General features: G+C 37.6%; 57 protein-coding genes and 1 pseudogene (1 of these 58 running past the window's edge). 52 read left to right on the forward strand and 6 right to left on the reverse strand.

Features of this window, described 5'->3' with window-relative positions:
- From BN1206_RS09720 to mreD, 11 genes and pseudogenes are all read left to right on the forward strand, one after another.
- Nucleotides 1-133: pseudogene (locus BN1206_RS09720) on the forward strand (transposase); the annotation flags it as partial.
- 154 nt (nucleotides 134-287) lie between these two features.
- Nucleotides 288-998 (forward strand): pseudouridine synthase, encoded by a 711-nt coding sequence (locus tag BN1206_RS03565; protein WP_013437608.1) that lies wholly within the window; start codon nucleotides 288-290, stop codon nucleotides 996-998.
- Between the two features lie 6 nt (nucleotides 999-1,004).
- Nucleotides 1,005-1,415: a GtrA family protein gene (locus tag BN1206_RS03570; protein WP_013437609.1), complete on the forward strand. Its 411-nt coding sequence runs from the start codon at nucleotides 1,005-1,007 to the stop codon at nucleotides 1,413-1,415.
- 189 nt (nucleotides 1,416-1,604) lie between these two features.
- Nucleotides 1,605-3,488 carry a flavocytochrome c gene (locus tag BN1206_RS03575; RefSeq protein WP_013437610.1) on the forward strand — a complete coding sequence of 628 codons (1,884 nt, stop codon included), beginning with the start codon at nucleotides 1,605-1,607 and terminating at the stop codon, nucleotides 3,486-3,488.
- 362 nt (nucleotides 3,489-3,850) lie between these two features.
- Complete coding sequence (locus BN1206_RS03580) at nucleotides 3,851-6,490, forward strand: valine--tRNA ligase (RefSeq protein ID WP_013437611.1); 2,640 nt, start codon at nucleotides 3,851-3,853, stop codon at nucleotides 6,488-6,490.
- Nucleotides 6,491-7,762 (forward strand): bifunctional folylpolyglutamate synthase/dihydrofolate synthase, encoded by a 1,272-nt coding sequence (locus tag BN1206_RS03585; RefSeq protein ID WP_013437612.1) that lies wholly within the window; start codon nucleotides 6,491-6,493, stop codon nucleotides 7,760-7,762.
- Complete coding sequence (locus tag BN1206_RS03590) at nucleotides 7,752-8,429, forward strand: HAD family hydrolase (protein ID WP_013437613.1); 678 nt, start codon at nucleotides 7,752-7,754, stop codon at nucleotides 8,427-8,429. The genes BN1206_RS03585 and BN1206_RS03590 overlap by 11 nt, the downstream gene beginning before the upstream one ends.
- Nucleotides 8,430-8,466: 37 nt before the next feature.
- Nucleotides 8,467-9,090, forward strand: a complete 624-nt coding sequence (locus BN1206_RS03595; RefSeq protein ID WP_013437614.1) for a JAB domain-containing protein — start codon at nucleotides 8,467-8,469, stop codon at nucleotides 9,088-9,090.
- 95 nt (nucleotides 9,091-9,185) lie between these two features.
- Nucleotides 9,186-10,190, forward strand: a complete 1,005-nt coding sequence (locus BN1206_RS03600; protein ID WP_013437615.1) for a rod shape-determining protein — start codon at nucleotides 9,186-9,188, stop codon at nucleotides 10,188-10,190.
- Nucleotides 10,191-10,235: 45 nt separating this feature from the next.
- Entirely contained in the window at nucleotides 10,236-11,087 is an 852-nt protein-coding gene (gene mreC, locus BN1206_RS03605; RefSeq protein ID WP_013437616.1) for a rod shape-determining protein MreC, read from the forward strand.
- Nucleotides 11,087-11,626, forward strand: a complete 540-nt coding sequence (gene mreD / locus BN1206_RS03610; RefSeq protein ID WP_013437617.1) for a rod shape-determining protein MreD — start codon at nucleotides 11,087-11,089, stop codon at nucleotides 11,624-11,626. The genes mreC and mreD overlap by 1 nt, the downstream gene beginning before the upstream one ends.
- 36 nt (nucleotides 11,627-11,662) lie before the next feature.
- Here mreD and BN1206_RS09410 read toward each other — a convergent pair whose 3' ends face one another.
- Complete coding sequence (locus BN1206_RS09410) at nucleotides 11,663-11,797, reverse strand: DUF4044 domain-containing protein (protein ID WP_013437618.1); 135 nt, start codon at nucleotides 11,795-11,797, stop codon at nucleotides 11,663-11,665.
- A gap of 92 nt (nucleotides 11,798-11,889) precedes the next feature.
- On the opposite strand from BN1206_RS09410, the gene BN1206_RS03615 reads away from it, so the two are divergent.
- The 27 genes from BN1206_RS03615 (at nucleotide 11,890) to BN1206_RS03745 (ending at nucleotide 38,833) form a co-directional block, all read left to right on the forward strand.
- Nucleotides 11,890-12,219 (forward strand): DUF3397 domain-containing protein, encoded by a 330-nt coding sequence (locus BN1206_RS03615; RefSeq protein WP_013437619.1) that lies wholly within the window; start codon nucleotides 11,890-11,892, stop codon nucleotides 12,217-12,219.
- A gap of 172 nt (nucleotides 12,220-12,391) precedes the next feature.
- A complete protein-coding gene (mraZ, locus tag BN1206_RS03620; protein ID WP_052542926.1) occupies nucleotides 12,392-12,823 on the forward strand; it encodes a division/cell wall cluster transcriptional repressor MraZ in 432 nt (143 codons plus the stop codon).
- A 3-nt stretch (nucleotides 12,824-12,826) separates the two neighbouring features.
- Complete coding sequence (gene rsmH / locus BN1206_RS03625) at nucleotides 12,827-13,774, forward strand: 16S rRNA (cytosine(1402)-N(4))-methyltransferase RsmH (RefSeq protein ID WP_013437621.1); 948 nt, start codon at nucleotides 12,827-12,829, stop codon at nucleotides 13,772-13,774.
- A 13-nt stretch (nucleotides 13,775-13,787) separates the two neighbouring features.
- Nucleotides 13,788-14,150, forward strand: a complete 363-nt coding sequence (ftsL, locus tag BN1206_RS03630) for a cell division protein FtsL (RefSeq protein ID WP_013437622.1) — start codon at nucleotides 13,788-13,790, stop codon at nucleotides 14,148-14,150.
- A complete protein-coding gene (locus BN1206_RS03635; protein ID WP_013437623.1) occupies nucleotides 14,150-16,312 on the forward strand; it encodes a penicillin-binding protein in 2,163 nt (720 codons plus the stop codon). Before ftsL ends, BN1206_RS03635 begins: the two co-directional genes overlap by 1 nt.
- Nucleotides 16,313-16,318: 6 nt before the next feature.
- Nucleotides 16,319-17,287, forward strand: a complete 969-nt coding sequence (gene mraY, locus BN1206_RS03640; RefSeq protein WP_022087710.1) for a phospho-N-acetylmuramoyl-pentapeptide-transferase — start codon at nucleotides 16,319-16,321, stop codon at nucleotides 17,285-17,287.
- A gap of 3 nt (nucleotides 17,288-17,290) precedes the next feature.
- Nucleotides 17,291-18,670, forward strand: coding sequence for a UDP-N-acetylmuramoyl-L-alanine--D-glutamate ligase (murD, locus tag BN1206_RS03645; protein WP_013437625.1), 1,380 nt, complete (start codon nucleotides 17,291-17,293; stop codon nucleotides 18,668-18,670).
- A gap of 1 nt (nucleotide 18,671) precedes the next feature.
- A complete protein-coding gene (gene murG / locus BN1206_RS03650; protein ID WP_013437626.1) occupies nucleotides 18,672-19,778 on the forward strand; it encodes an undecaprenyldiphospho-muramoylpentapeptide beta-N-acetylglucosaminyltransferase in 1,107 nt (368 codons plus the stop codon).
- A gap of 16 nt (nucleotides 19,779-19,794) precedes the next feature.
- The gene (locus tag BN1206_RS03655; RefSeq protein ID WP_013437627.1) at nucleotides 19,795-20,652 is read left to right on the forward strand and encodes a cell division protein FtsQ/DivIB; all 858 of its coding nucleotides are present in this window, start codon (nucleotides 19,795-19,797) and stop codon (nucleotides 20,650-20,652) included.
- Nucleotides 20,653-20,714: 62 nt separating this feature from the next.
- A complete protein-coding gene (ftsA, locus tag BN1206_RS03660) occupies nucleotides 20,715-22,070 on the forward strand; it encodes a cell division protein FtsA (protein WP_013437628.1) in 1,356 nt (451 codons plus the stop codon).
- Nucleotides 22,071-22,085: 15 nt separating this feature from the next.
- Nucleotides 22,086-23,444: a cell division protein FtsZ gene (gene ftsZ, locus BN1206_RS03665; RefSeq protein ID WP_013437629.1), complete on the forward strand. Its 1,359-nt coding sequence runs from the start codon at nucleotides 22,086-22,088 to the stop codon at nucleotides 23,442-23,444.
- 19 nt (nucleotides 23,445-23,463) lie between these two features.
- The gene (locus BN1206_RS03670) at nucleotides 23,464-23,901 is read left to right on the forward strand and encodes a cell division protein SepF (RefSeq protein WP_013641731.1); all 438 of its coding nucleotides are present in this window, start codon (nucleotides 23,464-23,466) and stop codon (nucleotides 23,899-23,901) included.
- Nucleotides 23,901-24,203, forward strand: coding sequence for a YggT family protein (locus BN1206_RS03675; RefSeq protein ID WP_013437631.1), 303 nt, complete (start codon nucleotides 23,901-23,903; stop codon nucleotides 24,201-24,203). The genes BN1206_RS03670 and BN1206_RS03675 overlap by 1 nt, the downstream gene beginning before the upstream one ends.
- Entirely contained in the window at nucleotides 24,203-25,003 is an 801-nt protein-coding gene (locus tag BN1206_RS03680; RefSeq protein ID WP_013641733.1) for a YlmH family RNA-binding protein, read from the forward strand. Before BN1206_RS03675 ends, BN1206_RS03680 begins: the two co-directional genes overlap by 1 nt.
- Nucleotides 24,979-25,815 carry a DivIVA domain-containing protein gene (locus BN1206_RS03685; RefSeq protein WP_014565725.1) on the forward strand — a complete coding sequence of 279 codons (837 nt, stop codon included), beginning with the start codon at nucleotides 24,979-24,981 and terminating at the stop codon, nucleotides 25,813-25,815. The genes BN1206_RS03680 and BN1206_RS03685 overlap by 25 nt, the downstream gene beginning before the upstream one ends.
- A 225-nt stretch (nucleotides 25,816-26,040) precedes the next feature.
- On the forward strand, nucleotides 26,041-28,824 hold the full coding sequence (gene ileS, locus BN1206_RS03690; RefSeq protein ID WP_013641735.1) for an isoleucine--tRNA ligase: 2,784 nt from the start codon (nucleotides 26,041-26,043) through the stop codon (nucleotides 28,822-28,824).
- Nucleotides 28,824-29,027 carry a cold-shock protein gene (locus BN1206_RS03695; RefSeq protein WP_013437635.1) on the forward strand — a complete coding sequence of 68 codons (204 nt, stop codon included), beginning with the start codon at nucleotides 28,824-28,826 and terminating at the stop codon, nucleotides 29,025-29,027. Before ileS ends, BN1206_RS03695 begins: the two co-directional genes overlap by 1 nt.
- 18 nt (nucleotides 29,028-29,045) lie before the next feature.
- Nucleotides 29,046-29,615 carry an NUDIX hydrolase gene (locus BN1206_RS03700; protein ID WP_013437636.1) on the forward strand — a complete coding sequence of 190 codons (570 nt, stop codon included), beginning with the start codon at nucleotides 29,046-29,048 and terminating at the stop codon, nucleotides 29,613-29,615.
- On the forward strand, nucleotides 29,615-29,929 hold the full coding sequence (locus BN1206_RS03705) for a hypothetical protein (RefSeq protein ID WP_013437637.1): 315 nt from the start codon (nucleotides 29,615-29,617) through the stop codon (nucleotides 29,927-29,929). The genes BN1206_RS03700 and BN1206_RS03705 overlap by 1 nt, the downstream gene beginning before the upstream one ends.
- A gap of 19 nt (nucleotides 29,930-29,948) precedes the next feature.
- Nucleotides 29,949-30,644 (forward strand): 5'-methylthioadenosine/adenosylhomocysteine nucleosidase, encoded by a 696-nt coding sequence (locus BN1206_RS03710; protein WP_014565726.1) that lies wholly within the window; start codon nucleotides 29,949-29,951, stop codon nucleotides 30,642-30,644.
- A gap of 3 nt (nucleotides 30,645-30,647) precedes the next feature.
- On the forward strand, nucleotides 30,648-31,805 hold the full coding sequence (locus tag BN1206_RS03715; RefSeq protein ID WP_013437639.1) for a cysteine desulfurase family protein: 1,158 nt from the start codon (nucleotides 30,648-30,650) through the stop codon (nucleotides 31,803-31,805).
- 47 nt (nucleotides 31,806-31,852) lie between these two features.
- Nucleotides 31,853-32,194 (forward strand): DUF1831 domain-containing protein, encoded by a 342-nt coding sequence (locus tag BN1206_RS03720; protein WP_013437640.1) that lies wholly within the window; start codon nucleotides 31,853-31,855, stop codon nucleotides 32,192-32,194.
- Between the two features lie 7 nt (nucleotides 32,195-32,201).
- On the forward strand, nucleotides 32,202-33,329 hold the full coding sequence (gene mnmA / locus BN1206_RS03725; RefSeq protein ID WP_013437641.1) for a tRNA 2-thiouridine(34) synthase MnmA: 1,128 nt from the start codon (nucleotides 32,202-32,204) through the stop codon (nucleotides 33,327-33,329).
- Nucleotides 33,330-33,424: 95 nt separating this feature from the next.
- Nucleotides 33,425-34,084: a histidine phosphatase family protein gene (locus BN1206_RS03730; RefSeq protein WP_013641739.1), complete on the forward strand. Its 660-nt coding sequence runs from the start codon at nucleotides 33,425-33,427 to the stop codon at nucleotides 34,082-34,084.
- Entirely contained in the window at nucleotides 34,084-34,728 is a 645-nt protein-coding gene (locus tag BN1206_RS03735) for a tetratricopeptide repeat protein (RefSeq protein WP_014565727.1), read from the forward strand. Before BN1206_RS03730 ends, BN1206_RS03735 begins: the two co-directional genes overlap by 1 nt.
- The gene (locus BN1206_RS03740) at nucleotides 34,728-37,079 is read left to right on the forward strand and encodes an SF1B family DNA helicase RecD2 (protein ID WP_014565728.1); all 2,352 of its coding nucleotides are present in this window, start codon (nucleotides 34,728-34,730) and stop codon (nucleotides 37,077-37,079) included. Before BN1206_RS03735 ends, BN1206_RS03740 begins: the two co-directional genes overlap by 1 nt.
- Nucleotides 37,080-37,276: 197 nt before the next feature.
- On the forward strand, nucleotides 37,277-38,833 hold the full coding sequence (locus BN1206_RS03745) for a nuclease-related domain-containing protein (RefSeq protein WP_046433179.1): 1,557 nt from the start codon (nucleotides 37,277-37,279) through the stop codon (nucleotides 38,831-38,833).
- A 24-nt stretch (nucleotides 38,834-38,857) separates the two neighbouring features.
- On the opposite strand, the gene BN1206_RS03750 is transcribed toward BN1206_RS03745, so the two are convergent.
- The 4 genes from BN1206_RS03750 to def form a co-directional block, all read right to left on the reverse strand.
- A complete protein-coding gene (locus BN1206_RS03750) occupies nucleotides 38,858-39,805 on the reverse strand; it encodes a diacylglycerol/lipid kinase family protein (protein WP_052542927.1) in 948 nt (315 codons plus the stop codon).
- Nucleotides 39,806-39,852: 47 nt separating this feature from the next.
- Entirely contained in the window at nucleotides 39,853-41,535 is a 1,683-nt protein-coding gene (gene rnjA / locus BN1206_RS03755) for a ribonuclease J1 (protein WP_013437647.1), read from the reverse strand.
- Between the two features lie 6 nt (nucleotides 41,536-41,541).
- On the reverse strand, nucleotides 41,542-41,763 hold the full coding sequence (locus tag BN1206_RS03760; protein WP_013437648.1) for a DNA-dependent RNA polymerase subunit epsilon: 222 nt from the start codon (nucleotides 41,761-41,763) through the stop codon (nucleotides 41,542-41,544).
- 330 nt (nucleotides 41,764-42,093) lie between these two features.
- Complete coding sequence (gene def / locus BN1206_RS03765) at nucleotides 42,094-42,648, reverse strand: peptide deformylase (protein ID WP_052542928.1); 555 nt, start codon at nucleotides 42,646-42,648, stop codon at nucleotides 42,094-42,096.
- A 254-nt stretch (nucleotides 42,649-42,902) separates the two neighbouring features.
- Here def and typA point away from each other — a divergent pair, with 254 nt between their 5' ends.
- The 9 genes from typA (at nucleotide 42,903) to holA (ending at nucleotide 52,428) form a co-directional block, all read left to right on the forward strand.
- The gene (gene typA, locus BN1206_RS03770) at nucleotides 42,903-44,747 is read left to right on the forward strand and encodes a translational GTPase TypA (protein ID WP_013641748.1); all 1,845 of its coding nucleotides are present in this window, start codon (nucleotides 42,903-42,905) and stop codon (nucleotides 44,745-44,747) included.
- 98 nt (nucleotides 44,748-44,845) lie between these two features.
- Nucleotides 44,846-46,030 carry an FtsW/RodA/SpoVE family cell cycle protein gene (locus BN1206_RS03775; RefSeq protein WP_014565732.1) on the forward strand — a complete coding sequence of 395 codons (1,185 nt, stop codon included), beginning with the start codon at nucleotides 44,846-44,848 and terminating at the stop codon, nucleotides 46,028-46,030.
- Nucleotides 46,027-46,368, forward strand: coding sequence for a YlbG family protein (locus tag BN1206_RS03780; protein WP_014565733.1), 342 nt, complete (start codon nucleotides 46,027-46,029; stop codon nucleotides 46,366-46,368). The genes BN1206_RS03775 and BN1206_RS03780 overlap by 4 nt, the downstream gene beginning before the upstream one ends.
- A complete protein-coding gene (gene rsmD, locus BN1206_RS03785; protein ID WP_052542929.1) occupies nucleotides 46,368-46,919 on the forward strand; it encodes a 16S rRNA (guanine(966)-N(2))-methyltransferase RsmD in 552 nt (183 codons plus the stop codon). Before BN1206_RS03780 ends, rsmD begins: the two co-directional genes overlap by 1 nt.
- Nucleotides 46,919-47,413 (forward strand): pantetheine-phosphate adenylyltransferase, encoded by a 495-nt coding sequence (gene coaD, locus BN1206_RS03790; RefSeq protein ID WP_013437654.1) that lies wholly within the window; start codon nucleotides 46,919-46,921, stop codon nucleotides 47,411-47,413. Before rsmD ends, coaD begins: the two co-directional genes overlap by 1 nt.
- A complete protein-coding gene (locus tag BN1206_RS03795) occupies nucleotides 47,397-48,431 on the forward strand; it encodes a SepM family pheromone-processing serine protease (RefSeq protein WP_013437655.1) in 1,035 nt (344 codons plus the stop codon). The genes coaD and BN1206_RS03795 overlap by 17 nt, the downstream gene beginning before the upstream one ends.
- 73 nt (nucleotides 48,432-48,504) lie before the next feature.
- Nucleotides 48,505-49,188: a helix-hairpin-helix domain-containing protein gene (locus BN1206_RS03800; RefSeq protein WP_013437656.1), complete on the forward strand. Its 684-nt coding sequence runs from the start codon at nucleotides 48,505-48,507 to the stop codon at nucleotides 49,186-49,188.
- Entirely contained in the window at nucleotides 49,157-51,442 is a 2,286-nt protein-coding gene (locus BN1206_RS03805) for a DNA internalization-related competence protein ComEC/Rec2 (RefSeq protein WP_052542930.1), read from the forward strand. Before BN1206_RS03800 ends, BN1206_RS03805 begins: the two co-directional genes overlap by 32 nt.
- On the forward strand, nucleotides 51,439-52,428 hold the full coding sequence (gene holA, locus BN1206_RS03810) for a DNA polymerase III subunit delta (RefSeq protein ID WP_052542931.1): 990 nt from the start codon (nucleotides 51,439-51,441) through the stop codon (nucleotides 52,426-52,428). Before BN1206_RS03805 ends, holA begins: the two co-directional genes overlap by 4 nt.
- A 68-nt stretch (nucleotides 52,429-52,496) precedes the next feature.
- Here the strand turns inward: holA and rpsT are convergent, their stop codons facing one another.
- Entirely contained in the window at nucleotides 52,497-52,754 is a 258-nt protein-coding gene (gene rpsT, locus BN1206_RS03815) for a 30S ribosomal protein S20 (protein WP_013437660.1), read from the reverse strand.
- A 199-nt stretch (nucleotides 52,755-52,953) separates the two neighbouring features.
- Between rpsT and rpsO the strand changes: the two genes are divergently transcribed.
- The 5 genes from rpsO to tig all read left to right on the forward strand — a co-directional run.
- The gene (gene rpsO, locus BN1206_RS03820; protein ID WP_013437661.1) at nucleotides 52,954-53,223 is read left to right on the forward strand and encodes a 30S ribosomal protein S15; all 270 of its coding nucleotides are present in this window, start codon (nucleotides 52,954-52,956) and stop codon (nucleotides 53,221-53,223) included.
- A gap of 142 nt (nucleotides 53,224-53,365) precedes the next feature.
- Entirely contained in the window at nucleotides 53,366-55,171 is a 1,806-nt protein-coding gene (locus BN1206_RS03825; protein WP_052542932.1) for a ribonuclease J, read from the forward strand.
- A 5-nt stretch (nucleotides 55,172-55,176) separates the two neighbouring features.
- Entirely contained in the window at nucleotides 55,177-56,010 is an 834-nt protein-coding gene (locus BN1206_RS03830; protein WP_052542933.1) for a tetratricopeptide repeat protein, read from the forward strand.
- A 188-nt stretch (nucleotides 56,011-56,198) separates the two neighbouring features.
- A complete protein-coding gene (tuf, locus tag BN1206_RS03835) occupies nucleotides 56,199-57,389 on the forward strand; it encodes an elongation factor Tu (protein WP_014565740.1) in 1,191 nt (396 codons plus the stop codon).
- A gap of 147 nt (nucleotides 57,390-57,536) precedes the next feature.
- A protein-coding gene (gene tig / locus BN1206_RS03840; RefSeq protein WP_014565741.1) for a trigger factor crosses the window boundary here: on the forward strand, nucleotides 57,537-57,671 show its start. It continues 1,197 nt past the right edge of the window; only the first 135 of its 1,332 coding nucleotides appear in the window; it begins with the start codon at nucleotides 57,537-57,539; the stop codon falls past the right edge of the window.

Raw genomic sequence — 57,671 nt, forward strand, 5'->3', positions numbered from 1 at the left:
TGAAAAGATGTATGGCAGTCATTACAGCCCAGCTCAGGTATCTAACATCTCCAAGCAGATGATTCCAAAAGTCGAGGCCTATCATCAGCGCAAACTCAGTGACAAGTTCTTCTGCGTTTATTTGGACACTACCTAGAGAAAAATCTATTTACACAAACTATTTGACAGTGCAGTGTCTTTATTTGACAATGATACTAAGAAAGTAGATTTCTATACCCGCTTATTGGAGGAAGATAATTTTACTTTTTGTTTGCAAAATGTACCGGTTACTAAAAAGGATAGTTCCCATGCGCATTGATAAATATTTAGCTAATATGAATGTCGGCTCCAGAAAAGAAGTGCACGTTTTAATTAAAAAAGGCATTGTCACTGTAAATGGTGATGTGGTAAAAACACCAAAACAGCAGGTTAAGGAATCCGATGAAGTATTGGTAGATGGCCAAGAGATCAACTATCAAAAGTATCATTACTTCTTGATGAATAAGCCTAAAGGCGTGTTGTCAGCAACTGAAGATCGCAGTCAAAGAACGGTTATCTCATTGCTTAAGCCGCAGGATCAGTATCAAGGGATTACTCCAGTAGGACGGCTAGATAAGGATACAACCGGCCTGCTTTTACTCACTAATGATGGCCAGCTCAATCATAAATTGCTTGCACCTAATAAGCACGTAGATAAGATTTACCGGGCAAAAATTGCGGGTGTAGCCGATGATGAGACAGTAAAAATTTTTGCTAGTGGAATGACCTTGGGCGATAGTACTAAATTAAAGCCAGCTGAACTAAAGATCTTGAGTCAAGACGAAGAACATGATAGTTCTGAAATTGAGATTAGAATTCGTGAAGGAAAATATCACCAGATTAAGCGAATGTTTGGCGCGGTAGGGATGAAAGTCGTTGAACTTGAACGGATTTCGATGGGAAAGTTGAAATTACCGAAAGATTTGAAACGTGGCGAATACATTGAACTTAATTTGGATGACGTAAGTAAGATTAAATAAGGCGGAATGAAGAAAGTAAGAACAATAACCCATTCAGAAAGTTTCGTCCAATTAATTAAATATGTCTTAATTGGCTTCCTGGGACTAATAGTTGATTTTGGAGTTTACACAATTTTGACGCATTTTAAAATGAATGTGGAACTTGCAAATGTCATTTCATCAACCTGTGGGATTATCAATAATTTCTTATGGAATTCATATACTAACTTTAAGGTTCACGATCATCTTTTTATGCGGTTCATTTCGTATTTTGGGGTCGGTCAAATTACGACTGTTTTTACCACAGTTTCTTTATTCATATTTGTCACGCGATTAGGTTATTCCCACTTGATCGTGAAGGTCATAGCGACCTTTGTGGCAACGCTAATTCAATTCATTGTTAATAAAACAATTACTTTTAAAAAAGTTAGAAAGTAAGATGAAAAGATACCAGTCGAAGCTGAGCGTTGGTTTGCAGATAGCTCACAGGATAATATTTGTTAGAGATGCAAAAAATTGTATCATAACAACTTTGTTATTTTTAAATTGTTAAATAAGTATTTGATTTTCAAGCTGTGAAAACGCTATTCTAGATATATAGAGAAAAAGAAAGGCAGAATTCTTATAATGAAGAACGGTAAATATCAAGTATGTGCACAAGGTCATGGCTCAGAATCGATGCCAATGGCCGTTACTATCGAAGATGATAAGATTAAGAATATTGAAATTGATTCATCCGGCGAAACTAAGGGTGTTGCCGATGAAGTCTTTAATCGCTTGCCTAAACAAATTATTAATAACCAAACTTTAAATGTTGATGCAGTTAGTGGCGCAACTATTTCAAGTCACGGCGTTGTAGATGGAATTGCTCAAGCGATTACTGAAGCTGGTGGGGACGCTGATGAATGGAAGAAGCGTAATAAGCCAGTAGCTACAAAGGCAACAGATGAAGAAATCACGGTTGATGTAGCGGTTGTAGGTGCTGGTGGTGCTGGTTTAGCTGCTGCAGTTCGTTCAATTCAACATGGCGAAAAAGTTGCTATTTTAGAAAAGTACCCACAAATTGGTGGTAATACTAGTCGTGCTGGCGGTCCCATGAATGCCGCTGAACCTGATTGGCAAAAGAACTTCAAGGCGCTTCCAGGTGAAAAGGATACTTTGAAGGAATTGGCTGCAACTCCGATTAATCAAATTGATCCTGAATATCAAGATGACTTTAAGAGATTACAAAAGCAAATTAAGGAATACGTTGATTCAGGTGCAGATTATTTATTTGACTCAACTTTGCTTCATGAAATTCAAACTTACCTGGGTGGTAAGAGAACTGACCTTAAGGGTAATGAAATTCATGGTAAATATGCTTTAGTCCATGAATTAGTAACTAATGCTTTAAATTCAGTTAAATGGTTAGCTGACTTAGGCGTTAAGTTTGATAATAGTGATGTAACTGAACCAGTTGGTGGTTTATGGCGTCGTGGTCACAAGCCAGTTGAACCGATGGGTTATGCTTACATTCATATTTTAGGTGACTGGGTAAGAGATCATGGTGTTGGTCCATATCTTGAAACTCGTGCAGAAAAATTGATCATTGAAGATGGCAAGGTACGCGGCGTAGTTGCTACACGTGCTGATGGCAGTAAGTTGACTGTTCATTCAAAGGCTGTCATTTTAACTGCAGGTGGTTTTGGCGCCAACACTAAGATGGTACAAAAATATAATACTTACTGGCAAAAGATTGACGATGATATCGCAACTACTAACTCACCATCAATTACTGGTGATGGGATTAATTTAGGTCTTGAAGCTGGTGCTGATTTGTTCGGTATGGGCTTTATCCAGTTAATGCCAGTAGCCGATCCCAAAACTGGTGAATTATTCACTGGTGTTGTAACTCCGCCAGCAAACTACATTATGGTTAACAAAAAAGGCAAGCGTTTTGTCAATGAATTTGCAGAACGTGATGTGCTAGCTAAAGCTGTAATTGCCAATGGTGGATTAATTTATCAAATTGCTGACGATAAGATTAAGGAAACTGCCTACAATACTACTCAAGAGTCCCTTGATGCTCAAGTTAAGGCTGGCACCCTGTTCAGAGATGATACTTTAGAAGGTTTAGCTAAGCAAATTGGTATGGATCCAGATGTTTTAGTTGATACCATTAAGAAGTACAATTCATATGTTGATGCAGGAAAAGATCCAGAATTTCATAAGAATGTTTTAGGCTTGAAATGTGAAGTCGCTCCATTTTATGCAACTCCTCGTAAGCCTGCTATTCACCATACTATGGGTGGTTTGGTCATCGATACTAAAGCACATGTTCTTAATAAGGACGGCAAGATTATTGATGGCTTGTATTCAGCTGGTGAAAATGCCGGTGGTATTCACGCAGGTAACCGTTTGGGCGGTAACTCATTGGCTGATATCTTCACTTTCGGTCGCATTGCTGCTAATACTGCTTATGAAGACATGCCAACGGAATCAGATGCTACTTCAGGTGCATCACAACACTAATTGAGAACTATCAGCAGAAAAAATTATTGTTGTTATTAAGTTGAAGAATATTAGTTGATTGAATGATACAATGCATCTATCCCTTTTTTCTAAAATAGATTCATGCTATAATCAAAAACAAAGCCAGAATCAAGAGGTATTGACTTCGTTTACAGAGAAAAGCCAGATAGCTGAGAGGCCAGAAGTTGATTGGTAGCTTGATTAGCTGATTAATTGAAATTAAGTAAGTTAATCCGGACACTTCAGCGCCGTTATCGCTTATAAGAGAAGCATGTTTTATATGTTTAACGTAGGTGGTACCGCGGTTAGTAAATCGTCCTAGACAACATTGTCTAGGACTTTTTTATTGGAGGAAATTTTTAATGACAGATTTAGCACCTAAATACAACCCAAATGAGGTTGAAAAAGGCAGATATCAAGAATGGCTTGATGAAGATTTATTCAAGCCATCTGGTGACAAAAAAGCTCACCCATATTCAATTGTTATTCCACCACCAAATGTAACTGGTAAGTTGCACTTGGGTCATGCTTGGGATACTGCAATTCAAGATACTTTAATTCGTTTCAAGCGTATGCAAGGCTATGATACGCTTTACCTTCCTGGTATGGACCACGCAGGTATTGCTACTCAAGCCAAGGTTGAAGCTAAGCTTCGTAAGCAAGGCAAGGATCGTCACCAAATGGGACGTGAAGCCTTCGTTAAGCAAGTTTGGGACTGGAAAGATGAATACGCAGCAATCATCAAGGGCCAATGGGCTAAGATGGGCCTTTCACTTGATTATTCAAGAGAAAGATTTACCTTGGACAAAGGTCTTTCTAAAGCTGTAAAAAAGGTCTTCGTACAACTTTACAACGAAGGCTTGATTTACCGTGGTGAATACATCATCAACTGGGACCCAGCTTTACAAACTGCTTTGAGTGATATCGAAGTTATTCACAAAGATGATAAGGGTGCCTTCTATCACATCAAGTATCCATTTGTAGATGGCTCAGGTTATGTAGAAATTGCTACTACTCGTCCTGAAACCATGTTTGGTGATACTGCCGTTGCTGTTGCTCCTGGTGATAAACGTTACAAGAACATTGTTGGCAAAGAATTGGTATTGCCACTTGTTGGTCGTCATATTCCAATTATTGAAGACCAACACGTAGATCCAGAATTTGGTACTGGTTTGGTTAAGATTACCCCAGCCCATGACCCTAACGACTTCCAAGTTGGTAACCGTCACAATTTGAAGAGAATTAACGTCATGAACGATGACGGTACCATGAACGAAGAATGTGGCAAGTATGCTGGTATGGATCGTTTTGACTGTCGTGAACAATTAGTTAAGGACCTTAAAGAAGAAGGTTACTTAATTAAGATTGAACCAATCGTTCACTCAGTTGGTCACTCAGAACGTTCAGGCGTTCAAGTTGAACCAAGACTTTCTAAGCAATGGTTCGTTAAGATGAAGCCACTTGCTGACAAGGTTCTTGAGAATCAAAAGACTGCTGGCAAGGTAAACTTTGTCCCAGAACGTTTTGAAGGTACTCTTGACCACTGGATGGAAGATGTTCATGATTGGTGTATTTCACGTCAATTATGGTGGGGACACCGTATCCCAGCTTGGTACAACAAAAAGACTGGTGAAACTTACGTAGGTGTTGATGCTCCTAAGGATGCTGAAAACTGGGAACAAGATCCAGACGTACTTGATACTTGGTTCTCAAGTGCTCTTTGGCCCTTCTCAACTTTAGGTTGGCCTGACACTGATTCAGAAGACTTCAAGCGTTACTTCCCAACCAATGCTTTGGTAACTGGTTACGACATCATCTTCTTCTGGGTATCCAGAATGATGTTCCAAAGTTTGCACTTTACTGGCAAGCGTCCATTCAACGATGTTGTTTTGCACGGTTTGATGCGTGACGAACAAGGCCGCAAGATGAGTAAATCACTTGGTAACGGTGTTGACCCAATGGATGTTGTTGACAAGTACGGTGCCGACGCTCTTCGTTGGTTCTTGCTTAACGGTACTGCTCCTGGTCAAGATACTCGTTATGATCCTAAGAAGTTATCAGCTGCTTGGAACTTCATCAACAAGATTTGGAACGCAAGTCGTTTCGTAATCATGAACTTGCCAGAAGATGCTAAGCCAGCTCACATGCCTGAAGTTTCTAAGTTTGATTTGTCAGACAGATGGATCTTTGATCGTTTGAACCACACTGTAAGTGAAGTAACTAGACTCTTTGATGAATACAAGTTTGGTGAAGCAGGTCGTGAACTTTACAACTTTATCTGGAACGACTTCTGTGACTGGTACATCGAAATTTCTAAGGTTGCTTTAAACGGTGATGACGAAGAATTAAAGGCTAGAAAGCAAGAAAACCTTATTTGGATTCTTGATCAAATCTTGCGTTTGATGCACCCAATTATGCCATTCGTAACCGAAAAGCTTTGGCTTTCAATGCCACACGAAGGCAAGTCAATCATGGTAGCTAAGTACCCTGAAACTCATAAAGAATTTGAAAATGAGCAAGCAGATAATGATATGGCCTTCTTGATTGAAACTATCAAGGCTGTACGTAACATCCGTATGGAAGTTAACGCACCAATGTCATCTAAGATTGATATCATGATTCAATTGGATGATGCTAAGGATAAGCACATTTTGGATGAAAATGCTGACTACGTAGAAAACTTCTTACACCCTAAGAAGCTTGAAGTAGCTGAAAAAATTGAAGCTCCAAAATTGGCTAAGACTGCAGTTATTCCAGGCGCACAAATCTTTGTTCCATTGACTGAACTTGTTAACGTTGATGACGAATTAGCTAAGATGGAAAAAGAAGAAAAGCGTCTTGAAGACGAAGTTGCTCGTTGTGAAAAGAAGCTTGCTAACAAAGGCTTTGTTGACCACGCTCCAGAAGCAGTTGTTAACAAAGAAAAGGAAAAGAAGGCTGACTACGAAAGTCAATTAAGTGGCGTTCGTGAAAGAATTCAAGACTTGAAGGAGAGTAAATAATTGAAGTTTACTAATGCCCAAGAAGTAATTTCTTGCTTGTATTCTTTGCCACACTTGCATCCAAAAAACGATTTATCTTTTATCAAAAAGATATTGGCAAAATTGGGCAATCCGCAAGATCAAGTAAAAACCGTTCATATTACAGGTACGAATGGTAAAGGCTCAACTTCATATTATTTAGCAACTCTGCTTAAAAAGGCTGGTCAGAAGACTGGCCTTTTTGTCTCACCTTATGTTTATCGTTTTAACGAACGAATTCAACTGAACAATCAAGATATTAGCGATCAAGATTTGGTAAAAGCAGCCAATAAGGTGCAAGCAGCTTTTGAAGAAATTCAAAAAGAAGATAATGACTTCTCATTGGTTACCTTTGAATATGAAGTAGCGATAGCTTTTGTCTATTTTGCAGACCAAAAATGCGATTATGCCGTAATTGAAGTAGGCATTGGTGGTGAACATGATAAAACCAATGTGATTACGCCAGAGGCCAGCATTATTACTACCATTGGCTTGGATCATGAGCAAATTATTGGTCCTACGATTCAAGATATTGCCCGTGAAAAAAGTGGCATTATAAAAAGAAATAGACCAGTGGTTTTGGGTAATGTGCCACAAGAAGTTTTGCCTATTTTAAAGCAAAAAGCGGAAAAAGAGCAGGCACCTCTTTATCAATTAGGTCGCGATTTTGAAGTTAAACTAGATGAACAAATTGTTTATTCAGACAATGAACATGAGCTTGCCTTTAAATTGCGTCCGCAAGTTGAGGGTTTCGATATTGCTATTGCGGTTCGAACTTTCTTTTTACTCGATTTGCCTTTAACAAATGAAAAAGTGGAGCAGGCGATTGATCAGACAGTAATACCTGGTCGTTATCAAGTATTGCAGACCAAGCCATTGATTATTTTGGACGGTGCTCATAATATTCAGGCCATGACTAATCTGCTTAAAACGGTTCATCAATTAGCTGAAAAAAGACAGGGTCATATCCATGCGCTAGTAACCATGATGAAGGATAAAGATTTAGAGCAAGTCTTTGCCTTGTTTAAGCAAAATGATGATGTTTTGCTTACAACGCTAGATTATCCACGTGTAGCCGAACAAAATGATTTTCCAATTGATGTGCAAAGAAGATATAATTATGAACGGGACTATCAAAGAGGGTTTACCACGTTAAAGAATAAAATGGCGGATAACGATATTTTGTTAGTTACTGGCTCGTTTTATTTGGTAAGCGCAATTTTAAATTGGAAAGGAAAAAATGATGCACGTTAAAGGAATAAATGATGATATTCAAGGCATTGTTTTTGACATGGATGGCTTGCTGGTTAATTCAGAAAAACTGTATTGGGATGCAAATATCCAAGCGGCAGAAGAGGAAGATCTTGGTACGCCGCGCGATGCATATTTGAAATTAACTGGTGCCACAGTTAAGGAAATGCAGGATTTTTATCATAAGTATTTCAAAACCGACGCTGATCGTGATCGCTTCATTAAGCGAACCGACGACCTCGTTTGGCAGTGGACCGATGAAGGAAAATTGAAATTACAGCCTGGCGTGCAAGAAGCACTAGATGAATTTCAAAAGCGTGGGATGCATATGGCCATTGCTTCAAGTAATTATGAAGACGTTGTGCAACACGTGCTTTGGGCAACTGGTATTAGAAATTATTTTGATTTCCATATCAGTTACCTAGATGTGCAAAAGGGTCATATTGAACCAAAGCCAGCACCAGATATTTATTTAACAGCTGCTAAGAAGATGCATTTGCCTAAAGAAAATATTCTGGTGTTTGAAGATTCATCTACTGGTGTTCAATCAGCAGCCAGTGCTGGTTTAAAATGCGTGATGGTGCCCGATTTGATTCCCCCAACGGAAAAAGATCGGACTAACGCCGCAATGATTTGTCAAAACTTTTTTGAATTTCTCAAGAGAATTTAGCTCTTTTTTGCGTAATAAGTAATGAGGAGGAATTTTCATGAAAGAAAAAAATTCAAGTCATTGCTTTGTAAGGACAGACCTAGAGTTATTAGTTCAATTATTTAGACAGTTTGAGGATAAGGGAATAACCGATTTTAGAGAATTAGAAAACTTTTTGGGTAAAAATCAGTTGGCTAATTTTGATGATTTAGTTCAGTTTATTACCGGTCCTGACTGTCCAGATGATATTGCCATTGCCGCCGAGGAAGTATTAGATCGTTTGCGCCTGGCTTCGCCTAAACGCAAAGCGGTTTTGACTTCCAGCGTAGAAGTGGGCAATTATTTAGCTGATAAATTAGTAGGACATAAACAAGAAGAGCTTTGGGCATTATATATTGATAATGCTAGTCATATCATTGCCGAGAAAAAATTATTTCAAGGTACATTAAACAGATCAGTAGCCCATCCGCGGGAGATTTTTCGTTGGGCTGTAATCTATGGCTGTTCAGGGATTTTTATTGCTCATAATCATCCAAGTGGCAAACTAATGCCGTCTTCCAGTGATTTTGAATTAACGGAGGATTTATGCCAAGTAGCAAAGATGATGAAAATTGACTTTTTGGACCACTTTATTGTGGGGCAAGGTCACTATCTGAGCATGCGTGAAGAAAAATTAGTTTAAACTTCTTTAAAATTCGCGCGAAAATCACCTTTAAAGTTATAGTATGCTATAATTATTCAAGATTTAGAGACCGCAACAATTAAGGAGAGATTTTTGTGTTTGGATTAGGTACAAAAAATATTGGTATCGATTTAGGTACAGCCAATACACTCGTTTATATGGAAGGTAAAGGAATCGTTTTAAGAGAACCTTCCGTAGTAGCAAAGAATACGCAAACAGGTGAAGTTATCGCTGTAGGTTCAGAAGCTAAGGAAATGATTGGTAGAACGCCTGGTACTATCGTAGCAATTCGTCCTATGAAGGACGGTGTAATTGCTGACTACGATACTACAGCAGCTATGCTTAAATACTTTATGGAAAAGACAGTTGGCAATTCTAAGCCTTCAGTAATGGTTTGTGTACCATCAGGTGTTACTGAAGTTGAAAAGCGTGCTGTAATTGATGCTGCTAGAGTAGCTGGCGCACGTGAAGCTTTCGTAATTGAAGAACCATTCGCAGCAGCTATTGGTGCAGGTCTTCCAGTTATGGATCCTACAGGTTCAATGGTTGTTGATATCGGTGGTGGTACTACTGATGTTGCTACTATTTCACTTGGTGGTATCGTTTCATCAACTTCAATTCGTCAAGCTGGTGACAAGTTTAACAATGCAATTATTAACTACATTCACTCAAACTTTAACTTATTAATCGGTGAAAGAACTGCTGAAGATATTAAGATTCAAATTGGCTCAGCTTCTGTTGAAAAGGCTAAGGAAATTGAATCAATGAATATCCGTGGTCGTGATTTGGTAACCGGCTTGCCAAAATCAATCGATGTTGAAGCAGTTGATATTGCTAAGGCTATTCAAGATGTTGTTCAAGACATTATCGTAGCAATTAAAGAAACTTTGGAACAAACTTCACCAGAAATTGCCGCTGACGTTATCGATCACGGTATCGTTTTAACTGGTGGTGGCGCACTTCTTAAGAATTTGCCAGAAGTTATTTCTGAAGCAACTAAGGTACCTGTATTTATTGCTCAAGATCCGCTTGATTGTGTAGCAATTGGTACTGGTGAATCACTTAAGAATATTGAAGTAATGCGTAGAAGTCGCAAATAATAAAAAAGCCGGCTGTTGCCGGTTTTTCTTTGGGATCAATTCTTAATGAAAAAATTTCTGCAAAACAAAAAATTATTATCAGCATTTATTATAGTTATCGTTGTTTTAGTCGTTTTAGGTGGAAGCGTCAGCTTACGCAAGAAACGTAATACACCATTACTGATCCAAAGCTTAGGCAATGATATTGTTGCTTTAGGTACAAGGATTGTTGATGTTCCTGTTGGCTGGGTTTCTGGCGGCTTGAACAGTGCTCATGACATTTTAAATACTCAAGAAGAGAATAATCACTTAAAGCGTGAAGTTACTAACTTGGGTCAAACCAAGGTACGGAATTCGGCTCTTGAAAAAGAAAATCGTCAATTAAAGTCTGCATTGAAACTAAAGGACACATTGAGTGGATATACCTTAGTTAATGCATCAGTGATTTCGAGATCACCTGATACTTGGTCAGATTTATTGACTATTAACAAGGGTAGTTCTGCAGGTATTAGAAAGAACATGGCCGTTATGTGTGGTGGCGGTGTTATTGGCCGAATTATTGAAGCCAATGCTGCTTCATCTAAGGTTGAATTAATTACTACAACTGATGAATCAGCTAACCGTTTCGCAGTGCAAGCAGATGCCGTTAACGGAAAAACAGTGCACGGAATTATTACTGTTACTTCTAATAATAATTTAGCCTTTACTCAAGTAGTTGATGGCCGTAAGTTAAAGGCTGGTACTAGAGTTTACACTAGTGGTATGGGTGGCAATTCACCTAAGGGCTTATTAATTGGTACTGTAACTACTACCACGCGTGATTCTTTCGGCTTGTCTGACCAAATTAGAATTAAGCCAGCAGGCGATATTAATGATCCTTCTGTTGTCACAGTCATTGAAAGACAGGTGGCTAACTAATGTCTATTTTTCGTAAATGGGTTTTAGCTATTGCTATGTTTGTCGCATTGATTATCGATGGTATTTGCTCATTTTATTTGCATCAGTTCATGAACTATGGCAGCTTCGGTGCAGCCAGTGTGATTTTGCCAATCAGTATGATGTTGATTGGGCTATTCGATGATACAAATGAAAATGAAATTTGGCTGGCAATCGGTACAGGAATCGTGGCGGATGTTTATTTCTATGGCATTATCGGTATCTATACTGTATTTTTACCGGTTAGCTGTTGGCTTTGCCAAAGAATCGCACGCTTCTTACCTGAAGTTTTTTGGGCAAGATTAATAGTAATATTGCTTGGAACTACAGTTTTTATTGCTTATAGTTGGCTGATCTTTAAAGCGGTAGGTTTTGCTGATGTCTCAATGCATGCATTATTATTATCATTATTAGTCAACTTAGGCTGGTCTACTTTAGTTTTTACTCTTTTGTATTGGATTTGGGGCAACTTAGCACAAGATTATCCATTCTTAATTGATTTGAATGCTTATCGAGTATAAATAAAAAAGACACGGAAAATTTTTCCGTGTCTTTTTTTAAAACATTCCTGCACTGGCCATTGCACCAACAGCTCCAGCGATAACTGCTGCTAAGGTAATGAAAGCCATTAGCCATGCCATGACAATAGTCAATTTTTGAAAACCAGATTTCTTTTTCTTCTTTCGTGCCATAAAAAGCCCTCCTATTTGAACAATATTTTATGCTTATTAATAGTTTTTTTCAAATCAATTGTAGTTTAGAATAAAGGAATGGAGGAACTTTTATGCTTTATATTTTCCTAATGCCGATTATTGGTTTAGCGGTTGCTTTTGTAATCAATTTATTATTTCCACATGCGCAGTTTAGAGGCTACGATGTTTTGCCATTCTTTTTCATCGCGGGATGCAATTTAATTACGGCGCATATGAATCAACCTTCTTTTTTACCATATGGCTTTTTGATTTATTTTATCTTGGTTATCGTTGTTTCACTGAATGATGCGATAAAGAATAAAAATATTTCTTTAAGCAAAACATTACGCAAATTATGGGACTATTTAGCCGCATGTACTAGTTTATGGTACGTGGGATTATTATTAATGATGCTTATATGAGATAGATCTTATTTGTATATACGAAAGGTGCAAAATGATAATATTTTGCACCTTTTTTAAATTTTGTAAAAAGAAAAATTATAAATAAATCTAAAAATCTGTATTTTTTGCCCATGCAGGTGGTAGAGAGTGGTGAATTGTGGTAAATTATTTAGTGGAAGGGGGCTAGACCATGTTCATGGGTGAATACCACCACAATCTGGATAGCAAGGGTCGTTTAATTATACCAGCGAAACTGCGTGAACAGATTGGCGACAAGATGGTGTTCACGCGAGGAATGGAAGGCTGCATTTTTGGCTATTCGATGGACGAATGGTCAAAGATTGAAGCTAAATTAGCAAAACTTCCGTTGACTAAGAGGAATGTGCGTAAATTTATGCGTTTATTCTACTCTGGTGCGATGGAATGTGAGTTTGATAAGCAGGGTCGCGTTAATCTGACAGCAACGCTCAAAGACCATGCTAAACTCATAAAAGAATGTGTCATTATAGGTGTTTCTAACCGAATTGAAATTTGGTCTAAGGAGCGTTGGGATAGCTTCGAAGAAGAAGCTAACGAAGACTATGATGACATTGCTGAAAATTTGGACGACATTGAACTATAAAATATGAAATTCAAACACACCAGTGTACTCTTACATGAAACTATCGACAATTTGAAACCAAAAAACGGTGGTCTTTATGTAGATGCAACTTTTGGCGGTGGTGGGCATGCAAGATATTTGCTCAGCAAAATTGACACCGGTACGTTGATAGGTTTTGACCAAGATGAATACGCAATAAAATCGGCAAAGTTGAACTTTGCTGATTTATTGGAACCGGATAGTGAACCTAAATTGAAGCTCGTACATGACAACTTTACGAATCTGCAGCGGGATCTGGTTGAGCTAGGTTATTCAGATGGCATAGATGGCATATACTATGATTTAGGTGTCTCATCCCCTCAGTTTGATCAGGCTGATCGCGGTTTTTCATACCGCTATAATGCTCGGCTTGATATGAGGATGGATCAAAGTCAAAGCTTAGATGCTTATCAGTTAGTTAATACTTTAAGTCAAAAAGAACTAGCGGATATTTTGTACAAATATGGAGATGAAAAATTCTCCCGTCAAATAGCTCGCAAAATCGTGGAAAGACGTAAGGATAAGCCAATTGTGACAACTTTTGAACTGGTTGACATAATTAAAGAGGCAATCCCTGCATATGCACGAAGGACAGGAGGACACCCGGCAAAGAAGAGTTTTCAAGCTTTGCGAGTGGCCGTTAATCATGAATTAGATGTATTGCAAGCTTCTCTGGAAGAAGCAATTAAGGTCTTAAGACCTGGCGGTCGAATCAGCGTGATTACATTCCAGTCTCATGAAGACAAAATCGTTAAAAAGATTTTTAAGAAGTATTCAGAAGTAGAGGTGCCAAGAGGGATGCCTTTTGTACCAGACGATATGAAACCAACGCTGCGTTTGGTTAATCGCAAACCAATTACCGCCTCGACTTCGGAGTTAGAGAAAAATAACCGCTCACACAGTGCAAAACTACGGGTTGCAGAGAAGTTATAAAGAGGAAAATGTTATGGCTGACAGTTCAGCAAGAAGAATAGAATATGAACCAAGTAAGCAAAATGGTTCTAAGAAACGTCAACGAATTATCCTTGATCCGCGTAAAGTTCCTTATAATTGGGTAGAAAAAACTTTATTAATTGTTGGAAGCGTGATTACGCTTGGGATGATGATTTTTTTAGTTTCTTCTAGCATTTCTGCAACTTCGGCTCAACATGAGTTAACCAATACTCAACAATCAGTTGCTAAGGAACAGAACAGGGTTACCGATTTACGTCAAGAAATTGGTGAGTTGACCTCAACTACGCGTTTAAATAAAATTGCTCGCGAAAAGGGCTTAACTCTTATTAATAAAAACATTAGGACAATTCGCTAATGAAAAAAAACAGTAATTTAAAATTACAAAAATCCAAAGCCCACAGCTACCGCTTTACAGTGGGGAGATTTCTCCAAGTAGCTGTCGCTTTGGTTTTTCTTGTATTTACGGCTAGATTTTTATATATCGGAATATCTAAGACAGTTAATGGTGAAAATTTATCCGAACGTACTAAAGAGCTTTATAAACGTAATCAGATTATTAAGGCCACGCGCGGAACCATTTATGATCGAAATGGATTGGCGATTGCGGAAGAATCGCATTTGTACACTATTTATGCAATTTTGGATAAGTCGTCAATCAACTACAAAAACAAGCCAGAATATGTAGTTAATAAATCTGAGACAGCTGAAAAGTTGGCTAAAGTTTTGCCAATGTCGGCGGATAAGATCTATCAATATTTGACGCCAAAGCATAAGGCTTTCCAAGTTCAATTTGGTACAGCAGGCAGCGGGTTAACCAGCAAGCAAAAGAAGAAGATTGAGGCAATGAAATTGCCAGGAATTAAATTCTTGGCCACGCCATCTAGACTTTATCCTAATGGTAATTTTGCTTCTCACGTTGTGGGTTTGGCTCAACCTATCTATGATAAAAAGACCAATGCTCAAAACTTGGTAGGTACCATGGGGATCGAAGCCTACTTTAACAAGACTTTGACTGGTACTGATGGTTACCGAATTTCTTCAGTTGATGCATCTGAATATCAAATGCCTAATGGCAATCAGGTTTATAAGCCAGTTAAGAATGGTAACAACCTCTACCTGACGCTTGATTCACAACTGCAAAGTTATCTTGAATCGCATTTGACAGATGTACAAAAGGCTTACAGTCCAACATCAATGACTGCAGTTGTTGAAGATATGAAGACTGGGAAGATTTTGGCAGCTTCACAACGGCCAACGTTTAACCCACAAACTAGAAAAGGTTTAACTAAGGCATATCGTAATATCTTAGTTCAAGATACTTATGAACCGGGTTCAGTATTCAAGGTACTTTCCTTTGCGGCAGTAGTTAACAGTGGCAATTACAACCCTAATGAATACTATCGTTCAGGATCAGTAAATATTGGCGGCTCAACTATTCACGACTGGTTAACTTCTGGTTGGGGTACAATTCCATTTTCACAAGCCTTCGAGCGTTCAAGTAACACTGGGTTTGTTAAGTTGGAACAAAAGATGGGTGCCAAGACCTGGAAGAAATACTTGAAGAAGTTCCATATCGGTGAAAAGACTGGAATTACGCTTCCAGGAGAACAACCAGGCTTCATTTCATTCAAGACGCCAGTTGACCAGGCCGTTACTGCATTTGGTCAGGGTGTAAACGTCAATGTAATGCAAATGATGCAGGCTTACAGTTCACTTGCTAATAATGGTCAAATGGTCAAGCCGCAATTAGTTGATAAGATTACTGACTCAAACGGTAAAACAATTAAGGGCTATGAAATCAAGAAAGTTGGTTCACCAGTTTACAGCAATAAGACCAAGAAAATTGTTTTAGCTAATATGAAGAAGGTACTTAATAAACAATCTGGTACTGGTAATGCCTACAAGATGGGTAATGCTGATATTGGTGTTAAAACTGGTACTGCTCAGATAGCTAATCCAAAGGGCGGCGGTTATTTGAAGGGCGACAGCAACTACATCTTCTCAGTAGTTGGTGTTTACCCTGCAAGCAGTCCACGCTATTGTATTTACTTAACGCTTAAACAACCACATTTAGGTGGTGGTGCTACTGCTGAAAAGATCTTGGCTTCTATCTTTAAGCCAATGATGAGCAGAATCATCTCAATGTCTAAAAACGACAATGCTTCAACTACTGTTAAAGTACCTAACTTTAAGGGCATGACCTATAATCAAGCTGCTGCCAAAGCAAATCAAATTGGTTTGAATATTGTTAAGGTTGGTAGTGGCAAGAAGATTATTGATCAAGGCATCAAGAAGGGCGAAAGATTGGAGTCAGGCGATAAAATATTTGTATCTACGTCTGGTAAGGTAACTTGCCCAGATATGCGCGGCTGGAGCATTAATGATTTGTATGAGTTCGCAAACCTCACAGGCGTTAAATTTAGTATGAAGGGAACCGGAACTGTTGCTAGCCAAGATGTGGCTAAAGGGACAGAAATAAAGGCCGAGAAGAAAATAAAAGTTAATTTAAAGGAGTAGCATAGAATGAATATTATGCTGGCAAGCTGTATTGCTTTAGTTAGTTCACTGATTTTGACAGTGATTTTTATACCGTTGTTGATTAGATTTATGCGTTCACACCATGAAGGACAAGAAATTCGTGATGAAGGTCCTAAGTGGCACCAGAAAAAATCTGGTACGCCAACTATGGGAGGAACAGTTTTCGTTATCGCTGCTGGTATTTCCGTTATTTGGGTTGCTGCATGGCAACATAATTTGAACAAAGTAGTCTGGATTTTGGTTATCAGTTTGTTGGGCTACGGTATAATTGGTTTCCTTGATGATGGAATCAAACTTTACTTCAAGCGTAATTTAGGTTTGAGAGCATGGCAAAAATTAGCTCTTCAAATTATTATTGCGATTGTAATTGTTATGATTGCTGCAAGTGATCATTTCCAATTTGGCTTGTACATTCCTTTCGCCGGAGTTGTACATAGCGTAGTTTTATTCATCATTTTCATTATTTTCTGGCTGGTTGGTTTCTCAAACGCTGTTAACTTGTCAGATGGACTTGATGGTTTAGCAACTGGCTTATCGGTTGTGGCTTACGGTACTTATGCTTATATTGCATTTAAACAAAAGAATTTTGCTGTTTTGGCCTTTTGTATGAGTGTAATCGGTGGTTTAATTGCCTTCTTTATTTTCAACCATAAACCAGCTAAGATCTTTATGGGGGATGCTGGTTCCCTTGCTTTAGGTGGCGGTTTGGCTACTGTAAGTATCATGCTTAACAAACCATGGTCACTTTTGCTTGTCGGAATTGTCTTCGTTTGCGAAACTGCTAGTGTAATTTTGCAGGTAATTTCATTCCAAACAACAGGTAAGAGAATCTTTAAGATGACTCCTATTCACCACCACTTCGAAATGCTGGGCTGGTCCGAATGGAAAGTTGACACTGTATTTTGGATTGTTGGTTTAATTGGTAGTATTTTGTATTTAGCAATTTGGGGATAAAAAATGAAGGATATTAAAACTTATACTGATAAGAATATTTTAGTTTTAGGTTTAGGAAAAAGCGGTTTTGCTGTTAGTGAGTTGCTCTTAAAGTTGGGCGCTAAGCTAACTTTAAATGACAAAGCTGATCTTGATAAGAATGAAAAAGCACAAGAATTAAAGGCTAGAGGCGTCCGTGTAATCGGTGGACATCACCCAGTTGACCTTCTTGAAAAAGAACACTTTGATTATTTAGTTAAGAACCCAGGTATCCCCTACGAAAACCAAATGGTCCAAAAGGCTGAGGAATTAAATATTCCTATTATTACTGAACCTGAAATCGCATTGAGCTGCAGTGAGGCGCCTTATGTTTGTGTAACAGGTTCAAACGGTAAGACTACTACAGTAATGCTTACTCAAAGAATTTTGGATCACCATTTGCAAAAATCTGGTCACCACGCTTATGCCGTTGGTAACATTGGTGTGCCAATTTCCGAAGTTGTTCCTAAGGCTACTAAAGACGATATCTTAGTAGTGGAAATTTCAAGCTTCCAACTTCTAGGTGTAACTGACATTGATCCTAAGGTTGCAGCTATCGTTGATATTTATCACAATGTTCACTTGGACTACCACAAGACCTTTGAAAATTATGTCAACGCAAAATTGAACGTAACTAGAACCCAAACTAGTGACGATTACTTTATCGCTAACTATGATCAAAAGGACATTTTGGCTCAAGAAAAGAAAGTATCTCCAGCTAAGATGCAAACTTTCTCAGAAACTGATCATAATGCAGATTACTTTATCGGTGATGAATATCTTGAAAGCCAAAACGAAAAGATTATGAAGATTGCTGATATCAAGTTGCCAGGTATCCATAACTTGCAAAACAGTTTAGTAGCGATCGCTATTTCTAAGATTATGGGTGCTGACAATGATGATATTGCAGCAGTTTTAAGCACTTTTACTGGTGCTAAGCATCGTTTGCAATATGTAACAACACTTGATGGTCGCAAGGTTTATAATGATTCTAAGTCAACTAATATTGAAGCTGCTACGGTAGCCATTCCTGCATTTAAGGAACCAGAAGTATTAATTGCTGGTGGTCTAGATAGAGGATTCACCTTTGACGATTTGGTACCATTATTTAAGAAGCACGTTAAGTCAATCGTTCTTTATGGTGAAACTAAGTATCTTTTGGCTGATGCAGCTAGAAAAGCTGGCATTAAGGATATCGTGATCGTTAATACCCTTCAAGAAGCTGTTCCAAGAGCTTATGAATTGACTGAACCTGGCGACGTATTATTGTTCTCACCAGCATGTGCTTCATGGGATCAATTCAGAACCTTCGAAGAACGTGGCGATTACTTTGTTAGATTTGTTAAGGAATTAAAGACTAAATAAAATGAGAGTTATATTTACAGGCGGCGGCACTGGTGGCCACATTTACCCAATCATGGCAATTATTGAACGTTTGAAAGAACGCGGAATTAGCAAAAACGATGAAATCTTGTTTGTAGGTACGCAAAAGGGTCTAGAATCAAGAATCGTTCCTGCTGCTGGGGTTAACTTTAAAACCATTAAGATTCAAGGCTTCAACCGTAAGCATCCGTTGAAGAACTTTGAGACGATAAAGTTGTTCTTGCAAGCTACCAAGAGTGCACGTAAGATTTTGCAAGAATTTAAACCAGACGTTGTGTTAGGTACTGGCGGTTATGTAAGTGGTGCGATGGTTTATGAAGCTGCCAAGATGCATATTCCAACCATGATCCACGAATCAAACTCTGTAGTTGGTTTAGCTAACAAGTTTTTAGGTCACTATGTTGACAAAATTTGTTACACCTTTGATGATGCTGCCAAAGAATTTTCTGAAAAGAAAAAATTGGTTAAGACAGGTAATCCTCGTTCACAACAAGTTTTAGGCTTGCACGAGGAAAAGATCGATTTGAAGAAAGAATGGGGTCTTAACCCACAAATGCCAACAGTGTTGGTTTTTGGTGGTTCACGTGGTGCATTGGCAATCAACCGCATCATGCTTCAGTCATTAATGACACTTAAAAAGAAGCCATATCAAATCATCTGGGCTACAGGTACTTATTACTTTGACTCTGTTCAAAAGAAGTTAAAGGATGTTGATATTGGTACAAACATTAAGATTTTGCCATATATTAAGAACATGCCTGAGCTTTTGCCACAAATGACCTGTGTTGTTTCTAGATCAGGTGCAACCAGTATTGCGGAATTTACTGCATTAGGTGTTCCAGTAATTTTAATTCCAAGTCCAAATGTTACTCATAATCACCAAATGAAGAACGCACTTGATTTGGAAAAAGCTGGTGCAGCATTAGTTATTCCTGAAGATGACTTAAATCCAAATAATTTTGTCTCTTCAATCGATCACATTTTGCTTGATGAAAAATATGCTCATGAAATGAGCAAAGCCTCCAAGGCTTTAGGTGTTCCAGATGCCTCTGATCAAGTAATTAAGGTAATGCAAGAAATTTCTCGTTAGAAAGCAGGTGAGGCAGATGGCCAAAAAGCCGGTAACAAAAATTGATCCAAGAAAAGAATTGTCTCCTTACTTGAATCATGAATTTAATCAGCAGAAAAATAGCCGCAAGGGACAAGCCAAGATCTCTGCCTCGCTTTCTAGTCTGCAAGCCGAAAGACGTCGTTCATTGAGACGCAGACTAGGTTTAATAATGACTGTTTCAATTTTGGCAGTTGTAGGTTTAGGCTATTATATTTCGCCCTTAGCAAATATTAGTACGGTTAAAGTAGTAGGTGCTGATGATTTGCCAATTAAAGAGGTTGTTAAGGTCTCTAAAATTAAAGCAAGCGATAAGGTTTTTGATTATTTGTTCCAGCAGAAAGACTTAAGTCAAAAGCTGTCCAAGAAATATCCTGAAATTCAAAGTGCACAAGCTCATTTAGGCCATGTTAATCAATTGATTTTACAGGTTAATGAGCGGCCAACAATGGGATATTTGAAAGATGGAGATAATTATCGCAAGATTTTAAATAATGGCCAAATCGGCAGTAAGTCTTTAACTTGGTCAAAGGTAGATCAAGTTAAACCTATTTTCGTTGGTTATAACAAATCAGGTTTCTTAAAAGAAGATTTAAAGTTGTTTAATAGTTTACCTAAAAACTTCAGAAATCAGGTAAAATTATTAAGTGGGAACACTAGACGAAATTCGCAAATTATTTTTGTCATGAAAGATGGCAATGTAGTTGTTGGTAATGTTGTTACTATCAAAGATAAAGTTAAATATTACGACCAGATTAAAGTCAAGGCTGGTAAGAACAGCTTAATCGATTTGGAAGTAGGCGCATTTAGTAGACCATTAACTTCTAGTGAGAAAAAGGCTTACGGTATATCGTAACTGCTATAAATGTTTATCTATGTTAAAATTTTTCCAGGGCAAATATTAATGGGGGCTTAATTTTGGAGAATTCAAATCTTTTAGTGGGACTCGATATAGGAACCACAAGTATAAAAGCCGTTGTTGCAGATTCAGGTAAAGTGATCGGTGCAGTTACCACGCCTAATTCTGGCATGAGACATGGTCAAATCGTTGATATCGATCAAACTGCTGCGGCAATTAGTAGAGCACTTAAGAGTGTAGCTGAAAAGACTAACGCTAAAATATATAGCGTTGTTGCTGGGATTCCAGTAGGGATGCTGCAATTAGAGACAGCTACTGGTTTTAGCAATGTTGGCGAACAAGGCCAAGAAGTAAGTAATGGTGATGTTAAGCGTGCAATCCAATCTGCTATTAAATCTGCAGCTAAGGATAATCGTGATGCAATCACTTTCTTGCCAAGTCGCTTTTTAATCGATGGTAAGACCGAAGTTGACGATCCAAGAAAGATGATCGCTCGTTCATTAGGCGTAAGTGGCATTTTGCTTACTGCTCCTACAGGTCCATTGCACAACATTAAGAAAGCAATCGAACGAGCTGGATATCATAATAACTTCTTCGTACCAACTCCATTGGCAATTTCCAGTGTTGCATTAAACGAAAGCGAGCGCACCTTTGGGTCAGTTATTATTGACTTAGGTGGCGGTGTAAGTACTGCGACTGTAATTAAAGATGGTCAAATCAAATACGCTAACATCGACTTAGAAGGTGGCAGCGATATTACTAATGATATCTCCACTGTTTTAAGTATTTCTAAGAGCGATGCGGAACAAATTAAATTAGATTATGGTTATGCAGATCCTGATTTTGCCTCAAAGAATGATAAGTTTGCAATTAACAGCGTAGGCGCTAATGGACAACAAATGATTGATGAGGTTTACCTCAGTGAAATCATTAATGCTCGTTTGGAGCAAATTTTGACCAGATTAGGTAAAGGGCTTGCTAAGCACCATGCCTTAAAGCAACCAGGTGGTATCGTAATTACCGGTGGTACAAGCTTGTTAGAAGGCATTGATAGTTTGACGGCCAATGGCTTAAATGTAAAAGCACGTATTTATCAACCTGATCAAATTGGAATGCGTAATCCAATTTATACTGCTGCTTATGGTATTGTAAATTATTCATACAAGATGTCAGAAATCGACTATTTAGTTAACGGAGTAATTTACGGCTTTGGTGAAACCGAAGTTGAAGAACCTGTTCAAACAAAAAGTTCCAAGATTTCGAAAAGTACGGCTTCTAATAGTGAAAGTCAAGCCAAAGAAGCTTATAATAGAAACAAAATATCCGATGAAGACGCATCTTCAATGGATGAAAAAGATAATAATCAAGAAAAAACTAATGGCTTAAAGAGTTTCTTTAAGAAATTCTTTGATTAAAGGTGGTTAAATTTAATGGATTTTACATTCGATTCAGACGACAATAAAAATGCTGTCATCAAAGTTATTGGTGTTGGCGGTGCCGGAGGCAATGCTGTTAACCGAATGATTGACGATGGTGTACAAGGAGTTTCCTTTATTGCAGCAAACACTGATGTGCAAGCATTAAACAGCAATAAAGCTGAAAACAAGATTCAATTAGGGCCTAAATTGACACGTGGTTTAGGTGCTGGTTCACATCCAGAAGTTGGACAAAAAGCAGCTGAAGAAAGTGAACAAACAATTGAAGATGCACTCAAGGGTGCAGATATGATCTTTATTACCGCTGGTATGGGTGGTGGTACCGGTACTGGTGCAGCTCCTGTAGTAGCCAAAATTGCACGTGAGACTGGTGCTTTAACTGTTGGGGTAGTTACACGTCCATTTAGTTTTGAAGGCCCTAAGCGTTCAAAAAACGCCGCTGAAGGTATTACTCAACTTAAGCAATACGTTGACACTTTAGTTATCATTGCTAATAACCGTTTGCTTGAAATGGTTGACAAGAAGACCCCTATGATGGATGCCTTCAAGGAAGCAGATAATGTCTTGAAGCAAGGTGTTCAAGGTATTTCAGACTTGATCACTTCAACTGACTACGTTAACTTGGACTTTGCCGATGTTAAGACTGTTATGGAAAACCAAGGTGCAGCCTTGATGGGTATCGGTCGTGCTAGTGGTGAAAACAGAACTGTTGAAGCAACTAAGCTTGCTATTTCTTCACCACTTCTTGAAGTTTCAATCGATGGTGCTAAGCAAGTTCTTCTTAACATTACTGGTGGTCCTGACCTTACTTTGTTTGAAGCACAAGATGCATCAGAAATCGTTTCTAAGGCAGCTGGCGATGACGTAAACATTATCTTCGGTACTTCAATTAATCCAAACTTAGGTGATGAAGTTGTTGTAACAGTTATTGCTACTGGTATTGATTCTGAAGCCGAAGAAGCTGCATCAAAGCAATTACCAGGACGCAGTCACCAAATTAAGGCTCAACCTAAGAAGGCTGCTGAATCAGAAGCTAATAAGACAGTTCAACCTGAAACTGAAACTCAACCAGTTGATCGGCCACAAACTGTTCACCCAGCTTCTGAAACAGAAGAAAAGCATGAAACTCCAAAGCAAACTATGGTAGATCCTACTAGTGTTTGGGGTTTGAACGATAATCAAGATAATCAAAGAAGAAATGCCAAGCTTGCTGAACCAAAGAAGGATCAAGAAAGTTTTGATGCTTTTGGTAATGATGGCCAAGACAGTATTTCTCAAATTGAAACTAGTGCTCAAGATGACGATGATGATAACAGTGATATCCCATTCTTCAAGCATCGTGGCGAAAACTAGTAGTTGGAGGTAAATAACGATGGCTTTTGATAAATTAGGCAGATTCTTTGGGATTTCAAACGATGATGAATTGGAAAATGATGAAGAATATGCTGCTCAGAGTAACGAAAATAACGAAGATGTACCTCTAAATTCTGTAAGCCGTGATAATGTAGTATCAATTAAATCCGGTTTAAATTCATCTAAGAGCAAAATCGTATTGTACGAACCTAGAGTTTATTCAGATGCTAAAGATGTTGCACAAAACTTGCTTAACAATAAAGCAGTGGTGATCAATTTTAGTAGAATGGAAGACGACTCAGCTCGTAGAATCGTTGATTTCATTACAGGCACGGTTTATGCCTTGAATGGTGAAATCCAACGCATCGGTGATCGAATCTTTTTGGCTACGCCACCAAAGTTTGTCACTGATGGAAAAATTAGTGATTTAGTGGATAAGAAAGATAATTTAAGTTAATGTTCAACGTAATACATACAATTTATTTAATTCTTACTTGGATATTATGGCTCTACAGTCTTTTTATCGTAATCGACGCAATTATGAGTTGGTTGCCAATGTTGCGCAACTCAGCTGTGGGGCGCTTCTTAGATAAAGTTGTTAATCCATATCTAAACTTATTTAGAAGAGGCCCACTTGCTAGATTAGCTTATTCAACGGGGATTGATGTTTCTCCAATAATTGCGTTATTCATTTTGTATTTCGTACAAAATTATGTCTTGATTTGGATTTTTAATCTTTTATTGAGGCTAGTAGGTTAATGGAACGTAGACAAGCAAGTAAGTTTTACCCACATTTTAATCAAGAAGAAAGACCAGTAATTGACTATTTTACTGGTCTTTTTAATCAGTTGATTTTTAAACATGAATCAATTTTAACGGATTTTCTAGATCCAGCTAAAAGAGATATTTTGAAAACAATTGTTGGTAATGATGCCTTTATCCAAGAGTATGGTGGTTATTCTGACGCAGAAAAGAAGAGGGTATTTTTAAGCGAGGAATGGGTTAATCTTCGTCCAGACGCTTACCAAATTCAGCCCTATGAAATAGATTACCCTCAGAAATTTATTCAAATTAATCACAGTGCCGTCTTAGGTACTTTAGCTAATTCAGGCATTGATACTGATACTTTTGGTGATATCATTACTGATGGAAATGGCAAGTGGCAGTTTTTTGCTAAAAAAGAACTAGCTGATTTCTTTGAAGAACAAATCGATCGAATAGGAAGAGCACAAGTAAAATTAAAACCAATTACGTTTAAAGAGGTTTTAGTGCCCGAAGATGATTCTAGTGAAAAAACTGAAATTGTTGCTTCTATGAGAATCGATGCTGTTTTGTCTGGGATCAGCAAACAAAGCCGCGGCCAAATCCAAAAGATGATTAATAGTCAATTAGTCAAATTAAATTGGCATGACGTAATAGATTCTAATATAATGGTAAAAGAAAATGATGTCTTAAGCCTAAGACATTTTGGTCGAATTTTAATTGAGGATGTTTCGGCTACAAGAAAAGGTAAGTATAAGGTGGTGCTCAAACTTTGGCAGACAAAAAAACGCAATTGACTCCAATGGATATTCATAATAAGGAGTTTAAGTCTAAGGGGCGTAATGGTTATGATCGCTACGAAGTAGACAGCTTCTTAGATGAAATCGTTGATAATTATGGGGATGCGCTTGATCAAATCGTTGATTTAAAGAATGAGGTTGTATCTTTAAACTCTAAGATAAAAGATCTGCAAGCTCAAGTTGATGAATACAATGACAAGAAGAAATCAATCAATAAGTCTCTTATTTCTGCTCAACAAAATGCAGATGAAATGAAAGAAAGAGCAGAGGCAGAAGCTAGACGCATTGTTGAAGATGCTAAAAAGCAAGCTGAGACTGATACAAATTATCAAAAGCAACAACAAGAAGTTATTTCAAGCGATTATAAGCGCTTGAAAGAGCAAATTGGTGAATTCCGTAATCGGATGCAATCAATGTTACAAGATGAAATTGATAATTTGAGTGATGAACGTTGGCAACATGCATTGGATGAATATTTCCATACACAACGTTTCTATCCAGGTGGCGGTGCTGAACCTCTTCCAGCTGGTCCAGAATCACAAGAAGAAGAGTTTGCTCGTGAAGCCGCATTAGACGATGATGACGACGAAGATATTGACAACTACGATGAAAATGACGTAAACTCTTCTCAAGACCCTGATGATTTGAGTTTAGAAACGCCAGATGATCCTGACGACGATGACAATGATTCAGCTCCTAAGCCAATGACAGGGGACAGTCCGAGTCATGAGACAGTTAATATTAAGCCCGACGATGCAGCAAGCAAGTTAGGTTCAACGATTGTATTTCCGGACGATTATAAAAAATAGCTAATTAGATTGACAGTAAAACTTGATGGCAAATCAGCGAGTTAGTGATGGTGCGAGACTAACATAAGAGCCGGATAGTTGATCAGCTGCCTATTGATCTAAACGTATTTTGCACGTTACGCAAAATTAAGTGGAACTCATTTTGAGTTCAATTTAGGTGGTACCACGGTTAACCTCGTCCTAATGTAGGACGAGGTTTTCTTTTTTTAGAAAGGATTAATGTTAATGAGAATTAAGGATACGCTTAATTTAGGTAAAACTAAATTTAAGATGCGAGGTAATTTACCCGTTCGTGAAGCTCAATGGCAAAAAGAATGGGAAGAAAATGATTTATATGAACAAAGATTAAAGTTAAACGAAGGTCACCCTCGTTTCGATTTACATGATGGCCCTCCATTTGCTAACGGTAACATTCACATGGGTCACGCTTTGAACAAGATTTCAAAGGATATCATTGTTCGTTACAAGAACATGAATGGCTACTATGCACCTTACGTTCCAGGTTGGGATACTCACGGTCTTCCAGTTGAACAACAATTGGCTAAAAAAGGTGTAGATCGTAAGACAATGGATCGTGCTAAATATCGTGAACTTTGTCGTCAATATGCTGAAGAACAAATTCAGAAGCAAATGACTGACTTTAAACGTTTGGGAGTAATGGCAGATTGGGATCACCCATACATTACTTTGCAACACGATTTTGAAGCACAAGAAATTCGTGTCTTCGGTGAAATGTACAAGAAGGGCTACATTTACAAGGGTAAGAAGCCAGTTTACTGGTCATGGTCAAGTGAATCAACTTTGGCAGAAGCAGAAGTTGAATACAAGGATGTTGAAGCAAACTCAATTTTCGTTGCTTTCCCTGTAACTGACGGTAAGGGTATTATCGATCCTAAAGATACTTACTTTGTAATTTGGACTACTACTCCTTGGACTATTCCAGCCAATGAAGCAATTTGTGTTAACCCTAAGTTTGACTATTCAGTTGTTCAAGTAGGCGACAAGAGATATGTTGTAGCTAGCGGCTTACTTGACAAGGTTGCTGAAGAAATCGGTTGGGATAACTACAAGGTTGTTCAAACTGTAAAGGGTGCCGACATGGAATACATGAAGGCTAAGCACCCAATCTACGATAAGGAAAGTCTTGTAATTGAAGGTTTCCACGTAACTTTGGATGATGGTACTGGTTTAGTTCATACTGCACCTGGTTTTGGTGAAGATGACTTTAACGTAGGTCAAAAGTACAATTTACCAATCTTCAGCCCAGTAGATGCACATGGTTGCTACACTGATGAAGTACCTGAACTTAAGGGTATGTTCTACCAAGACGTAGATAAATTGATGATCCAAAAGCTTAAGGACGCTGGTGCACTTCTTAAACTTAAGGTCTTCACTCACTCATACCCACACGATTGGCGTACTAAGAAGCCAGTTATCTTTAGAGCAACTACACAATGGTTTGCTTCAATTTCTCCATTTAGAGATCAAATTCTTGATCAAATTGATAAGGCTGAATTCATCCCTTCATGGGGTAAGACACGTCTGTACAACATGATTAAGGACCGTGGTGACTGGGTAATTTCACGTCAACGTGCTTGGGGTGTGCCACTTCCAATCTTCTACGCTGAAGATGGTACTCCAATTGTTACTCCAGAAACTATTGAACATATTGCCAAGATCTTTGAAAAAGAAGGATCAAACGCTTGGTACACTCACACTGCTAAGGAATTATTGCCAGACGGCTTTACTTCAGAACACTCACCAAATGGTGAATTTACTAAGGAAAAGGATATCCTTGATGTTTGGTTTGACTCTGGTTCATCATGGTCAGGCGTAATGGAAAAACGTGATGGCTTGCACTTCCCAGCAGACCTTTATCTTGAAGGTAGTGACCAATACCGTGGTTGGTTCAACTCAAGTTTGATTACTTCAGTTGCTGTAACTGGTAAGGCACCATACAAGGAAGTATTGTCACAAGGTTTCGTATTGGATGACAAGGGGCACAAGATGTCTAAATCTCTTGGCAATGTCATTTCACCAAATGACGTAATCAAGCGTATGGGTGCTGAAATTATTAGACTTTGGGTTGCTCAAGCTGATACTACTTCTGACGTTGCAGTTTCAATGGGTATTTTGCAACAATCAGCAGAAGGCTACAGAAAGATCAGAAACACTTTCCGTTACATGCTTGCTAACACCAGTGACTTTGATCCAAAGGAAAACCGTGTTTCTTACGATGATCTTCGTTCAGTTGACCAATACATGGAAGTTAAGTTGAATGACTTAGTAAAGGACTGCTTGGCTGCATATGACAAGTTCGACTTTACTACAGTATTTAAGAAGGTCTTCAACTTTATTTCAAATGACCTTTCAGCATTCTACCTTGATTTTGCTAAGGATGTTCTTTACATCGAAGACCAAGACAGTCATGCACGTCGTTCAATGCAAACTGTAATCTACGACGCAGCAGTTAAGTTGGACAAGATCTTGACTCCAATTTTGCCACACACTATGGAAGAAATCTGGGGCTTCTTGAAGGAACCAGAAGATTACGTACAACTTGCTAACATGCCTAAGGTTGAAGGTTATGCAAATCATGATGAACTCCTTGAAAACTGGGGTAAATTCATGAACCTTCGCAATGATGTATTAAAGGCATTAGAAGATGCAAGAAACAAGAAGTTGATTGGTAAATCATTCGAAGCAGCTGTAACTATTTATCCAGATAAGGAAACTAAGGCTATGCTTGATGATTTAGATGCTGACTTCAGACAAATCTTGATCGTATCTAAGTTAACCATCGCTGATGGTGAAGCACCTGAAGATGCTGAAAAATTGAATAATGCAAGTATTGTAGTTGAACATGCTGAAGGCGAAGTTTGTCCTCGTTGTAGAATGATCAGAACTGATATTGGTGAAGATCCTAAGTTACCAAAACTTTGTGGTCGTTGTGCTAAGATTGTAGAAGCTGATTATCCAGAAGCTGTTCAAGAAGGATTAGAAGACTAATGCGTTTAGGTACTGTTAAACAATTCGATGATGGCAGCAGCTACGGCTTTATTGAAGATGACAAGAATCATAAATCATACTTTGTCTTTTATAAGGCCATTAAAGAAGAAGGCTATAAAACCTTAAAAGTAGGCGATAGAGTTAAGTATCAATTAGCTCAAGGTAAAAACGGCCTGCAATGCGTTAATGTTTATTTAGCCTAAAAGGAGACACGAGACTTAGTGGATTTAAAAGAAAAAGAAATCTCATCGCAGCAAATTTTTCAAGGACGAATCTTAGATTTATCAGTTCGCACAATTAAGCTACCTAATGGCGAAACTGCAACAAGAGAAATAATTAAACACCGTCCAGCATCTGGTGTGATCGCAATTAACGATGAACAAAAGATGCTTTTGGTAAAGCAATGGCGTGAAGCAATTAAACAAATTACGCTCGAAATTCCAGCAGGTTTAATTGATCCTACAGATGCCAGTCCTCTTGATGCAATGAAGCGTGAATTAAATGAAGAAGGCGGCTATAAGGCAGATTATTGGGAAAAGGTAAGTGAATTTTACTCAAGCCCAGGCTTCTGTGATGAAAAGATGTATCTTTTCTACTGCGATACTTTGACTAAGCTTACTGACAAACGTTCATTGGATGAAGATGAATTCTTGACCGCTGATTGGTACAGCTTAGACGAATTGAAGAATTTGTTATCTGAAAGAAAAATCGTTGATGCCAAGACTATTTATGCAATTACTGTTTGGGAAAACATGTTGTTGCGTAATGCTCAAAGCGAGAATAAAGAATAATGACAGAGAAACGTTCTGATTATCGTAAACGGCAGAAAAAAGGTTTAATAGATAAAGTCAAGTCAGCTTTTTCAAATAATGATTCAGAAGAAGTTGATGTTAATCCCGATTTCACCAAGGATAAAAACGAGGTTGAAAATCGACGTCGTCCCTTGGCTGGGGATGGACAAGAGTTTTATCAACGCGATGAAACTATTGATAAAGAGACAGTACGTGAAAATAAGTCTTTAAAACTGAAAAAAAGATTGAATCGTGCTATTCTGTTAGTAATCGTGTTGATAGTTTTAGTGCTACTTGCGCTATTTCATTTATAATTTGGAAATGAGGAATAAGATGAAGATTGCGATTATCGTCCCAATGGCTGAAGAAGCTGAATTTTATCGTAATCATTTCCATTCAGAAAATAAAGAAATGTTCGGATCTACTGAATTCGAACATTTTTCTGTTAATGGCAATGATGTATATTTAGGTTTGAGTGGTATTGGTAAAGTCCAAGCAGCCATGAATCTTTCTAGTTTGTTAACTAGTGTTGATATTGATGTAATATTTATGACTGGTTCAGCTGGTGCCCTTAAAGAAGATGTTCATCAAGAAGATCTTGTTTTGCCTAATGCATTTGCATATTATGATGCGCATAATACCGCAGCTGGTAACTATGTAGAAGGTCAAATTCCACAACAACCAGCTCAATTTGTACTTGATTCACCAAAACGTGCAGCATTTGCAAATTACTTGAAAAAGCAAAATGTTGCCTTTCGCGAAGGCTTAGTAGTAACTGGTGACTCATTTATTGCATCAAGTAAGCAAAAAGAAGAAATTAAAAAGAATTTTCCAGACGCTTTATGTGTTGAAATGGAAGGTGCGGCCTTTGCACAAGTTGCTCATGCCTTTAATAAGCCATTGGTTGCTATGCGTGCAATTTCCGATAATGGTGATGGATCAGCTAACGAAGATTTTGATACTTTCGTCAAGAAAGTGGGAGCTAAGGCCGCTAAGTTAATTAGTGATTATGTAGAAAAGATGAATTAGAGTATGCGTGAAATTTATTTAGATAATGCCGCCACAACCCCTATGTCTCCTAAGGTAATTAATGTTATTACTGATGAAATGAAGAATGATTTTGGTAATGCATCAAGTACTTATGAATTGGGACGTAAGGCCAGAAACGTGATTGACAAGGCTCGTCACCAAATTGCGGAAAGCATTAATGCTAAAGACGGAGAAATTATTTTTACTTCAGGTGGTTCCGAAAGCAATAATACTGCAATTTTTGGAACAGCTTATAGTCGTAAAAATAGTGGTAAAAAAATCATTACCACTAAAATCGAACACCCATCAGTTTTAAATCCGATGAAACGTCTTGAGCAAGAAGGCTACAACATTGTCTATTTAGATGTTGATGAAACTGGTCATATTTCTTTGGATCAACTAAAAAAGGAATTGACTCCGGATACGATTCTAGTTTCAACTATGGCTGTTAATAACGAAGTTGGTTCGATTATGCCTTTAAAGGAAATTGGCGAATTGGTTAAAGACAGCAATGCTTACTTCCATGTTGATAATGTCCAAGGAATGGGCACAATTGATATCGATGTTAAGGCCATGCATATTGATTTATTATCAGTATCGGCTCATAAAATTAATGGACCTAAGTTTTTAGGTTTCTTGTACGAAAATGCCGATATTAATATTCCTAATTTAGTTCTAGGCGGCGAACAGGAAACTAAACGTCGTGCAGGAACAGAGAATGTGCCTGGAATTGCTGGTTTTGGTGAAGCTGTTAAGGAATTATCAGAAATTGGTCATGAGAGCCTGCAAGAAAAATATGCTCATTTTCAAGATATTATTTTAAAGACCTTGGACGATAATGACATTGACTATGAGATCAATGGTGGATATGGAGCCGGCTATTCACATCACGTATTGAATTTGTGGCTTAAGGGAGTTTCTACCACTTCAATGCAAACCAATCTTGATTTGAACGGCTACGCTGTTTCAGGTGGTTCTGCATGTACTGCGGGCTCATTAGAGCCTTCACATGTTTTAATTGCATGTTTTGGTACAGATTCTCCACGCATAAATGAATCGATTAGAATCTCATTTGGGCGTTATAATACAGAGGAAGAAATTAAATCTTTTGCGCAAGAACTAGTAAAAATTGCTAAAAGAATTCAATCAAAAAATAAATAGTTGCTTTTAAAAAGAAAGCAACTTATTATAAATAAGTGAGGAAAATTATGGCAAATACAGTTGTGATTAATGGTGATAAACGTAAATTTACTTTAAGTTCTGATTTGAAGCTTTATGCTTTAATAGATGCAGGCTTTGTAAAGACACCAAAGGGTAACTTCAATTATGAACATCCCCTTTACAATGATTCACCTTATAATGCACCTACTAAGTTGAAGATGACTATTAATAAGGATTTGTCACATTTAACTATGGTCGTTACTGATCGCAGTGGTTTGCAAAAAGTTAATATTTTTAAGAATAAGCAATTAGCGCCTACTGTTGAACTTTTAAACTACATTTTAAAAGATCTTGAAGAGCGTAATATTTTGCTAGAGGTAAAGGATTGATTGAATAATGGTTGACAATAGTAAGATTAGGGTAGTTGTTGGTATGAGTGGCGGTGTTGATTCATCAGTTTCAGCACTTTTACTCAAGCAACAAGGCTACGACGTTGTCGGCGTATTTATGAAGAACTGGGATGACACCGATGATGCCGGTGTTTGTACCGCTACAGAAGACTACGAAGATGTAAAAAAGGTAGCCGACAAGATCGGTATTCCTTATTATTCAATTAATTTTGAAAAGGAATATTGGCATCGTGTGTTCGAGTACTTCTTAAATGAATACAAGAAGGGCAGAACTCCTAACCCAGATGTAATGTGCAACAGCCAGATTAAGTTCAAGTCATTCTTGGAATTCGCAATGGATTTGGATGCAGATTATATTGCAATGGGTCATTACGCAAAGACCGTGAAGGATGCAAATGGCGTAACTCACATGATGCGTCCAAAGGACGGTAACAAGGATCAGACCTACTTCTTGAGTCAATTAAATCAAGATCAAATTAAAAAGGTCATCTTCCCATTAGCTAACTTAACTAAGCCTCAAGTAAGAGAGATTGCTTTGGCAAATGGTTTAGCTACAGCTAAGAAGAAGGATTCTACTGGTATTTGCTTTATCGGTGAAAGAAACTTTAGAAAGTTCTTGAGCGAATTTTTGCCAGCTAAGTCAGGTAAAATGGTTACCCCAGACGGTAAAGTTGTCGGTGAACACGCTGGCTTAATGTACTACACTATTGGTCAAAGACAAGGTTTGGGCTTAGGTTCAACCAAGGAATCAACTGATCCATGGTTTGTAGTTGGTAAGGACTTAAAGAAGAATGAATTGATCGTTGAACAAGGTTACGACAGTCCACTTCTTTATGCTAGTCGCTTGAAGGCAAGTGATATGTCATTCTTTACTGGCAAGCCAGATCATGATTTCGAAATGCATTGCAGTGCCAAGTTCCGTTATCGTCAATGTGATATTGGTGTTACCGTTAAGTATCATGCTGCTGACAATACTGCAGATGTTTACTTTGATGAACCAGCACGTGCTGTTACTCCTGGACAAGCACTTGTTTTATACAATGGTGAAGAATGTTTGGGTGGCGGCAACATTGATGCAGCTTACCAAGAAGATAAGCAACTTCAATTAGTTTAAGAGAAAGCTAAAAAGGATGTTCGTGTTTTCGAACATCCTTTTGTTTTGTGCTAAACTATTACTAATAACTACAGATTTTCGGGGGAATTTAAAATATGCAAATTTATTTTGTGCGTCATGGTAAAACTGAGTGGAATTTAGCCAGTCGTTTTCAAGGTGGACATGGTGATTCACCCTTGCTTCCACAAAGTAAAAAAGATATTCAAAAATTAGGTAAATATTTACGCGGAACAAAGTTTAGAGGCATTTTTGCTAGTCCGCTTGATCGTGCTTTTAATACAGCCCAAGGAATTGACGATGCAATGAATGCTAATTTACCAGTTACAATTGATGAGCGCCTGCGTGAATTTAACCTAGGTGATATGGAAGGTATGAAGTTCGCTGATGCGGAAAAGAAATATCCTAAGCAAATGGATAATTTCTGGCATCACCCAGATCAATATGATCCTACTGAATTACACGGAGAAGACTATCCTCATGTAATTGCTCGTGGTAAGTCTTTTGCTGAAGAAATGGCTAAGAGATTTCCTAACGATGACGACAAAGTTTTAGCTGTTAGTCATGGTGCTGCTTTGTCCGCAATTATGGGTGGCCTTTTGGGTTATCCTTTGAAGGATATTCGTAAAAATGGTGGTTTAAGTAATACTAGTTTAACGATTTTGGAAACCAAAGATGGCGGTAAGACATTTAAGCCTGTTGTTTGGAACGAAACTAGCTACTTAGGCAGAAAATTATCTAAAACGGATTCTTTATAATGAACAATAAAATTGAGAAGCTATATAACGAAGGCAAAGTAGATCAGGCGATTCATTTATTGATCAAAAAAATAGATGAAAAACCGCAAAATATTGAAAATTATTTACAGCTTTCAACTTATTTAATTGAGCAAGGCAGTGCCGATCAGGCACAAAAACTGCTTGAACAAGCACAGCATCTGGTTAAGAAACCACGTGAATTAAGCTACAACTTAGCTGTTTGCTACTATATGCAAGGTGATTTTGATAAAGCGCTGAATTTGCTAGATCAAATTCCTAATGATGATTTAACTCTTTACCAAAAGGCCTTAACTTACTTGAAACTAGGTCAAAGTCAAAAGGCTTTAGCTTATGCTTTAACGATTAAAAAGATCGATGAACGCGTGCAAGAATTGCTAGGCGATATTTGGTTAAGCATGGGTGAAGCTAAACAAGCCGAGCAAATGTATTTAGCTATTCCGGAAGATAAAAGAACAGCTAAGGTCTATTTTTTGCTAGGTGTAACGACATTAGAAAAAGATCGTGATCACGCAGAGAAATATTTTGATCAGGCTAAACAAATGGATATCAAGTATTATCATCATGCAATGAATCAATATGTTTCAATTATGAAAATGCTAAATAATAAGGAAAAGAAAAAATAATGGTCGAATTTACCGGTAAGGTTAACGGAATCGTTTTCGAGAACGACAAGGATTTATATAAAATTTTAGATGTTGAAATTATTGGCTCACTAGAAAACTATTCACGCGATGAAATAAAAGTGACCGGTAATTTTGGCGATATTCAAATTTCAGCTAGTTATCGTTTTGAAGGCAAACTTGTGATGCATGAAAAGTTTGGTTTGCAATTTAGAGCTACTAGCTATAAGCAGGTTTTGCCGCATGAAGAAGGTTCATTAACTAAATATTTGAGTTCTGATAAATTCCCAGGCATAGGAAAAAAGGCTGCCAATACGATTATCGATGAGCTAGGCTTAAATGCTTTGGATATTTTAAAAGAAAAGCCTGCTAAGATTGATACTTTATCTTTAACTAGAAAACAAAAAGATAGCTTGCTTTCTGGGCTGAATTCAATGGATTCTTATTCAGAAATTGTCTTGAAATTAGCACAGTACGGGATCAATCGTCGAATTGCAGCTAATATTTATCAGTTATATCATGGCGACAGTCTAAAGAAACTGCAAACAGATCCTTATGCAGTGATCAATGATGTAAGTGGTTTTGGTTTTAAATCAGCCGATATGTTGGGTAAACAGTTAGAAATTAAGGATGATGATCCCCGCAGAATCAACGGTGCGATTTATCAGGTGTTGATTGACGCTTTAAGTGGTAGCGGCGATACTTATGTACCGCTTAAGGAACTTCTGACAGAAGCAAGCAAACTATTGCAAATTGATAAATTTGATCCTATTGCTAATTGTGTCCTTGGTTTGCAACAAGATGGCAAGATCGTAGTCAATGATGATGTAGCGGCTTTACAAAACATCTACCAAACGGAAGTTGATATTGCTCACTCGATGAAATATTTGGTTGAATCCAGACAGGATCAAGAAGATGAACAATATAGCGAGAAAGAGATGAACACAGCCATTAAGGATGCAGAAAAAGAACTGAAAATTAAATATGACGAAACGCAAAAATTAGCTATCAAAAATGCGTTGAATCATCCTATTTCAATTTTGACTGGTGGCCCTGGTACAGGTAAAACTACGATTATCAACGGAATTTTACTAGCTTTGAGAAAGCTGGCTGAAATCCCAGCTTCTGCTTTGTACAGTGAAGATCCACCATTCCTTTTGGCTGCACCTACTGGCCGTGCGGCTAAGAGAATGAGTGAGATTACTGGTATCGGTGCTAAAACGATTCACAGAATGCTGGGATTAGGTATTGGGGATGCAGGCACTGGTGAACTAAATGAATTAAACGGTGAAATATTAATTATTGACGAGATGTCGATGGTTGATATGTTCTTGTTTAAACAGCTTTTGTCCAGTATTAATCAAATTCGCCATATTGTCTTTGTCGGTGATAAGGATCAGCTTCCATCAGTTGGTGCGGGTAATGTTTTCAGTGATTTGATTAAGTCGCAAGCATTTCCAACAACGATTTTGAAAGAAATCCATCGACAAGGTGACGATTCAACGATTATTTCGCTTGCCCATGCGGTCAATGAAGGTGTGAATGAAGGTGCTTTATTTAAGAAGACAAAGAACTATTCATTTATCAGCTGTCGACCAGATTTGGTGGGGGATGCAGTTGGTCAAATTGTTGAACTTGCTTTAAAGCGTGGTTTTGCTAAAGATGATATTCAAGTTTTAGGTGCAATGTATCATGGCAATGGCGGAGTAGATAACTTAAACGATATTATTCAAGAAATCATGAATCCGCCTAAGGCTAAAAGTAAGTCACTGGAAGCTCATAACGAAACTTTCCGGATTGGCGACAGAATTTTGCAATTGCAGAATAATCCTGAAAAGGACATTTATAATGGCCAAATCGGTAAAATTAGCAGTATCGATGAAGAGAACTCCGAAGAATGCATGGTTGCCAAGTTTGATGATCGTGAAGTTACTTTTGGGCGAAAAGATTTAAATGATTTAACTAGGGCCTATGCGATTACAATTCATAAATCTCAAGGTTCAGAATTTCCATTAGTAGTTCTCAACCTAACGATGCAGAACTATGTGATGCTGAAACGAAATCTTTTGTATACTGCAATTACCCGTGCTGAAAAGAATTTGGTGTTAGTAGGAGATCCTAGAGCTTTTGAAGCGGCCTTTAAAACATCAGGCAATGACCGTAAAACTGGTCTAGCTTCCAAATTACGTAAACAATTAGGCATTACGGTTAAACCGGAAAATGTTCAGGAACCAGAGTCAAAGCCAAAAGAAAAAACAAAACCTAAGCAACCGGAGGATTATATTCTAACTCCTGAAAAAATTTATTCAGGTGAAATTGATCCAATGATCGGTATGGAAGATATTCATTTATAAACCTAAAAGAGTCTTATGATCTAGGTATCATAAGGCTTTTTGAATATACAAAAGCATGATATAATTAGGATGCTTAAACGCATGTTCTAAGGAATAAAAAATGAATTAATATGGAGATTACAATTATTACGCTGACAGTAGGTCTGATCACCTATTGTTTTTTTCGGTCAATAAAAGCTAAGAGCAGAGTGAAAAAAGTGGAACTCAGTGATACAGATAAAGAAGAATTTAATAAATTAGAAAAGATTGCAGGAAAACAATTGCCATATCGTTTTCCAAATAAGCGGGGATTGACTTTTCAGATTGTTGAATTTATTCGTCCCGGATTTATTAAACGGAGAATATTTGATCGCAACGGTCACTGCTTATTCTTGATTAAGTATAATTTAGATCGAACGATTGCGGAATTTATCGAATTTGGTGTTACAGATGGTCACTATTTTAGAAAGACCGTTTGGAATGAAAAAGATGAGAAAAACGAATTTTATCAATATCAAAAGCAACAGATTACCGATTTCGCTAAAATAAAAACGAAGCTGCAATATTATCGTTCTATGGTGCAAGAGAAAAAAGCAGAAGTTCTACCGCTTGAAAATGACATGAAACAATATGCTAACGAACTCGAAAACCACGCTTATTATCAAAAAGAATGGGTAAAACGAGATAAAGTTACGGATACTGCAGCTATTCATTCGTTAGAAAAAGCGGAGAAACTAGATTTCACTAAAAAACGTGATCTGAGACGGGCATTACAGTTGCGTAATGTTTTGCGAATTAGTGCGATTAATTCCGGTTTTAAAACATACAACAAGAATGTTACCAATTTTCAAAAAAGAATGACCGATTTGCATTTAGGAAAAATCAAGTATCTTCATCCAATGGATGTTTTATCTGATCATGATTTGCGGCATGCTAGTAATCTTTTAGCCGGAGCTGCTGCAGAAGAATTAGTCAATAAAAGAATTAAAGAAGTTCAGTTTGGCAAAATTTTAATTCATAATTTGATTTTGCCATATCCGTATGAAAAGCAAACTAAACTGGGCAACAACCAAATTGATCACTTGGTTATTGCATCTAGCGGTATTTTTTGTTTTGAAACTAAGGCTAGAACGAGTAAGAACCATTCTTACGATATGCTTAAGGATTATAGTGAAATAGCTGATCAAGTAGCTAAACATAAAGAAAGCATCAAGTATGTTCTAGAAAAAAGCAACAATCCAGCAATCATTAATTTGTTAAAACGAATTCCTAGTATAGATCAGTTGATTCGTAATGTAGTTGTGGTAGTTAGTCGTACTGAAGAAAAATTTACTCTAGAAAAGATCGAAAGATACGAGCGAGTAGGAATTGAAGTTTGTCAATTAGATGATATTCAATCTTTATTAGTCAAAGCACCGGCAGGCATTGGATTGCAGCCAGAAGAAGTCTCCGCAATAGGGGAAGAAATGACTAATAATAAGGCACTAGAAGAGGAAAAGACTTTTAGTGAAAACATTTTATTATTTGAAGATGACATGAAACTGGATGAAAAAGCTGTTGATGAGCAGCTTTACCATGCTAACCAAGTAATTAAACATATTGAGCATATCAATAATTTATTAGCAGATTATTTATCAGGTGCACGTGAATGGCGTCAGTTGTATCAACAATACCGCTATTGGAAGAAATTTTATGATCAAGTACGTAGCTTTGTAGATGCGGAAACGTATTATAAACAGCATCAGATAGATAAAGAAATTTTAGACAAAATATAAAAGCCAAAGGAGAAATCCTTTGGCTTATTTTAATAGATTGAAATGATCGATTTTGAATTTAACTTTAAATCCTTGAGCATTTACATCTTCACCATCAATTTGAGCAAATTCAGGTTTTCTAGTTTCAACTTGAATTTCTTGGGCTTCCACATAATGAAATTGCGGCGCATTCACGTGTGAACCATCTTTTAATAGCTTGCTGAAGAGAAAAATGAATTTACTTAAACTAGGTTTTTCAACGATAACAGTGTCCAAATGGTGACTATAAACATCAGCTTTAGGCAAAATAGCAAAGCCACCACCGAAATAAGGGTGATTGGTAGTGGTAACAAAATAAGCATCGCTGTAACGCCAAGTTTTGGCTTTGTTTTTTACAGTTACAGTAAATGTGTCTTGTTGCGCCAATGCCTTGACGACATTAAGACCATAGATCAGATTGCCCAAATTGAGTCGGTTAAGCATATCCTTTAATTTTTCATGGTTGCTTTGATAAACAATAAAAGCATCGAAGCCAATCCCAAAATTATTGACAAAGTAGCCGGTATTTTCTCCCGGTATGTTTGCAGAAAAATAGCCGCAATCTACTTGTTCTGGGGCTAGATCATTGAGCAAATTATGGACTAATTGTCGAGGATCAGCTGTTAGTCCAGCACCACGAGCAAAATCGTTACCTGTTCCAGCTGGCAAATAAGTAATAGGGGTATCAGGATAGTTGGATGCTTTAATGCCATTTAATACTTCATTAAATGAACCATCTCCGCCTACTACAATCAGGATATTATTTTCGCTTGGATTTGTATTGGCATAGTTTTTAGCTAGAGTAGTCAATTCCTTGGGAAAACGACTTTTTTGCCAGGTAAAAGGTATATTTAATTCGTTTAACACTTGTTGCAATGCGATGTTAGCTTTCTTTGCATTACCATTTCCAGCTGTTTCATTGACTAATAAATGTACTTTTATTTTTTTGCTCATAATTAAATTCTATAGTTCTAAAATAAAAGGCTCCCGAAGGAGCCTTATTAGCTATTTTTTTCGATGATGATTGGTAAAATCATTGGCCGTCTTTCAGTCTTCGAGTAAAGGAAGTCAGATAAGTTTTCGGTAATTGCCTTTTTAATTTCGCTTTCCTTAGGTTTATCTGATTTTGCCATTTCGTTTCTAAGAACATGGTAGACATGTTTTTGAGCCTGACTGATTAATTCAGTTGATTCTCTCATATAAACGAAACCACGACTTAAAATATCAGGTCCGGCAAGAACACGTTTATGCTTGTAGTCAACTGTAGCTACAGCTACTACTAAACCTTCTTCTGAAAGAATTTGACGGTCGTGAACTACGACATTGCCAACATCTGCTGTACCGGAGGTATCAACATAAACATCACCAGCAGGGATGCGACCAGCAATTCTTGCACCGTTTGGACCAAAGCAGACAACTTCACCGTTAGACAAAACGAATGTATTTTCTGCAGGAACACCAGCTTCTTGAGCAAGTTGAGTGTGAATTACCTGCATTCTGTATTCGCCGTGAACAGGAATCATGTACTTAGGTTTGGTTAAACGAACCATCATCTTAAGTTCTTCTTGACCACCGTGTCCAGAAGTGTGGACGTTGTTTACACGTCCGTGAATTACATTGGCTCCGCCTTCCATTAATTTGTTAATTAAGTGGTTAACGCTCAATGTGTTACCTGGAATTGGGTTAGAAGAGAAGATTACTGTATCACCAGGTTGCAAAGTGATTTGTCTGTGAGTACCGTTAGCAATTCTAGATAAAGCTGCTAAAGGTTCACCCTGTGAACCAGTACATAAGATCATCACTTTGTCAGGTGGCAATTTGTTAATTTCATCAGCATCAACAATTAAATCCTTAGGTACATGCAAGTAGCCTAAATCAATACCATTGTCGACACCATTTTCCATGCTTCGCCCGAAGATAGCTACCTTTCTGCCAGTATCAATTGCTGCTTGAATCGCAGTAGATACACGGTAAAGGTTAGAAGCGAAAGTGGCAAAGATGATTCTACCATGAATACCAGTAATGATATTATGAAGCGATTGTGCAACGAATCTTTCAGACTTCGTAAATTGCGTAACTTCAGCGTTAGTTGAGTCTGAAAGAAGGGCAAGCACACCTTCGTTTCCTAATTTAGCCATCTTTTGGAAATCTGGAGCTGGCTGATTCATTACAGGAGTCAAGTCGAACTTGAAGTCACCGGTAAAGACAACAGCACCAAGTGGTGTATGAACAGCGATTCCCAAAGTATCAGGAATTGAGTGAGTTGTTCTAAAGAATGAAACGGAAAGCTTCTTGAACTTCAAAACAGTGTCTTCATGCTCTTCATGTAGTTCGGTCGTCTTTAAAATTCCGTGTTCTTCCAACTTACCTTTAATTAAGGATAGGGCAAATGGAGTTGCATAAACTGGAATTTCAGGGATCTTTTCCAATAAGAATGGAATACCACCAATGTGGTCTTCGTGTCCGTGACTAACTACTAGCGCCTTGATTTTCTTACGATTTTTAACTAGGTAGGAGTAATCTGAGATTACGTAGTTGATACCTAATAAATCATCTTCGGGGAATTTAATACCACAGTCCATGATGATAATTTCATCCTGGTACTGCACACAATACATATTCTTGCCAATTTCATGCAAACCCCCGATTGCATAAACGGCTACTTCATTATTTTTAATTCGCACTCTTTATTACTTCTTGTCGAACGTCGTTAACTTGAAGTCAGCGTGTTCTTTTTCGTAAGCTAAAGAATTACCTGTTAATTCTTGGATGAGTTCAATGTTATAGGGGGTGTTGTCCTCAACCATGCTTCTTGCTTCGACCATGTTGTCAGCCTCCATGTAAAGAGTCTTAGTAGTTTCTCTACGAGGATTGACAATCTTGTCTTTTTGATACAAAACTTTGTAAATCATAAATGATTCTCCTTATTAATGTATAAACGTTCAATTTTGAGTAAAAAATACTCAATAGCTATTAAAAATTCTATCATATTTATAAAACTAAGTATATAAATATGTTTGAATCGATTTAGAGTGATAATTTTTTAGTAATATTATTGACGTAAAATAACGTAGGTTGTACCATGAACGTGTAGTAAATGATTAATAAACTCATTTGCTCGCTGTAAGAAGTCTCTTCAATCTTCTTAATTCCCAATGTATGAGCCACTGGTTTAGTCGCCCAGTGGTTTTTTGTATCAAAAAAGGCCTGCAATTGCAGGTCTTTTTGCGTTTAAATAACGATTAAGAAATCACTACTGTATCTTCTTTAAGGTTGTATGGGTTTTGCTTGTTGATTCTGTCGTAGAACAAGTGGCCGTTTAAGTGATCGATTTCGTGAGAAGATACGATAGCTGGGTAATCCTTTAAACGGATAGTCTTTTCTTCACCGTCAACAGTGTAGTAGTGAATAGTCAACTTGTCTGGACGAGGAACGTAGCCGTTGATTACTTCATCAACACTTAAGCAACCCTCACCTTCACTTAAGCAAGCTTGGCGAACAGATTCAGAAATAATTTCAGGGTTAACGTAAATTTCTTTGAAAATAATTTTACCTTCGTCGTCAGGAACTAAAAGTGCAGCCATTTGAACACTTTCGCCGACTTGAGGAGCTGCTAAACCCACACCCGCTCTAAGTTGGTGCTTTTCAGCAATCTTGGGATCTTGTGAGTTGACCAAGTATTCCATCATATCGTCTGCTAATTTTTTGTAGTGATCGCTAAGTGGAAAAGTAAGTGGCTTAGCGACTTTGCGCAAGACAGGATCGCCGTCGCGCACAATGTCTTTCATTAAAATCAAAATAATTACTCCTTTTAAAAAAATAAGATCTAACTATATTTTTACCATAATTCAGAGGATTTTGCTTGATTAAAGATAAAATAAATGAAAAGTTAAATGAGTGTTAAGCGTTGACCGGCGTGCAGTTAGGTGGTAAAATTCACTAACGTAACTATACAGATCAAAAAAAGAAGCACTTCGATAAAGCGCAGAAGCGTTACCGGAACTGTGGCCTAGTCACAGTTTTTTTATTGAAGAGTGGGGAGGAAATACTTTTGTCAGAAAAAAGAAGAGACGATCTTAGAAATATCGCTATTATTGCCCATGTTGACCACGGTAAAACTACTTTGGTTAACCAATTATTGAAGCAATCCGATACTTTACCAGAACACATGAATCTGGAAGATCGTGCTATGGACTCAAACGCCATCGAACGTGAACGTGGTATTACTATTTTGTCAAAGAACACAGCTGTTCGTTACAAGGATACTACTATTAATATCTTGGATACGCCAGGACACGCTGACTTCGGTGGTGAAGTAGAACGTGTTATGCACATGGTAGACGGAGCATTGCTTTTGGTTGATGCTTACGAAGGTCCAATGCCACAAACTCGTTTCGTATTGAAGAAGGCTTTGGAAGCTGGTGTAAAGCCAATTGTTGTTTTAAACAAGATTGATCGTCCAGGCGCTCGTCCTAAGAAAGTTTTGGATGACGTACTTGAACTCTTCATTGAATTAGGTGCTAACGATGAACAACTTGACTTCCCAGTTGTTTACGCATCAGCTTTGAATGGTACTTCATCATATGATCCAGATCCAAGTACTCAAAAGGAAACTATGGATCCTATCTTTGATACCATTCTTAAGTACATTCCTGCTCCAATCGACAACTCAGATGAACCACTTCAATTCCAAATCACTATGCTTGATTGGGATGACTACGTTGGTCGTATTGGTGTAGGTAGAATTTACCGTGGTAAGGTTAAGGTTGGCGACAACATCACTGTTATGAAGCGTGATGGTTCAACTCAAAACTTCCGCGTTACTAAGTTGTTTGGTTACTTCGGTTTGAAGCGTAACGAAATTAAAGAAGCTAAGGCCGGCGATATCGTTGCCATCAGTGGTATTAATGATATTTACGTTGGTGAAACTATTGCTTCAGCAGATCACCCAGAAGCTTTGCCACTTCTTAAGATCGATCCACCAACACTTCAAATGGACTTCGTTGCCAACGACTCACCATTTGCTGGTCGTGAAGGTGACCAAGTAACTCCTAAGAAGCTTGAAGACCGTTTAATTCGTCAAACTCGTACTGATGTTTCTTTGAAGGTTGAACCTACTGATCAATTAAATGCTTGGACTGTTTCAGGTCGTGGTGAACTTCACCTTTCAATTTTGGTTGAAGAACTTCGTCGTGAAGGTTTCGAATTACAACTTTCACGTCCTAAGGTTATTTACCGTGAAATTGATGGTACTATGTGTGAACCATTCGAATCTGTTCAAGTTGATACTCCAGATGAATATGTTGGTTCAGTTATTGACTCCCTTTCACAAAGAAAAGGTGAAATGCAAAACATGGAGTCAACTGGTAACGGCCAAACCCGTCTTGAATTCTTAGTTCCATCACGTGGTTTGATTGGTTACAATAACGAATTCATGTCACAAACTGGTGGTTACGGTATCATGAACCACACCTTCGCAGCTTACAAGCCAGTTGTTAAGAACTGGAACCCAGGCCGTCGTAATGGTGCTTTGGTATCAATCAACCAAGGTCAATCAACTACTTACTCACTTCAATCAGTTGAACAACGTGGTGAATTATTCATCGGTGCCGGTGTTGAAGTTTACGAAGGTATGATTGTTGGTCAATCAAGTCGTGAACGTGATATTGCCGTTAACGTAACTAAGGGTAAGAACTTGACTAACACCCGTGCTGCTGGTAAGGACCACGCTGCTGCAATCAAGACTCCAAAGACTTTGACTCTTGAAGAAGCCATTGAATTCTTGAACGATGACGAATACTGTGAAGTAACTCCAGAATCAATTCGTTTACGTAAGAAGATCTTAAACACTTCAGAACGTCAAAAGGCTGACAAGAAGCGTAACCGTACTAAATAATTACTTTTACATAATTGCTAAAAAGTCATTGCTTAATAGAAGCGATGACTTTTTTGTTTTATAATTAAAAAGTAATTTCACATAAAGGGGCAACGCTCGTGCGTCGAAAATTAAATTATCTTAATTACCGAATTTTTATCCCTTACTTAATTTTGGTAGTAATCGGAGTAATTTTGGTATATTCAGCTAGTTCTGATATTTTATTAGTTAATGGTTTTAAACCAGATGTTTATGGAATAAGACAGGCAATTTATGCTGTAGCTGCATTCTTCGGCTTTGGTGTACCGTTTTTTGCAGTAAAACTAAAAGTCATCAAAAATCCAAAATTTGTGGCAGGCTTTCTAATACTTTGTATTCTGATGCTTTTTTGGTTGGTAATATTGAAGTTTGCCCATGTTAGCTCAGCGGAAGTTAATGGGGCCGTGGGTTGGATCAACTTAGGTTTTATTAATTTGCAGCCACTGGAAGTAACAAAACTGGCATTGGTTATCTATTTAGCCTATGTTTTGGACAGAAGAGATGGGAAGTTTGTAAGAGGAAAAATTAAAGGCAATCTTTCTCACCCTGCCATTTTGTCAGCATTCTTGATGTGCTTGGTAATTGTGGAACCTGACTTTGGTGGTACAGCTATTTTGTTCATGATCACTTTGGTTATGTTCTCAGTTTCAGGTGTGCCAACCAGATTAGCTTTAACTTGGTTAGTTGGTATTGCAATCTTTGTCGGCATAGTATTTATTATTGTCGTTACTTGGAATCCAAAATTCTTGCAAGAAAGTTATCAATTCCAACGACTAATGTCATTTTTGCATCCCTTCCAGCTTGAAAGAAAAGGTGGAGCCCAGCTAGTTAACTCATATTATGCAATTCATAATGGTGGTTTATTTGGCGTAGGACTAGGAAACAGTATGCAAAAACGCGGCTATTTGCCAGAACCTTATACTGACTTCATTTTGTCAATTACCGCTGAAGAACTTGGTGTCGTTGTCACGATTCTTTTGGTAGGACTTTTATTCTACTTAATGTGGGAAATCATGGAAGTGGGCATCAATGCTAGTTCACAATTTAACGCTCTGATCTGCTTTGGTGTTGCCACAATTCTATTCACAGAAGCCTTATTCAATATTGGTGCGGTATTGGGCTTATTGCCAATTACTGGGGTAACGCTGCCGTTTATTTCATATGGTGGTTCATCAATGATCGTTTTGACAGCTGCAGTTGGTTTAGTCCTGAATGTCTCCGCAAACGAAAAAATGTTACAAGAAAAGGATGAAATGGTCGCATGAGTATAAATAAAGAAATTGAAGGTACGCATTTAATTAAACGCGTTGCACTGATTATTTATTTAAAATCAGTAAGTGATCAATACAAATTACGGCGCTATGGTGACATTGTTTATTTCTCTAAAAAAATGAAATATTGCATGCTTTATGTTAACCGTAGAGAAGCTAAAGAAATGCAAAGACAAATTGCTAGTCTTGATTTTGTTACTTATGTAGAAATATCAGCTGAAGATGAAGTTAATCTGAATAGCGAACACATTGAAAAGCAGATAACCGAGATGGCTAAAGCAGCTGAGGAAAAACTGCAGTTAGAACAAGAAAAAAATGAGGATCAGATGTAATGAGAATTATTTCAGGAAAATATGCTAAGAGAAATTTATTTACTTTAAAGAGTAATCGTACGCGACCAACTAGCGATAAAGTAAAAGAATCCTTGTTTAATTCATTGGGACAATTTTTCAATGGCGGCAATGTACTTGATTTATACGCTGGTAGTGGTGCTTTAGGAATTGAAGCTGTATCAAGAGGTTGTGATCACGCTAGCTTAGTAGATATTAACCATGCAGCATGTTCAATCATTAAAAAGAACGTCGCATTAACTAAGGAAGAAAATCGCTTTGATATTTACAATATGCGTAGTTCAGCAGCCTTAAAGCTGTTTGCGGAAAAAGAACTAAAATTTGATTTAGTATTTTTGGATCCTCCTTATGCAAAAGAAAAAATTGCTAAGGATATGTTACAGATAAATAAATTAGGCTTGCTAAATGATGATGCAATTGTCGTTGCTGAAACTGATGATCACACCGAATTAGGACCAATTGAGGGCTTCTCTTTAGTTAAGGAGCATCATTTAGGCAAAACAATTGTAAGAATTTATCGAAAGGATAAATAATGACTGTCGCACTTTTTCCAGGAAGCTTTGATCCAATTACCAATGGTCATGTAGAAACCGCTAAGAAGGCCGCTCAGATCTTCGACAAGGTATACGTTGTAGCGATGACCAATACGTCTAAACATTATTTATTTACGGCAAAAGAACGGGCTGATTTTATTAGGGATGCACTAAAGGATATTCCTAATATTGAGGTGCTAGATAAACCAGATATGTTAACCGTTAATTTGGCACATGAATTACATGCTAGGGCCATCGTTCGCGGCGTCCGCAATAGTGCTGATTTTCGTTATGAGCAAGAAATTGCTGGCATTAATAAAAGATTAGCTCCTGATATTAATACAGTTTTGCTGTTTAGCAGTCCAGAAAATTCTTTTGTAGCTTCAAGCATGATTAAGGAATTGGCTCGTTTTGACGAAGACGTGCACCAGTTTTTGCCGGAGAGGGCTGCTAAAGCACTAAGGAAGAAATTAAATCATGAACAATCAAAATAAATCTCATCGATTACGCAATTGGCTAATTACAATTATTGCAATCATAGCCGTTGCGTTTTTGGCCTTTTGGCCAACTGATTATTATATTGAGTCACCGGGTGAGGCGGTTCCTGTAGGACAATTTATTAAATCACCCAATAAGAAACCCAATAACTTTTATCTGGTAACGGTAAGCATTACTAGCCGGCCGGCTTCGATTTTGCAATATTTGTGGAGTTATACTAGACCGCATAATGATCGTGTGCCTAGCAAAGAGCTGTTAGGCGGTCAGACAAGCGCTCAATATAATGAATTGCAAAATTGGTATATGGAAACTAGCCAACAAAATGCAATATATTATGCGGCTAAAAAAGCTGGTAAAAAGCATAGCTTAAAATATCTTGGCGTTTACGTAATGGAGGTACAAAAGGGTTCTAGCTTTAAGAACAAACTCCAAATTGGCGATACGGTTTTAGGTGCCAATGGTCATCGTTTCCATTCAACTGAAGAAATGATGACGTATTTACGTAAACAAAAGATAGGTAGCCCTGTAACAATCTCTGTTCTAAGAGGTAAAAAGAAAAAGCAGTTTACCGGTAAGATTGTCAAAGTTAAAGGGACTAATAAACCTGGCATCGGTATTCAATTGGTAGAACACGTAGAAGTTAAAACTAAGCCTAAACTATCAATCAATGCTGGTGAGATAGGTGGCCCATCTGCTGGCTTAATGTTCACACTAGAAAGTTATGAAGTCTTTACCAAGCAGAATTTAAGTCATGGTCACAAGATTGCCGGAACAGGTACAATTGCACCAAATGGTAAGGTTGGTATCATTGGCGGCGTTGACAAGAAAGTCGTTGCCGCTAGTCGAGAAGGTGCAGAAGTCTTCTTTGCTCCAACAGACTCAACTGATGTTAAGAAGAGTCAGACGAATTATGCGGTAGCCAAACGAACTGCCAAGAAAATTCATACTAAAATGAAAATTGTTCCTGTCGCTAATTTTGATGATGCACTCAACTATTTAAAGAAACATTATTAGAAAAAGATAAAAAATAAAAGTCCAGAAAAAATTCTGGGCTTTTTTTGCGTAATAAATAGTAGAGGTGAATTATATGAATTTTGAAAAAATAAAGGAATTTGCAATCGAAAAGAAGGTGTATTTGATTGCAGTAGGAATTATTTTAGTGGGCTTTTTTTATTTTAGAAAAGGGGATAGTACTGATAAAAATACTGAAACAGATAATACACAATTGATGCAGAAAAATAGCAGTTCTTCATCTAGTACTGATGTAGCGAATATGGCAAGCAATTCTTCTGCTAGTGAATCAAAAACTGTAACTTGCGATATTTCAGGAGCAGTAAAACATGAAGGGGTCTATACATTAAAAAATGGTGCCAGATTGCAGGAGCTAATTGAAGCTGCGGGCGGAACGACTAGTAGAGCCCAATTAAAGGCAATCAATCGCGCTGTCTTGTTAAAAGACCAGGATAAAATTCATATCCCTTATAAAGGTGAGAAAGTAGAAAATGCGGCTACGGCTGGTACTGAGAGTCAAGCAAGTGCTACTAGTGGTGATTCAAGCTCATCACAGCAAGGAAGTGGTGAAAAAGTTAATTTAAATACAGCTAATGCGGCCGATCTGCAAAAATTAACGGGAATTGGTGAAAAGAAGGCAGAACAAATTATTGCCTATCGTGAACAAAAGGGTTCTTTTAAAAAGATCGAAGATTTAATGCAGGTATCTGGAATAGGAGAAAAGACTTTTGCAAGTCTCAAAGACCAATTGGCTGTTTAGAAATGATGCAGGCTTTTATCTGATTTTGGCCTTGCTTTTAGTAGCAATCTCTTTTTGGCTATTTGCCAGTGATTCATTAGTTCAAAAAATGGTTTGTCTTTTGTTTAGCCTATATTTTCTATTTTTATTAATCAAAAAATATAGTGCTAATATGCAGATCATAGTTCTGATTCTATTGTCTTTTAGCTTGATTGCATTCTTGAATAAAAAAACTACAAATTTTAATTTGAATAGCCAAAGTCAGCTAACAATTTATCCTGATCAGCTTCGCGTTAAGGATGATTTTCTGTCAGGTACTGGTCATTTTAAAGGTGGAGATATTTTAATTGCTGGCAAAATTAACGATGAACAAAAAAGACTATTAAAAACCGGACAACCAATTTTAATGAGTCAGATTGAAGGTAAGTGTGAACCGATTGAGCCGGCTACGAATATTGGCGAGTTTAATTATCAGAATTATTATGCAGCGAAAAAGATTTTTCAAAGAGTTAAATTTACTAGCATGCAAATGAGTGTTCTTCGTCCTGACTTAATAGGAAAACTACATCAATTGCGCTATCGTCTGCAGAAATATTTTAAAACGATGCCACAGTTGCTCGGCTTTTTTGCCAGTGAATTGGTTTTGGGTGAAAACAATGCGCAAGAGAATCAAGAAAATTTGAATAATTATCGCGATTTAGGCGTTATTCACTTGTTAAGTATCTCGGGTTTGCATGTTGGTATCTATGTCTTGATCATCAGTACGATTTGTTACAGTTTAAAGATGACCGATGAAGAAACATTTTTGTTTTGCGTAATAATTCTATTATTGGGAATCTTTTTAAGTAGTGGTCAAGCTGGTTCTGTCCGTGCAAGCTTAACTTATTTTTTAGGTAGAGTTAGCAAGTACAAAGGATTGCACATCACACAAGTTGATTTATTAGGCCTAACTTGTATTATTCATCTGCTATTTGTACCGCGATTATTTATGGCTGCCGGTGCGCTGTTAAGTTATATTTTGGCGTTGGGGTTGCAATTGACTGATTCATTTAACGGGCTGAAGCAATCGGTTTTGCTTAACTTATTATTGACGCCGCTTTTGCTTTTATTCTTTTATCAGATCAACTTTTTGACCGTTTTATTCAATATGCTGGTTGTGCCATATTTCAACTGGGTTGTTATGCCGTTAGCATTCATTAACGTCTTAACTTTTGGTTTCACTAAACGGCTAGCACCATTTTTTGAAAAGATATTGGAATTAGGCGAGCAACTCATTGAACGACTTTCGCAAACTAAATTGGGCTTGCTTGATTTTGGTCAAATTAATTGGTGGCAATGTTTACTTTTGCTGATAGTGTCAATTGCCTTAATTATCGCTTTAAGAGAAAAGCCAGAGTGGAGTTTTAATTGTAAAAAGATCGGCCTAACTTTAACTGTTTTTTATGCAGTTTTCTTCAGCATGATTCATTTTCCATTGCGCGGGCAGGTAACCTTCATTGACGTAGGGCAGGGTGACAGTATTTTGATTACTACACCTTTTCCACGCAGAGCCTACATAATTGATACAGGAGGCAAGCTTAATTTTAGTGGTAAAAAAGTAACACCGCAGATCAATCGAATTACGATCCCGTTTTTAAAAAGCCAGGGAATTAATAGTCTGGATGGCGTGTTTGTATCTCACCAAGATGCCGATCACGTGGGAGATTTAGGACCATTATTGGAACAGATTAAGGTAAAGAAATTGTTTATGGCACAAGGTTTGCTTAAGAATCCTTCTTTTCAAAAAAGAATTGATGGCAGAATTAAAAATACTAAATTAGTGGAACTGCTAGCAGGGATGCAGGTGAAGGAACCACAGATTACGTTCAATGTCGTTTATCCTTATCAAGCAGGTGAAGGTAAAAATGAGGATTCATTGAGTTTGCTTTTTAGATTAGCTAATAAAAACTGGCTTTTTACAGGAGATTTGGGTCAAGATGGAGAAAGTGAAATAATGCAAAAGATGACTCTTAATGTAGATTATTTCAAGTTAGGGCACCATGGCAGTAAGACATCCTCTAAGCCGGAGTTTTTGCAGACGATTCATCCTAAGAAGGTCTTTATCTCAGCCGGGCGCAATAATCGTTTTGGTCATCCGCATCAGGAAACCTTGACGACACTGGCCAACCAACAAATACCGTGGGTTTCAACTCAAGACTGTGGTATGATTAGCTGGTATTATGGTGGAATGAAAGAACCAGAATTTAATTGCTTTTTGAAGCGGGGTAAAAAATGACCTTACTGTCCTTATTTAAAAATACAAATAATAATAATAATCCGCATACTTTAATTTGGAGTGAAGATGATTTTGTCAATGACTATCTCGCTAAGTCTTATGCTAAAGAGGATCAATTTAAAGACTGCGAACACGTAATTATCGACTGCGAAACGGATGGGCTAGACGAACTGATTGCTAGTTTGACTGAATCAAGTTTGTTTAGTGAACAAAAACTGATTATGGTTAAAAATCCATTCTTTTTGACAGCCAAAGTACCTAAAAAGTATCAAAAGCAAATCAATGACTTGATAAAGATTTTTGAGAATTTGTCAGATTTAGAAGATACGATCGTAATTGTAGCTTCATATGAAAAACTGGATCGACGTAAAAAACTCACCAAGACTGTTTTAAAACAATTCAACGTAGTAGAACCTAAAATCCGTTCTTATGAAGTAGGTGCAATTACTAAAGCACTGATTAAAGCAGAAGGTTACACAATTACGCAATCTGCTTTGCAGCTTCTGATTGAGCGCAGCGACCAAGTGATGGATACTGTGCTGAGCAATTATCAAAAATTGAAGATGACAGCTACTGATAACAAGATTACTGAAAAGTCCGTCATGCAAAATGTTGATTTGTCACTGGCACAAAATATTTTTGCAATTTTGGAATCAGCTCTTAATCGAAATTATCAAGAAGCAGTTGATCGATTGGAGAATCAATTACGAGAAGGAACGTCTCCAATTCAATTGCTGGCTGTCTTTGAAAATCAGCTTGAACTGTTGTTAGTAGTTAAAATTTTAGCTCAAAGAGGTCGCAGTGAGCCACAAATAGTTAAAGATTTAGGCGTTCACCCATATCGAGTTAAGTTGGCTTTGAAAAATAGGGTGAAGATTAGTAAATTAGAAAAATTGTTGCGAGATGCCATTGATTTGGAATTCAATTATAAGAATGGTACTTATCGCGAAGATAATTTCTTGAAACTATTCGTTTTAAACGTGTAGAAAACAAAAAAAGAGAAAAGATCATAAATTATGATCTTCTCTCTTTTTTGATTAGTAATAAGTATTAATTACTTGTTTGCTAATTTGTTTAAACGACTCTTGTCACGAGCAGCCTTGTTCTTGTGGATTAAGCCTTTTGAAGCAGCCTTGTCCAAAGCGCGAACAGCTTCTAAATGCAACTTGGAGACGTCTTCTTTACTATCAGTTTCAACAGCGTTCTTGAATTTCTTAACAGCAGTTCTTAACTTGCTTAATTCAGAAGCGTTACGTTCTTTAGCAGCGTTTTGCGTCTTAACACGTTTAATAGCTGATTTGATTTGTGGCATGAAATTCACCTCCAATGATTTAGAAATTTACTTCATACATTATACTTAAGAAGCATCTTTGATGCAAGGTAATTTATGCTTGCTTTTTGAAAAAATAATGTGTATCATAATTTTCGTGAACCATTAACGCTGTTTATTTGCTCACGCCGACGATAAACGTTGTTAGTGGCAATTATTTATATGAAAGGTGAAGTTTTTTATGGCAATTTCAAAGACTGAAAAAGACAACATTATTAAAGAATACGCAACTCACGAAGGTGACACTGGTTCTGTTGAAGTACAAGTTGCTCTCTTAACTGCAGACATCAACAACTTGACTGAACACATGAAGAACCACAAGCACGACCACCACTCATACGTTGGTTTGCTTAAGAAGATTGGTCACCGTCGTAACTTACTTCGTTACTTAGAAGATAACGACATTAACCGTTACCGTGAATTGATCAAGAAGTTAGGTCTTCGTCGTTAATTCTAACGATAAAAGAAGAAGTCAGCCACTTGGCTGGCTTTTTTTGTTTCCTTGTTTATGCTAAAATTGAAACAGATTATTTTTACGTTGTGATCAATTGATCCATAAGAAAATTGAATATTTAAATAGAAAAGGAAATATAATGGCTAATCAACTTAAGATTATGATCTTGAGCGGTGTGCGTGAACAGGGGAAAGACATGTTTGCCGTTCAAGTTAATGATGAAATTTTTGTCCTTGATGCCGGATTAAAGTACCCTGATAGTTCTTTATTTGGTATCGATGTCGTAATTCCTGATATGGATTTCTTTGAACAATATGGAGATCGAGTAGCAGGTATTTTTATTACACACGGACATGCTGACTCAATTGGTGCTTTGCCTTACATCTTGAGAAAGTATGATATTCCAGTGTTTGGTTCACAATTAAGTATCGAACTTGCCAAGATTGAAGTTCAACGTGAGAACAAGCACTGCAAGAATAGTTTGTTCCATGTAATCGATGCTGATACTGAAATTGATTTTAAGAATGCAAGTATCTCTTTCTTCCATACTACACACTCAATTCCAGATTCACTTGGTATTGATGTACATACTCCAGAAGGCGAAATCGTTTATACTGGTGACTTTAAGTTCGATCCAACAGCAGCTAAGAATTATCATACTGATATGGATCGCTTGGCAGAGATTGAACACAGAGGCGTACTCGCACTTTTAAGTGATTCTTCTAATGCAGAAGCATCATTCCCTAATGCTTCTGAACAAGATATCGGTAATTTTGTTACTAACGTATTTAGAAACGCTAAGGGCAGAATTATCGTTGCTGCCAAGGCTTCAAACTTGAATCGTGTACAAGAGGTTTTAAATGCGGCTAAGGCAACAGGCAAGCGAGTATTGCTTACTGGTCGTGACCTAGCTAAGATCGTAAGAACTTCAATGAAATTAGGCTATTTGGACGTACCAGATGGCCTCTTGATGCGTGTTAAGGATTTAAAGACCGTTCCTAATAATAAGACTGTAATTTTGGAAACTGGTCGAATGGGTGAACCATTGAATTCTTTGCAAAAGATGGCTAAAAAGCGTCACAGTATGATCACTATTCATAAGGGCGACTTAGTCTTCATTGCAACTACACCATCTCACTCTGTTGAAACGATGGTAGCCGAAACCAGTGACTTGGTTTATAAGGCTGGTGGTACCGTTATTCAACTTGGCCGCAACATTCATACCAGTGGTCACGCTACTGGTCGTGATATTCAATTGTTGATTGATACTTTGAAGCCAAAATTCTTGATCCCAGTAATTGGTGAATATCGTTTGCTTGAAATCGTGCGTGATTTAGCTGTTAAGGCTGGCATGAATCCAAAGGATATTTACATTACCAAGAATGGTGATTGCTTGGACTACGACTTTAAGAAGAAGCATTTCTATCTTTCTGATCCAGTTCCAGGCGAAGACACTATGATTGACGGTTCAGGCGTTGGTGATGTTGGTAACATCGTTTTGCGTGACCGTGAAGTTTTGTCAGACGATGGTATCTTTATTGCGGTTGTAACTATCGATCGTAAGAAGAAAAAGATTATTGCGGAACCTAAGGTTACTAGCCGTGGCTTTGTTTATATCAAGGCTAACCGTCAATTGATGAACGACTCAATTGAAGTAATCAAGAAGGCAATCAACAATAACTTTGAACATAAGAAGTTTGATTGGACAGAGTTAAAGCAAGACATTCGTGGCGATTTGGAGAAGTTTTTATACAAGAGAACTAACCGTCGTCCAGTAATTTTGCCAGTTGTCATGGAAGTAAACCAAAACCGTCATCGTGCTATGCAAAAACGCAATGAAAAGACGCAAAATGACAACAAGACCAATAATACTGCCAAGAAGTCAAACTCTAAACGTCAAACAAATAATAAAAAGAAAGAAAATACTAAGAGCAAGGAAAAATAAGATCTATGACGTCAATTAGTCAAAAAAACTTATTGAAGCTTGCTGAAGAAAATAAGCGCAAAGGCGATATTGAAGCGGCTATTCAGAATTTAGAAGAAGCATTGCGAGGAGAACATTCTCTAGATGTAATTCTTCAACTTTGTGAGCTATATTGCGCTAATAAACAAGAAGATCAGGCATACGCTTTAATTAAAGAAGAGCCTGATCTTTTTTCAGATCAGCGAGTTTATCAAACCTATTGCAAAATTCTGCAAAAAAATCATTTTTTAATAGAAGCTTTGCAGCTGAAACATATTACGGGATTGGATTTGCCGGTTAAGGTAGAGCCGGTTTCTGAAGAAGATCAGCAACAGATTATGCAAAAATTTAAACAGAAAAAGCAGGTTAATCAGGCTGATTTTGAAAGTTTGCATAAATTAAATCTAATTAATTTTAAGGCCTTTACTCAAAGTATACTTTTAGATCCAACACCAGATTTTGCCGTACGATTGGCACTGTGTGAAGATTTAGTACGATTGGGTTTAAAGGATTCATTTAAAATTTGGGTTGTTGATAATTTAGAAGAATTTGTTCCTGCAGAGACGCTTTTATTAGAGAAGGAACCAGCATATCGAGAAATAATTACTGCAGTCGGTTCGCGCTTTGCGCATAATCCAAGTCAATTACCATTAATGATTGGAGAAACTAATTTGGTTGTTGGTAGTTTATATCCTAAAGTGAAGAAATATGTCGATGAACCAGATAGCTTTGCTAGTGATTTGGTATCTTTTTTGCAAACTAAAGAGGGCCGCAGTCACCAAAAATTGTTTAATAAGATTTATCAGCACTTACCTAAATAAAAATAAGCAAAAAAGGTTTACTTTTTTGAACTATTTAGTATAATTAGCAAAGGATATTTTCGTTAGGCAAGTTAGCTTAAGCTTTTTTACTAGGCATTTGCCGAAGAAAGTAGTACAATATTCAACAGAGAATTATCCGTTAACTTATCTCAACGGACTTCTTGCAAATTTACAGGAGGGTCATTTTAATGGCAGAAAAAGAACATTACGTTAGAACTAAGCCACACGTAAACATTGGTACTATCGGTCACGTTGACCACGGTAAGACCACTTTAACTGCGGCTATTACTACTGTTTTAGCTGAAAAGGGTTTGGCTAAGGCTGAAGATTACTCACAAATCGATGCTGCACCAGAAGAAAAGGAACGTGGTATCACTATTAACACCGCCCACGTAGAATACGAAACTGAAAATCGTCACTACGCTCACATGGACGCTCCAGGCCACGCCGACTACATCAAGAACATGATTACCGGTGCTGCACAAATGGATGGTGCTATCTTAGTTGTTGCTGCAACTGATGGTCCTATGCCACAAACTCGTGAACACATTTTGCTTGCTCGTCAAGTTGGTGTTAACTACATCGTAGTATTCTTGAACAAGTGCGATTTGGTTGACGACCCAGAATTGATCGACTTAGTTGAAATGGAAGTTCGTGACTTGTTAACTGAATACGATTACCCTGGCGACGATATTCCAGTTGTTCGTGGTTCAGCTTTGAAGGCTTTGCAAGGCGACAAGGAAGCTCAAGAACAAATCTTGAAGTTGATGGACATCGTTGATGAATACATCCCAACTCCAGAACGTCAAACTGACAAGCCATTCTTAATGCCAGTTGAAGACGTATTCACTATCACTGGTCGTGGTACTGTTGCTTCAGGTCGTATCGACCGTGGTACTGTTAAGATCGGTGACGAAGTTGAAATCGTTGGTTTGGTAGACAAGGTTCTTAAGTCAGTTGTTACTGGTTTGGAAATGTTCCACAAGACTTTGGACTTAGGTGAAGCCGGCGATAACGTTGGTGTATTGCTTCGTGGTATCGACCGTGACCAAGTTGTTCGTGGTCAAGTGTTGGCTGCTCCAGGCTCAATCCAAACCCACAAGAAGTTTAAGGGTCAAGTTTATGTTTTGAAGAAGGACGAAGGTGGTCGTCACACCCCATTCTTCTCAGACTACCGTCCACAATTCTACTTCCACACCACTGATATTACTGGTGAAATCGAATTGCCAGAAGGTACTGAAATGGTTATGCCTGGTGATAACACTGAATTCACTGTTACCTTAATTAAGCCAGCTGCCATCGAAAAGGGTACTAAGTTCACCATCCGTGAAGGTGGTCGTACCGTTGGTGCCGGTCAGGTTACTGAAATCCTTGACTAATTTCTAACGATATAGTAAAAAAAGATGCACTTCTTCACTGGAGCGCATCTTTTTTCTTTTAGATATTTGTTTTTTGTGCTAGTTTAAGGTAAGATAACTTAGTATGCAAGAAGCAAACTCAAACTTGACATTGGAGGTATTTTATTAATGTCTGTAAAATGGGAAAAAACCGGTAAGACAACCGGTGAACTTACTTTTGATATTTCACAAGATGAAATTAAATTAGGTTTAGACCAAGCATTTAGAAGAGTAAAGAAAAACTTGCGTGTTCCTGGCTTTAGA

It is taken from the genome of Lactobacillus sp. OTU4228 (genome assembly GCF_001006945.1).
In the GTDB taxonomy this organism is placed as follows: Bacteria; Bacillota; Bacilli; order Lactobacillales; family Lactobacillaceae; genus Lactobacillus; species Lactobacillus amylovorus.

Coding starts and splice junctions, on each gene's coding strand:
- BN1206_RS03565 (WP_013437608.1), top strand. CDS start 288: ATGCGCATTGATAAATATTTAGCTAATATGAATGTCGGCTCCAGAAAA.
- BN1206_RS03570 (WP_013437609.1), top strand. CDS start 1,005: ATGAAGAAAGTAAGAACAATAACCCATTCAGAAAGTTTCGTCCAATTA.
- BN1206_RS03575 (WP_013437610.1), top strand. CDS start 1,605: ATGAAGAACGGTAAATATCAAGTATGTGCACAAGGTCATGGCTCAGAA.
- BN1206_RS03580 (WP_013437611.1), top strand. CDS start 3,851: ATGACAGATTTAGCACCTAAATACAACCCAAATGAGGTTGAAAAAGGC.
- BN1206_RS03590 (WP_013437613.1), top strand. CDS start 7,752: ATGCACGTTAAAGGAATAAATGATGATATTCAAGGCATTGTTTTTGAC.
- BN1206_RS03595 (WP_013437614.1), top strand. CDS start 8,467: ATGAAAGAAAAAAATTCAAGTCATTGCTTTGTAAGGACAGACCTAGAG.
- mreC (WP_013437616.1), top strand. CDS start 10,236: ATGAAAAAATTTCTGCAAAACAAAAAATTATTATCAGCATTTATTATA.
- mreD (WP_013437617.1), top strand. CDS start 11,087: ATGTCTATTTTTCGTAAATGGGTTTTAGCTATTGCTATGTTTGTCGCA.
- BN1206_RS09410 (WP_013437618.1), bottom strand. CDS start 11,797: ATGGCACGAAAGAAGAAAAAGAAATCTGGTTTTCAAAAATTGACTATT.
- BN1206_RS03615 (WP_013437619.1), top strand. CDS start 11,890: ATGCTTTATATTTTCCTAATGCCGATTATTGGTTTAGCGGTTGCTTTT.
- mraZ (WP_052542926.1), top strand. CDS start 12,392: ATGTTCATGGGTGAATACCACCACAATCTGGATAGCAAGGGTCGTTTA.
- rsmH (WP_013437621.1), top strand. CDS start 12,827: ATGAAATTCAAACACACCAGTGTACTCTTACATGAAACTATCGACAAT.
- ftsL (WP_013437622.1), top strand. CDS start 13,788: ATGGCTGACAGTTCAGCAAGAAGAATAGAATATGAACCAAGTAAGCAA.
- BN1206_RS03635 (WP_013437623.1), top strand. CDS start 14,150: ATGAAAAAAAACAGTAATTTAAAATTACAAAAATCCAAAGCCCACAGC.
- mraY (WP_022087710.1), top strand. CDS start 16,319: ATGAATATTATGCTGGCAAGCTGTATTGCTTTAGTTAGTTCACTGATT.
- murD (WP_013437625.1), top strand. CDS start 17,291: ATGAAGGATATTAAAACTTATACTGATAAGAATATTTTAGTTTTAGGT.
- murG (WP_013437626.1), top strand. CDS start 18,672: ATGAGAGTTATATTTACAGGCGGCGGCACTGGTGGCCACATTTACCCA.
- BN1206_RS03655 (WP_013437627.1), top strand. CDS start 19,795: ATGGCCAAAAAGCCGGTAACAAAAATTGATCCAAGAAAAGAATTGTCT.
- ftsZ (WP_013437629.1), top strand. CDS start 22,086: ATGGATTTTACATTCGATTCAGACGACAATAAAAATGCTGTCATCAAA.
- BN1206_RS03670 (WP_013641731.1), top strand. CDS start 23,464: ATGGCTTTTGATAAATTAGGCAGATTCTTTGGGATTTCAAACGATGAT.
- BN1206_RS03675 (WP_013437631.1), top strand. CDS start 23,901: ATGTTCAACGTAATACATACAATTTATTTAATTCTTACTTGGATATTA.
- BN1206_RS03680 (WP_013641733.1), top strand. CDS start 24,203: ATGGAACGTAGACAAGCAAGTAAGTTTTACCCACATTTTAATCAAGAA.
- ileS (WP_013641735.1), top strand. CDS start 26,041: ATGAGAATTAAGGATACGCTTAATTTAGGTAAAACTAAATTTAAGATG.
- BN1206_RS03695 (WP_013437635.1), top strand. CDS start 28,824: ATGCGTTTAGGTACTGTTAAACAATTCGATGATGGCAGCAGCTACGGC.
- BN1206_RS03705 (WP_013437637.1), top strand. CDS start 29,615: ATGACAGAGAAACGTTCTGATTATCGTAAACGGCAGAAAAAAGGTTTA.
- BN1206_RS03710 (WP_014565726.1), top strand. CDS start 29,949: ATGAAGATTGCGATTATCGTCCCAATGGCTGAAGAAGCTGAATTTTAT.
- BN1206_RS03715 (WP_013437639.1), top strand. CDS start 30,648: ATGCGTGAAATTTATTTAGATAATGCCGCCACAACCCCTATGTCTCCT.
- BN1206_RS03720 (WP_013437640.1), top strand. CDS start 31,853: ATGGCAAATACAGTTGTGATTAATGGTGATAAACGTAAATTTACTTTA.
- mnmA (WP_013437641.1), top strand. CDS start 32,202: ATGGTTGACAATAGTAAGATTAGGGTAGTTGTTGGTATGAGTGGCGGT.
- BN1206_RS03730 (WP_013641739.1), top strand. CDS start 33,425: ATGCAAATTTATTTTGTGCGTCATGGTAAAACTGAGTGGAATTTAGCC.
- BN1206_RS03735 (WP_014565727.1), top strand. CDS start 34,084: ATGAACAATAAAATTGAGAAGCTATATAACGAAGGCAAAGTAGATCAG.
- BN1206_RS03740 (WP_014565728.1), top strand. CDS start 34,728: ATGGTCGAATTTACCGGTAAGGTTAACGGAATCGTTTTCGAGAACGAC.
- BN1206_RS03750 (WP_052542927.1), bottom strand. CDS start 39,805: ATGAGCAAAAAAATAAAAGTACATTTATTAGTCAATGAAACAGCTGGA.
- BN1206_RS03760 (WP_013437648.1), bottom strand. CDS start 41,763: ATGATTTACAAAGTTTTGTATCAAAAAGACAAGATTGTCAATCCTCGT.
- BN1206_RS03780 (WP_014565733.1), top strand. CDS start 46,027: ATGAGTATAAATAAAGAAATTGAAGGTACGCATTTAATTAAACGCGTT.
- rsmD (WP_052542929.1), top strand. CDS start 46,368: ATGAGAATTATTTCAGGAAAATATGCTAAGAGAAATTTATTTACTTTA.
- coaD (WP_013437654.1), top strand. CDS start 46,919: ATGACTGTCGCACTTTTTCCAGGAAGCTTTGATCCAATTACCAATGGT.
- BN1206_RS03795 (WP_013437655.1), top strand. CDS start 47,397: ATGAACAATCAAAATAAATCTCATCGATTACGCAATTGGCTAATTACA.
- BN1206_RS03800 (WP_013437656.1), top strand. CDS start 48,505: ATGAATTTTGAAAAAATAAAGGAATTTGCAATCGAAAAGAAGGTGTAT.
- holA (WP_052542931.1), top strand. CDS start 51,439: ATGACCTTACTGTCCTTATTTAAAAATACAAATAATAATAATAATCCG.
- rpsT (WP_013437660.1), bottom strand. CDS start 52,754: ATGCCACAAATCAAATCAGCTATTAAACGTGTTAAGACGCAAAACGCT.
- rpsO (WP_013437661.1), top strand. CDS start 52,954: ATGGCAATTTCAAAGACTGAAAAAGACAACATTATTAAAGAATACGCA.
- BN1206_RS03825 (WP_052542932.1), top strand. CDS start 53,366: ATGGCTAATCAACTTAAGATTATGATCTTGAGCGGTGTGCGTGAACAG.
- BN1206_RS03830 (WP_052542933.1), top strand. CDS start 55,177: ATGACGTCAATTAGTCAAAAAAACTTATTGAAGCTTGCTGAAGAAAAT.
- tuf (WP_014565740.1), top strand. CDS start 56,199: ATGGCAGAAAAAGAACATTACGTTAGAACTAAGCCACACGTAAACATT.